Source organism: Lacisediminihabitans sp. H27-G8, from assembly GCF_046156175.1.
Taxonomy (GTDB): domain Bacteria; phylum Actinomycetota; class Actinomycetes; order Actinomycetales; family Microbacteriaceae; genus Lacisediminihabitans.
Map to the genome: position 1 here is coordinate 337451 of NZ_JAYLVL010000002.1, position 57671 is coordinate 395121.

The window sequence follows — 57671 nt, forward strand, 5'->3', positions numbered from 1 at the left end:
ACACCATGACGATCCCCCTCTGGATCCTCCTCGCCCGACTGCGCCGCATCCCCGTGATCTGCCATGTGCACGAGGGCGAATCATCCGCTCCGCGCCTGCTGAAGTCGGCCCTGGCATTGCCCCTGGTCTTCGCCACCCGGGTGATCGCCAACAGCCGCTTCAGTGTCGGGGTGCTCGCTGCATCCTTCCCCCGGCTTGCCCGACGGGCGATCGTGGTGCACAACGGAGTGCTCGGGCCACCGGCCGTCACGCCCTCCCGGCAGCACTTCGAGTCCCCGCTGCGCATCACCTACGTCGGTCGGCTCTCCCCGCGCAAGGGAGTGGATGTCGCGATCCAGTCGATCGCCCACCTCGCCACCCGCGGAGTCGAGTCCCGGCTGGATATCGTCGGTGACGTCTTCACGGGGTACGAGTGGTACGAGGAGCAGCTCCGAGATCAGGTCGAGTCCACCGGTCTCGGCGATCGCGTGACGTTCCATGGCTTCCAGTCGGCGATCTGGCCGATCGTGGCGGCGGGCGACGTCGTCGTGGTTCCCTCGCGCGGGGACGAGCCGTTCGGCGACACTGCGGTCGAAGCGGTACTGAGCGGGCGGCGCCTGATCGCGAGTGCGACGAGTGGATTGTTGGAAGCAACGGAGGGATACCAGACGGCCATAACTGTCGTACCGGGGAGCGCGGACGCGCTGGCAGATGCCTTACAGCAGACGATCGAGACGTGGGAAGGGACGTCTCCACAGATCGAAGCGGACACCGAGCGGGCAGTAGCCCGACACGGCTCCGTCGTCTATCGTCGACGCATCGTCGACCTGATCGACTCGATTGTGACTCCCGCTCGCTAGCATGGCTGTCATGGCCCTCTCCGGTCCCCTCACCGATCGAGGGTTCATCGTCGCCCTCGGGGTGGCACTGGTCTTCGTGCTGTACCTCGTGCTCCATCGCTCCCCCCGCCTCGCGGTGGGATTCTGGATCACCGTGCTGTGTTTCGTGCCGGTCTGGATCGGTGTCGGCCTCGGGTTCGGGGGCAACTTCTACGTTCCCGCGGCCTCCGGTGCCGCCCTCGTCGTGACGGCCGCGCTCCTTCCGACGGCGCGGTTCCGGCTCACGCTGACCGACGGTCTCGTGGTGCTCCTCATTCTCGTCGGCACGGCCGCGCTGCTCACCGGCAATCAAGCGATCGCGCTGTCGTTCCTCCTCTCCCTCTGCACCTACTTCGTGGTGGGATTCGCCCTCGGCAGGCTCGCCCCGTCGCGCGTCGACATCCGTTGGATCTACGGCGCGATCGGTGTTGCGTTCACCATCGTGTCTGTGCTGGCCATCATCGAGTTCCTGACGGGCGTCAACTTCTTCACCCTGTGGCGGGCCAACAACATCTCATTCGCCACCTGGGGCTCACTCCAGAGCCGCGGCGGGGTCCTTCGCGCGGAGGGGGCTTTCGGTCATTCCATCGCGCTCGGATCCAGTCTCGCCCTGGCGATCCCGCTCACCCTGGCCACGCGGTTCCGGTTCTGGATCCGCGGCGTCATGGTGCTGCTTATGCTCATCGCGACCACTCTCACCTTTAGTCGCATCGGCATCATCGACGCCCTGCTCGGGCTGGCGCTGTCGATCCTGTTCCTTGCCGAGGCTCTGAGCATCCGCCGCCGCATCGTCCTCGCCACGGCCGGCGTCATTCTCAGCCTCGCCCTTCTCCCTGTGGTCAACACAGTGTTCACGGATGCCGGCACGGAGGCCACCGGGAGTGCGGCGTACCGCGGCAACCTGCTGTCGCTGATCTCCGACATGAACCTCATCGGCGTGGCGAGTTCTGCCCACACCTCCGCGAGCGGGCAGGTGTATTTCGGCAACTTCCGGTCGATCGACAGCCAGCTGATCCTCAGCGGACTCTCCGGAGGCCTGATCGTTCTCGCCGTGGTCGTGGTGGCTCTCCTCGTCGCCATCGGTTTCGTGCTCTCCGGCCGTGCAACCGCCCCCACCATCGCCGTCGTGGCCCAGATCCCCGCCTTCGCCACTGTCGCCCTCATCACGCAGTATTCGATCTTCGTCTGGTTCGTGGTTGGCCTCGCGGTGGCGACCCAGCTCGCCCGGGAGACTCCGCACAACGAGATCGCACCGTCCCACCTGCTGTTCGTTCCGGGTGAGATGGATCGATCGGTTCGCCACCTCGTCCCGTCCCACGCAGTCCGTTCCGCCCGCCCGTCCCGCAACACCACCACGCAAACACAACCGAATGAGTGATCACCATGACGTCAAATAGATACCTGCTCGCCCTCCGTCGCTCATGGGTCGTCATCGTTGCGGCGCTCATCCTGGGCGGGGTGGCGGGAATCGTCGCATCGGCCGTCGCGACTCCGGTCTATTCGGCGAGCTCGAAGCTCTACTTCTCCATCGGCACCGGCAGTTCAGCGACCGACCTCAACCAGGGCTCCACCTACACGCAGGCACAGATGCTGTCCTTCGCCGAGCTCGCGACCTCGCCGATTGTGCTCACGCCGGTCGTCGAGTCCCTGGGTCTGGACGTGACTCCGGCGACCCTCGCCGGTAACATCACCGCGACCACTCCCCAGGGAACCGCGCTGCTCGAGGTCACCGCGACGGCCTCGACCGGATCCCGGGCGGCGGGCATCGCCAATGCCGTCGCCGAGAGCCTCTCATCGGAGATCGAGCGCCTCGCTCCGACCGCCACGGGCAGCAAGAAGGTACTGGCCGTGACGATCGTCACGCCCGCCACCCCGCCGACCTCGAAGTCGTCGCCGGACACCTCCCGCAACCTCCTCGCCGGCCTGGTGCTCGGCCTCATCATCGGTGTCCTCGTGGTCGTGCTCCGCCAGCGGATCGAGACCCGGATCGACGGTCCGCAGGCCCTCGCCGAGGTGACCAACGCCCCCCTCATCGGCTCGATCGGACGCCGTCACCACTACCGCCCCTCCGGCGCCGGCACGACCTCGCCGGTGCATGTCACCGAGGAGGACCGCCAACTGGCGGCGACCCTCCTCTCTTCCATCGCGGGAACGCCGTTCACCGTGCTCGTCACCTCCGCGATTCCCCGCGAGGGAACGACCGTTACCGCGCTCGGACTGTCCCTTGCGCTCGGCGAGCGCCGCCAGCGCGTGCTGCTGGTGGAGGCCAACCTCCGCCGTCCCTCCCTCTCGCACATCACCGGTCTTCCCGCCGCGCCCGGGCTGGCCGAGGCCATCGCGGAGACCACGGGCAGCACCTCGGCGGTGAAGGTGGCGACCATCGAGGGGACCTCCGTGCTCGTGGCTGGGGAGGTGCCGTCGGACCCGAGTTCCCTCCTCGCCTCCGGCCGCATGTCAGAGCTGCTCGAGTCCTTCGCGAAAGACTACGACCTGGTCATCGTGGATGTCGCGCCCATCACCGTCTCGGCGGATGCGGCGATCCTCGGCCCGTCCGCCGATGCCGTCCTGGTGGTCGTCGACTCCACTCGGGTGCGTGCCGCGAAGCTCGCATCGGCCCTCGATTCACTGACCAGCGCGCGGATCCCCGTCATCGGGATCGTGCTCAATCACATGCGCATCCACGTGCCCCGGTACACGGCGAGCGCCCGACGCGCCCCCGCCGGTACCGTGGCCGAGGCGCCTCATGAAGATGCGGCGGAGACTCGCACCGGCACTCCTGTCGACCCGGAACGGGCCAAGGCGGACAGAGGGAACGCACCCGCCAGCGTTTCCAAAAAGTAGCGTTTCTGAAAAGCAGCGTTTCGGAAAAGCAGCGTTTCTGAAGAGCAGTGTTTCCAAAAAGCAGTGTTGCTGAATGGGCGGTTCAAAGAAGTGGCCGGCCAGGCCGGCGACTCCCTGAAGATGATGACTACTGGGAGATGACGACTACTTGAAGACGATGAGCGCCCCGCCCGCCGACGCGCTCATCGTGAGCACGAACGACGGCTGGTCGCTCTTCGGAACGCTGAAGACGTAGGTGCCGGTGGCCTTCGCGTTGGCCGCGAGCGACCCGGCGAAGGCCGTGCTGGTCTCCTTCGGAACGATCGGAGAGGCGGGAGTGAGATCCGATCCGTAGTATCCGTTGACCGACACCGCGTCCAGCGAGACGGACGCCGCCGAGCCGTTGACCAGTTCGAGCACGACCTGGATCGCGGGACCGCTGACCTCTCCCACCTGGGTACCGGTGGCAGTGATCGGCGTCGACGAGACGATGCGGGCGGTGAGCGACCCCGTCAGCTGCGCCGGGGCGGCCTTGTCGACGGTCGCCGCGACCGGCGCGCCGAATGCGGGGTCGATGGTCGGGCTCGGGGTCGGAGTGGGCGCGCCCGGGCTCGCTGACGGTGAAGGGCTCGCTGTGGAGGACTGCGAGGGCCGCGGAGTCGCGGTGCTGCCGGCATTCGCCCCGGCGGAGACCGGGCCCTGGCTCGCGGCCAGGGCTGTGGCGACCACGGCGCCGACGACGATCAGCACGACCAGGAGCGCGGCCAGGACGATCGCCAACACGCGATTGCGCCGGATCCAGGCCGCGAAGCCCGCCGATCCGGTCGCGGATGGGTCGGAAACGGTCGACTCCGGAGGATCCGAACTCATGACGGGTTCCCCTCGGACTTCGTTGCCTGAGCAGTGGACGGCCAAGCGGATAGTTCTCGGAACCACTTGACGGCGGCGAGCAGGAGAAACGCCGTGGTGGCCGCGAAAAGCAGGGTGTAGACCGCGAAGAAAACCAGCGGGGCCCCGAGCAGCACGAAGGAGAGGCACAACACCCCATAGTCCATCGGGAGCACGAGGATCGCGCGCAGCCAGGAGGGGCGGCCGGGCGCATCCGCCGCGACGGACGGCGACCCGTGGGCGCGGCGCAACTGCTCGGTGAGGATCATGCAAAAGAACAGCACGGCGGACACCACGGAGAACGCGATCGGTACGAGGAGCCACCCGCGCGGCACCACCTCGAACCGGTAGAAACCGATCGCAACAGCCAGCGGCATGGATGACACCTTCACCGAGTCGACCATGTGGTCGAGCCATTCCCCGGCGGGACTGCTGGTGCCTTCTAGTCGCGAGACCTGGCCATCCGCCGAGTCGAACGCGTACCCGATGAGCAGGAAGACGGCGACCGCGACGCCCAGACCCCAGGACGGCGGGAAGGCGATCAGGAAGGCTATCGCCACAAAGGTCCAGACGGCGCTGATCGCCGTCACCGCATTCGCTCCGAGACCCGCTCGATGAGCAGCGGCGGCGAGATACCGGCCGAGTCGCCGATTGACGAACCGTGAGTAGGCTGGAGCGCTGCGAGCCGCTGGCTTCTGTGCTCGACTCATCTCGCGCACGAGGTCGAGATACGATCCATGGGAATTTTCGAGGCTCGCGTCGATAGGAATTCCAGGCTCAGTCAATGGCTGTCCAGCTCTCATGCACAGCGCGTTCGGGTACGCGCTGGTCATATTATAGGCGGCTGGATGTCACGAAGACATCTCAGTTCCAGTCGCGCGAGCGCCCGATGGGCCGAGCCGGATTGCCGCCGACCACGACCCCCGGCTCGACCGACCGGGTGACGACGGAACCGGCCGCGACGATCGAGCCGTCACCGAGCGACACTCCCTTGAGGATCATCACGCCGGTACCGACGAGCACGTGGGCCCCGATCACGATCGGGCTCGTGTGCGGGTGGACCACTCCGTCGTCGTCGGTGATCGCGTGGAAATCCGTGTCGAGCAGCTGGACCCCCCACGACACCTGGGACCCGGGCCCGAGGTGGATCCCCGTCTCGACGTTGACAACGCAATTCGCGCCGATCGCGCTCCCGCGCTCCAGGGTGAGGGTGGCTCCCGGACCGACCCAGATCCTCGTCCCCGCACGGATGGCGCTCCCCGGACGGAGGTCGTAGGTGCCCGGTCCCCCGAGCTTCACCCGAGGTCCGATCCGCACGCGATGATAGCCCCTTAGCTGGCCGCGCGCGTAGGGGGAGAGCCGGGTGAATCGGCTGGTGAAGCTCATGCCGGATCCTTTCGCGTCGAGTTGCCCCGGCGAGACAGTCGCAGCCCGTCGCGGAGGCCGCGTGCGGCGGCGAGCGCAGGCCGCGGCGAGCGGAGCAGCTGTCGCCGACCCCCCTCGAGAAGCACTTCCCAGGCGACCCGCGGAGCGGTCCTCCGCCAGCGTCGCACGTCCGCAACCGAGAGGTGGCGGGCGGCGAACACCAACCGGTTGCGGATGTTGTAGTAGTAGTAGGTGGTCGACTTCGGGGTGCCGGACGCCTGCGAACCCACGCCCTGGGTGCCACCTTCGGCATGGACCGCACGGGCCGAGTCGACCACCTCGATCCGCCCTCCGAGCCGGCGGATGCGGTAGGACAGGTCCACGTCCTCCCAATAGAGGAAGTAATCGCCCTGGAACCCTCCGACCTCCCGCCAGAGCTCGTCGGAGACCATGAGGCAGGCTCCGCTCAACCACGGCTCCACCCGGTCCGAACCGGCCTCCAGCCGACGCGCCCGGGAGCGGATGCGTCCGTCCTCCAGCGACACGTGCGCTCCCCCGAACCACACGGTTCCGTCAGGGCGGAGAACCGTCGGTGCCACCAGCAGCCGCGGATCGGCACGCACGAGGGCGAGGAGCATCGCCACGCTCGAGGGATCGATCGTGGCATCGGGGTTGAGCAGAAGGAAGGCCGTTGCTCCCGCGGATCGAGCCGCGGATACGCCGGCGTTCATGCCTTCTCCGAACCCGGCGTTCGTTTGCGCGAAGACACCGGTCCAGCCGTGCCGTTCCGTCAATTCGGACACGGCCCGTCGTTCCGCCACCGAACTCAGATTGTCGACCACGACGGTGATCGCGCCGGGAAGGGACTCCGTCACAGGGACGAGGTTCTGGCTCAACAGTTCTGACGAGGCGTAGTTCACGACGACGACGCCGAGGCCGGTGAAGGTCGCACCTGCCACGATTCACCTCCTGCGGGAGACAGCGCGTCCGCTCCGGCCCGGTGGTGAGAGGTGCACGGCTCGATCATCGAGTTGCCACCATCCTGCCATGTGAGGCAAGCTAGCGTAACGGTACACAGACCGGCACCGACAGCGGCCTGTGCATCACCCCCTCGATCCCCGTAGAGAGGAGTGCTCCGTGACCTCGGCGCGGTCTGCACGCCCTCCGCACGCCCACACGCTCGTGGTGCTCCAGTCCTTCCCGTCGCCCCGGCCCACGACCAACCCGTACCTGGTCATGCTCGCGGATGCGCTGCGCCAGTCCCCCGGTGTCTCGGTGCTGAACTTCGACTGGAAGACCGCGCTCACCGGACGCTACGACCTCTACCACTCGCATTGGCCCGAGATCCTGGCCCGGGGCAGCTCCCCGGCGAAGTCGCTCGCCCGGCAGGCACTCACGGTGCTGTTCTATCTCCGCCTGCGGGCGACCCGCACGCCCGTCGTGCGCACGATGCACAACGTCGAACGGCCCGACGGCCTCACTCGTCGCGAGGTAATCCTCCTCGACTGGTTCGACCGGTTGACGACTCTCCGCATCCGCCTCAACGAATCAACCACGGTCGAGGCGGGGCAGCCTGTGGAGACCATCCCACACGGGCACTACCGGGAGTGGTACCGCGACCGCGACCGGAGCTCCGTCGTGCCCGGCCAGTTCGGGTACGTGGGACTCATCCGCCGCTACAAGGGCGTCGAGAGCCTGATCGGCGCGTTCCGCCAGCTGGATGACCGCGCGCTGTCGCTGAGGGTGGGGGGCAAGCCGTCCACCGTGGATCTCGCGGAGTCCGTGGAGGGCCTGGCCCGCGGCGACGAGCGGATCGCGCTCCACCTCCAGTTCCTCTCCGACCAGGAGCTGGTGGATGTCGTCACCTCGTCTGAAATGGTGGTGCTGCCCTATCTCTTCATGCACAATTCGGGCGGCACCCTCGCGGCACTATCCCTCGATCGTCCCGTCATCGTTCCGGACAACGCCGTCAATGTCGACCTGGCAGCGGAGGTCGGCGAAGGATGGGTGCATCGGTACTCGGGTGAGCTCACGGGCGAGGTGCTCGGTTCCGCCCTCGCGGCGGCGAGAACCCGACCCTCGAGCGCGCATCCCGACCTGTCCGCCCGCGACTGGACTGACGCCGGCCGAGCGCATGTCGCGGCGTATCGGCGTGCCGCCGTCCTGGCAAGCGAGGGCAGATGACGACGCCGACCACCCTCACCGTGGTCATCCTCACCTACCGCCGTCCGCAGGAGCTCGCGCGGGCGCTGCCCGACATCCTCGAGCAGGTGGTCCGCACGAACGACTCGCCGGATGGCCCCGACTGCCGCGTTCTCGTGGTGGACAACGACGCGAACGGCGGGGCCCGATTCGTGGTCGATGAGCTGGGGTCGGAGCTGGTGGACTATGTGGTCGAACCGGAGCCGGGTATCGCGGCCGCCCGAAACCGCGGCCTTGACGAGTGCCACGGGCGAGACCTGCTGGTCTATATCGATGACGACGAGAGCCCCCGCGACGCGTGGCTGTCGTCTCTCATCGAGACCTGGCGCGCGTTCCCCGCAACGGCAGTGATGGGGCGCGTCGTCTCCGTCTTCGACGAGGCCCCGGACCCCTGGGTCGAAGCCGGACAGTTCTTTCGTCGGCCGAACATGCCGAGCGGAACCGAGGTGGAGGTGGCGGCGACCGGAAACCTCCTGCTCGACCTCAACCGGCTCCGCGTCCATCGCGTGCGTTTCGACAATCGCTTCGGCCTCACCGGAGGGGAGGACACCCTCTTCAGCCGCCAACTCGTCGAGGCCGGCGGACGAATCGTCTGGTGCAACGAGTCCGAAGCGACCGACTTCGTGCCCGCCTCCCGGGCCTCCCGTTCCTGGGTACTGCGGAGGGCGCGGCGCAGCTCGAACACGCGCACGACCATCGACCTGTACGTGGCCAAGACCGGCGCGGAGCGACTGGCTGTGCGCGCGCGGGCCCTGGTCGGCGGACCCGTGCGGATCGCCACCGGCACGCTGCGATTCGCGGCCGGCCTCGCCATCCGCTCCTTGCATCATCAGGCGCGCGGGCTTCGGCTCGCAAACCGGGGCATCGGCATGATCGCCGCGGCCACCGGCACCGTGTACGAGGAGTATCGGCGCCATGACTGACCTCAGGCGCTCGGCGAAATCGTTCGTGCGCGCCCACTCCGCCGTTATCGGGTCCGTGCTCGCGGTGCGCACGACCGAACCGCACATCGTGCTGACCTACGACGACGGCCCGCAGCCCGGTGGTACCGACCGGGTGCTCGCCGCCCTCGACGAACTCGGTGCGACGGCCACCTTCTTCGTGCTCGTCGGGCGGGCCCGCCGCCATCAAGCGCTGCTGTCGCAGGTGGTCGCCGCCGGCCATGAGATCGCACTTCACGGTGTCGACCACCGGGCCCTCACCGACTTCACCCCCGCGGAGGTGACCGCGCGGACGGCGCGCGGCAGAGCGGAACTCGAGGACCTCGCCGGGGTCGAGGTGCGCTGGATGCGGCCGCCCTACGGTCGCCAGACCTTCGCGACCTGGCGCGCGATCCGCCGAACGGGGCTCGAGCCCGTGCTTTGGGGGCCGACGCTGCTGGATTCACGGGAAGCGTCCACCGAAGAACGTCTCGGTCGGGCACTGCGCGACGCGAAGGCGGGCTCGATCCTGCTCGCGCACGACGGCTTCGCCGACGCCTCGGACGGCGTCGACGACGGGCCGGAGCCGATCCTCGATCGCGGGGACCTCAGCCGGCTCGCCCTAGGTGCCTACCGGCGTCAGGGGCTGGTCGGGCGCTCGCTCGCCGACGCCCTGGTCGCTGGCACCCCCCTCCGCGGCGCCTGGTTCGGGCGCTGACATGACAGCGAAGGCAGACGTGAAACGAATCCTCATCCTCTGGGCCGATGACGCCTCCCCCAACCTCGGCGTGCGGGTGCTCGGACGCGGTACCGCCGCGCTCGCCCTCCGGGTCTGGCCCGACGCCGAGATCGTCTTCCAGAACTACGGACACCGGGCACCGGAGCTGCCCTTCGGCAGGCTCCGCTCCCTGGTGAAGGAGCGCGTCACGGGACGACTCGGCATGCAGCGCTGGCTGGCCGGATTCGACCTCGCCATCGACACCCGGTCCGGCGACAGCTTCGCCGACATCTACGGACTGCAGCGCCTCGCGGTGATGGGTGCCGTCGCGGAGCTCGTGGCGCAGGCGGGCGTTCCGCTCGCGCTCGGCCCACAGACGATCGGCCCGTTCACCACCCGGAGAGGACGGATGCTCGCGCGCGCGTCACTCCGCCGCAGTCGGGTGATCATGGCGCGGGACCGGCAGAGCGCGGACTATTCCGCCGGGCTCGGCCATCCCGTCGACGTCGTCACGACCGACGTGGTCTTCGCGCTCCCCCGGCCCGCTCCCGGACCGACCCGGGACGTGATCCTCAACATCTCCGGACTCCTCTGGAACCCCAACCCGCATGTCGACTTCCGGGAGTATCGCAACACCCTCGCGCGGCTCCACGACGCGCTGGTCGCGGACGGGAGGACGGTGACCCTCCTCGCGCACGTATTGGAGGCGGACAACGCGGACAACGACGTGCCCGCCATTCGCGAGTTCGCCCTCGCCCACGCGCCGGGCGCCGAGGTGCTCATCCCCGCCGGGCTCGACGACGTGCGCACGGCCGTGGGTGGGGCATCCGTGGTGATCGCGTCCCGCATGCACGCGTGCCTCAACGCTCTCTCGGTCGGAACCCCGGCCGTGCCGCTCGCCTATTCGCGCAAGTTCGAGCCTCTGCTCGCGGGCCTCGGCTGGAACCACACCGTCGACCTCCGGTCGGACCCGGATCCGGTGGCATCTGTGCTCACGGCGCTGGCTGATCCCGCCCTCGCCTCCGACGTCGACGGGGTCGTCCGGCGGGCGCATGCGACGTTGCTGCTCGCCGAAGAGTCCCTCCGGAAGATGGCGTGACCGCCGGGTCGCGGCTCGACGCCGCCATAAAGCGGGTGGTGGATGCCGGCAACTGCTCGGGATGCGGGGGCTGTGCGCAACTGGACTCCGGCATCCGCCTGCAACTCGACGGCGACGGGTTCTCGCGACCCGAGAGAGTCGGAGAGTCCGACGCCGCGGCGGACTCGGTCTCCCGGTTCCGCTCGAGCTGCCCCGGGCTCACCGTGCGGGCAGAGAAGCCCCGCGGCTCCCGCCGCCACCCCACGATGGGTTCCTATGTCGCCGCCTACGAGGCCTGGGCAACAGACGAGGCCGTGCGGTTCGCGGGTAGCAGCGGTGGGACCCTCACCGCCCTCGCCGGTTGGCTACTCGAGACCGGCGAATCCTCCCGGATGATCGGTGCGGCCGCCGACACCGACGCGCCCCGCCGCACGGTCGCCGTCCAGATCACCACGAGGGAGGACGCCCTCCGCCTCGCCGGATCGCGCTATGCCCCCGTCTCGACCGCCGCGGGTGCGGGGGCGCTCGACGCCTCGACCGTCTTCGTCGGAAAGCCATGTGAGGCCAGCGCGGTGCGGGCGCTCCTCCGGTCGTCGCCCGCCACCCCGGACTCCCCGGCGCCCATCCTGCTGTCCTTCTTCTGCGCCGGGACACCGAGCCAGCACGCCACCGATCGCCTGGTCGAATCACTCGGAGTGCCCTCGGCCGAGCCCGTAGAGAGTCTCTGGTACCGCGGACGCGGCTGGCCCGGACGGTTCACGGTCACACGCGGCGACGGATCGACGGCATCCGCGAGCTACGAAGACTCCTGGGGATCGACCCTCGGCCCCGCCACACAGTGGCGTTGCAAGATCTGCGCGGATGGGGTGGGCGAGAGCGCCGACGTGACGGCGGCAGACTTTTGGCGGCCGGACTCGCGGGGGTATCCCGATTTCGCCGAGGGAGCCGGGGTGAGCGCGCTGATCGCGCGGTCGCTCAGGGGACAGGATCTGATCGCGCGCGCCGTCTCCGCTGGCGTGATCGTCGCCCGTCCCATCGACATCGACGATCTCGCCGGCATGCAACCCCTCCAGCGCGACCGGCGGACGACGCTCCTCGGCCGACTACTGGGAGCGATCGCCTCCGGTGCCCGGGTGCCCCACTACCGCGGGTTCGGCCTCCTGTCGCTCGGCCTCGGCCGTCCGCGGGAGTCCATCCGGGCCGGGCGTGGGACCCTGAGACGGCTGCGCGCTCGACGGAGGAAAGATGTCTGAGGTCGACTCGATCGAAGAGCCCGGGCTCGGACGGAGGGCGGCGCGCGGAGCCGCGGTGACGCTCGGCGCCCAGGGCGCCAAGGTGGTGATCCAGGTGGCGAGCGTCGTGGTGCTCGCCCGCCTGCTCGATCCCCACGACTACGGTCTGATCGCGATGGTCGTCGCGGTGATCGGCATCGGCGAGCTCCTCCGCGACTTCGGCCTCTCCTCCGCGGCCATCCAGGCCCCGACGCTCTCGATCCACCAGCGGGACAACCTGTTCTGGATCAACACCGGCATCGGCGTGGTGCTCGGAGTCCTGGTCTACTTCATCGGCGCCCCGCTGCTCGCAGGCCTGTATTCGCAGCCCGACCTCATCCCGATCGCCCATGCCCTCTCGCTCATCTTCGTGATCAACGGACTCACCACCCAGTACCGTGCAGACCTGGTGCGACGCCTCAAGTTCTCCCGCCTCGCCCTGGCGGATGTGCTCGGCCCGGCCATCGCACTCGCGCTCGCGATCGTCGCCGCGGTCCTCGGCTGGGGCTATTGGGCGCTGGTGGTCCAGCAGCTCGGCCAGGCGGTGGTGCTGCTGGTGATCATCTCGATCTCGGCCCACTGGTTGCCCGGACGGCCGCGCCGGCATGTTCCGCTCGGGGAGATGATCCGTTTCGGGGGCAACCTCGTCGCGACCCAACTTGTGGGCTACATCAGCAACAACGTGGACTCGTTCACCGTCGGCATCCGCTTCGGCGCCACCTCGCTCGGCTTCTACTCCCGAGCATTCCAGCTATTGATGACCCCGCTCAACCAGGTGCGCATCCCGCTGACCACCGTCGCGCTGCCCGTGCTCTCCCGTCTCTCCTCGGATGTGAAGAGGTTCGGGGACTACATCGCGCAGGGCCAGATCGGGCTCGGATACACACTCGTCGCGGGACTCGGCCTCGTGGTGTGTGCCGCTCACCCCATCACCGCGATCTTCCTCGGCGCGAAGTGGATCTCTGTCGCACCGATCTTGTCGCTCCTCGCGCTCGCGGGCATCTTCCAGATCCTCGCTTTCGTCGGGTACTGGGTCTACGTCTCTCGGGGGCTCACCCGCGATCTGCTCCGCTACACCCTGGTCTCCTCGGCGATTAAGGTGGCTTGCATCCTGGTGGGCTCGCAGTGGGGAGTCATCGGGGTCGCGGCGGGCTACGCGGTGGCTCCCGCTCTCTCCTGGCCCATTTCGCTCTGGTGGCTGTCGCGTCGCACCGAGCTCCCGGTGCGGCGGCTCTACGGCGGAGCGGGCCGGATCCTCGCTGCCGTCTCGTCGTCGGCTGCCGCAGCGGGCGCGACGGTCTACCTTCTGCACGCTCTGAGCCCGATCGTGCAGCTTTGTGCTGCCGCCGCCGTCATGATCGCCGTCTATGCTCTGCTGTCGCTACTCGTCCCGCCCATCAGGCGCGACCTCGCCACCGTTATCAGCCTGGTGAGGCTCATCCCGGCGCGCGGCAGGCGCGCCTGAGGAGCCCCCCATCGACGTCTCCGCGAAGGACGATCAGTAGGTCGACCACGCCCCGACAGACACGCTTCCGAAGTCACGCCCGACCAGCTTCGCGATGTTCGTGGGCAGGGGTTGGCCGATCGACGCCACGGCCGCCGTGACCGGCGCGAGCGGGGAGCGGGCATCGGACAGCGCGGGACGACCGTCGAGCACGAGGCTCTGTCGGTCCTGTCCGGTTGCCGCGGTCCAGGAGGCGATTGTCGTGTAGACCGCGGGGTTTCCGGCACCGCGCGACCAGACCACCGCCCAGGACGGCTGCGAGGCGGCGACGCGCTGGTACACGTTGCCGTTGGTCACGATGCCCATCTGGTCGGCGGACTGCTGATGACTGTAATCCTCGACGCAGAGGATGCAGTTGCCTGTGGAGTTGGCCAAGATATTGTTCTTGATCGTGACCCGGCCGGTGACCCACGTGACGGTCGGATCCGGCAGCGACTGCCGCGGGTCGTGGCCGGCTGTCGACAGGTTGCTCGCCCGGCGATCCCCCTGCACGACGTTGATGTTCCGGCTGTTGCCGGTGAGCGTGTTGTTCCAGATCTGCACCTGGTTGCTGTCTCCCACGAGTACGCCCGCGATGCCGTTGCCATCCACGACATTGCTCGCCACCGTGAAGAGGGACGACAGCTCGATGACGAGCGCATTGCCGGTGTTTCCGACGATGTCGTTGGAAACAACAGTTCCGTTATAGACCGACTCGTCGAACCAGACCGCGTTGCCGTCATTGCGCAGGAAAGCGCTCTTCACCACTGAGACGTCGCGAGACCGGGTGATCTTGAGGCCACCGGCCACCGGGGCCCGATTGAAGTGCTCGGTGTTGTTGTCGGTCGACAGCATGCCGCTGATCGAGAGCCCATCTGCGTAGTTGGCGTGAGCGCCGAGCATTCCGTTGCGTGCCACGGTGACGTTCTTCACCGTGATGTTCGACGCATCCAGCGATAGTCCGGTTGTCGCATTGTCGGTGACCGAGACGTTCTCCACCTTCACGCCCGACGCGTAGACCGCAAACGCGGCGATGTCCGGTACCGAGGGCGCGAACCGGCGGATGCCGATCCCGCGGATCACGCTGTTGTCACCGAGCACGGTGAGCGCTTTGACGGTATCGCTGGCGCGCACCTCGTGTCCCGAGGGGTCCGAGCCGAGCACCAGTTGCCCGGCGGCGGCATCCACATAGAAGCTGCCGGCCGTCACGGCCGCGCGAGATCCCACTTGGGTGAGGGCTACGCCGTCCACCCAGACCTGGTCGGGGTGCGCGGCGAGTGGGTGAGCGGCATTGACGAATGCCCACCCGTCGGCCGAACCATCCGGCGCTCCGCGGGTGTAGGTCGGGCTTGAGTCGAACGCGATATTCCATGCGGTGGACCAGGTGGAGCCGCTCGCGCTCCACTGGGACAGCGCGCGGCTTCCATCGATCCAGACGGCCTCCTGGGGGAAGGACTGGACGGTGACCGCTTTGCCGCGGGGAATGGACAGGGAGCCGCGGTAGGTTCCGGCACGCACGACGACGGTGCCCTTGTTCGGAGCCTTGTCGATGGCCGCCTGAATGTCGGCGAGCGGCGAGTCCTGGCTGCCGGATCCCGAGGCCGAGCCGGTGGCGGCGACGAAGATGGCCCCGGACGGCACCGCATAGGAGGTCGTGCCGATGGCGGCGGCGCCCACTGCTCCTCGGGCACCGGCGGCGCTCGTAGCCGGATCCGGAGTCGGCGCTGACGGCGCGGCGGGTGCGGGATCGGTGGGTGAAGTCGGAGTCGGAGCGGGGCTGGCGGACGACGTCGGCGTCGGGGTCGGCGTGGGGGTCGGTGTGACGCCGGTCCCGGTTGCCGCGACCTGCTTGAGCGCGTAAGCGGAGAGGTCGTCGAACACCACCGGCTGCGAAGCACCGCCACTGGAGATATAGGTCCACATTCCAATGGATCCGGGGGTGGCAATCCGGAATGTGGCCGAGTCTGTCGCAGTCGACTGCCAATCCGGGCGAGACGACCCGGCGACCCAGGCCCGAGACGAGAGGGCCACGGGGGACTGGCCGGTGACCTGCGCGTCCACCCACAGCTTCTGGCCGGCGACGAGGCCGCGCGCCACGATGATCTCCGGGCGCAATACGGTCTGCGTGGCCGTGGATCCGTTCACGCGGAGCAGTGCCATGGTCACTGTGCCGCTGGAACCCAAGCGGAACTGCGACTGATAGTAAGAGCCGCCCTTGGAGCGCAGTTGCACGCCGGTGTAGACGTAGCCCGATGTCGGGATCCGGGGAAAGGAGATGGAGGTGGTGACCGACGTGTCTTCGGAGCTGACGGCCCCGAGGGTCGCTGTCACCGAGGAACCGGCCCGCGGAGGAGTGACGATTCCGGAGTGACCGTCGGCCGAGAATGACGTGGCACGGGTGTAGCTGTAGGCGCCGCCGATGTCGGCATCGCCCCATCCGGCCACACTCGCTTTCGTGTGAGTGTCCGAGGCGATCGCGTGGTCATTGACGTAGGTCGTGGCCGACGCTGGTACCGCGAAGGCGGTCACACCCACCGCGGCGATGGCGACGACGAGCGCAACAGGGATGCTGAGGGAACGCGTTTTAGGACGGACCAGCAGGTGGCGCGGGGAGTGAGAAGTCACAAAATTCCAATTCGAATCCACAGGGACGAAGCCCGATCATGGGGGTATTGGGGTGTCGGCGGACTTCAACCGTAACAAATTGCTAACATTCTGTCTCCCCTCTGGCCAGATCAGATGCGAAGTTGGTTATGGCGTTCCGTGATCGAGGTCGCATAAACTGGAGTTGCGGGCTTTTACCCGACTGCCCGCGTTACGTCCCTTTCAACCCGAAAGAAGGGAGCGTGTTCTTGTGACCCTCCGCGTTGGCTATGCCGCTGGAGCATTCGACCTGTTCCATGTCGGCCACCTGAATATCCTCAAGCACGCCAAGAGCGAGTGCGACTACCTGATCGCAGGAGTCGTGTCCGACGAGATGCTGATGCTGACTAAGGGCATCCGCCCGGTGATTCCCCTCGCCGAACGCCTCGAGATCGTGCGGCACATCAGCTACGTCGACGAGGCCCGCCCCGAGGTCGTGCCCGACAAACTCGACACCTGGCGCGATGTCCACTTCGATGTCTTCTTCAAGGGCGATGATTGGCGCGGCACCCCGAAGGGCCTTCGCCTGGAGCGAGAGTTCGCCGCCGTAGGCGTGGATGTCGTGTACTTCCCGTACACCATGCACACGTCGAGCACTCAGCTGCGGCGCGCACTCGATGCGTTAACTGCGAGCGCAGACCGGGTGGGCGAGAACAAAGGCTGACTCATCGGGCGGGGTGGCATCCGCGTACCCTGAAGGCATCCGTCACGCTGGGCGGGAACCGAGGAGTTGTGCGTGAAGATCACCCATCTGCGACATTTCGTCGCGGTCGCCGAGGAGTTGCACTTCGTGCGCGCCGCCGATTCGCTGGGCATCTCGCGGGCGAAACTCGACTCGTCGATCCGCGCCCTCGAGGCACAGGTGGGTTCCGACCTCTTCGATCGTCGCCAGGAGTCGACGACCCTCACGGGCGCCGGACTGGCGTTGCTCGACCACGCCCGGATCGAACTCGCGGAATTCGACGAACGCCCGCCCGCTCCCCCGGCCCCGCCCGGAGGAAAGGCGAAGGCCTCGAAGGGCACCGGCCGCGCGCCCATCGTGAAGGGCGAACCCCGCCCGTATAAGAACCGGCAGTCGCGGTAGCGGAGTCGGCGGCGGGCTCGGGCGAGCGAAGGGGCCGGCCTGGATTTCGGCGGAGTCGACGAAGTCCGCGGAGTCGGCGGCCCGGCGGGCTCGCCTCGCGGCCGACCGCGAGCTCGCAAGCCCGCGAATTGCATCCTTTTGCGGGATGCCGCGTTCGGGAAGCCGCAAAATAGTGCAACTCGTGGCTGACGGCGCTGCGCGGCCGACAGAGGTAGCGAGCGGGCGAGCGAGCGGGCGAGCGTCCGGCCGAGCGAGAAACCGGCCGAGCGAGAAAAGGGACGTCCGGACGAGCAGGCCAGCGGGCGACCGGACAAGCAGGCGAGCGGGAGACCGGGCGACCGGGCGAGCGAGCGGGCGAGCGTCCGGCCGAGCAGGCGAGCGGGCGAGCGGGCGACCGGGAGACCGGGCGACCGGGAGACCGGGCGACCGGGCGTCCGGGTTCGGCCGGGTGCCATCCGGGCCCGCACTGCTCAGACTGGGCCGGTCAGCCCGGCGGCCGGTGCAGCCCCTCAGCAGAATCAGCCCGATGGGAGGTGCGTCCTGGGGGCTGTTCAGCCCGGCAGGCGATGTGACCCGGCTGTGGTGCCGGGCACGACGCTCAGTCCGCGAGCACCTCGAGGATCGCCTCGCCGTACTTCGCGAGTTTGTTCTCTCCGACCCCACTCATCGTGCCGAGCTCGGCGAGGGTGGTCGGGGTGCCCGTGGCGATCTCGCGCAGAGTCGCATCGTGGAAGATGACGTAGGCCGGAACCCTCTGCTCCTTCGATTCCGCGGCCCTCCACGCTCGGAGGCGCTCGAACAGCGGGGCAGCTCCGGCCGGCAGCTCGACAACCGGTCCGCGACGGGATTTTGCCGGACGAGCCGCACGCTCCGGTTCCCGGCGCAACATCACCGGACGTGCACCACCGAGCACCGAGGCACTGGCTTCCGTCACGACGAGGGTGCCGTACTCCCCCTGCACGGCGAGGAGGCCCTGGGCGAGCAGCTGGCGCACAACGCCCCTCCACTCCTGGTCGGAGAGTTCGGTTCCGATCCCGAAGGTCGACAGCGAGGCGTGATCGTTCTGGGTGATTCGGGCGGTGGTGCGGCCGAGAAGGATGTCGACGATCTGCCCGGCCCCGAACTTCTGGTTGCGCTCGCGCTGCAGTCTCACGATCGTGGAGAGCAACTTCTGCGCCGGCACGGTGCCATCCCACGACTCGGGGGGAGCAAGGCAGGTATCGCAGTTGCCGCAGGCAGTGGAGGTCTCGCCGAAGTACCCGAGCAGCTGCACGCGCCGACACTGCACGGTCTCGCACAGCGCGAGCATCGCGTCGAGGTGCAGACCGAGGCGGCGGCGGTGCTCGGCGTCGCCCTCTGAGCCGTCGATCATGCGGCGCTGCTGCATCACATCCTGCAGTCCGTACGCGAGCCAGGCGGTGGAGGGAAGTCCATCGCGACCGGCGCGACCGGTCTCCTGGTAGTAGCCCTCGACCGACTTCGGCAGGTCGAGGTGCGCAACGAAACGCACGTCGGGCTTGTCGATGCCCATGCCGAAAGCGATGGTGGCGACCATGACGATGCCGTCTTCACGCAGGAAGCGGGACTGGTTGGCGGCCCTCAGGCGCGAGTCGAGACCCGCGTGGTACGGCAGGGCCGCAATGCCGTTCTGCACCAGGAAGTCCGCGGTCTTCTCGACGGAGGCGCGGGAGAGGCAATAGACGATGCCGGCATCCCCGGGGTGTTCGCTGCGCAGCAGTTCGAGCAACTGCTGCTGCGGGGCATTCTTCGCCGCGATACGGTACTGGATGTTCGGACGGTCGAAGCTCGCGACGAAGTGGCGCGCATCGCTCAGCTGCAGCCGCTTCTGGATCTCGAGGTGGGTCTGCTCTGTCGCGGTCGCGGTGAGCGCGATGCGCGGCACACTCGGCCAGCGCTCGTGCAGCATCGAGAGCTGCAGGTAGTCGGGGCGGAAGTCGTGGCCCCACTGCGAGACACAGTGCGCTTCGTCGATGGCGAAGAGGGAGATGGATGCCCGGTCGAGCAGGTCGGCAGTCGCCGCTACGCGCAGGCGCTCCGGCGCGAGGTAGAGCAGGTCGAGCTCGCCGTTGAGGAGCGCGTGCTCCACTCCCATCCGTTGGGCCTGATCCTGGGTCGAGTTGAGGAACGCCGCGCGCACGCCGACCGCGGACAGGGCATCCACCTGGTCCTGCATGAGGGCGATGAGCGGCGAGATGACCACGCCAGTGCCCTCCCGCACGAGCGCGGGGATCTGGTAGCAGAGCGACTTGCCTCCGCCGGTGGGCATGAGCACCAGGGCGTCTCCGCCATCAACCACCTGCTGGATGATCTCGGCCTGGTCGCCACGGAAGCTGTCGTAACCGAACACCGTGTGGAGCGCGTCGCTCGCACTGGAGTACTTGGAGGACGACGGTCGAGCCGGCTCCCGGGCGATGAAGTCGCGCTCGCGATCTTCGACAGAGGGGGGCTCGTATTCGAACTCGTCGGGCGGCTCGAGGTCGTCGGGATCCCACGGGACATCCGCACTCCAGCTCACCGCACAGCCCTCATCCCAGGGCTCTCCGGCCCACCGGGCGATTCTAGCCGCGGGGGGTGACAGCGCCCTGCGGGTCGCCGTCGCTGTGCACGAGGGTCGCCGGGTCGGGCGGTGGAGGGAGAGTGACGGCGCGCACTCGGGCGAGCCCGAACCGCTTGGCCGCGCGCAGCACGAGCCACGCGTAGAGGGCGAGGGTGAGCGCCGAGATCACGACTTCGAGGCCGCTGCCGGTCTTGGAGTTCACGTCAACGAGGCCGAAGGCCCCGATCACGAAGATCACCGTGTTGTTGACGACATGGGCCACGATGGATGCCTCGAGCCCGCCGGTCCTCCACGCCAGCCATCCCGCCACGACAGCGAACACCGAGACGTCGATCAGCCCCCACACGTCGTACTGGTGACCGATGGTGAACAGCGGCACGGGCAGCAGGATCGCGAACAGGGGATGCTTCAGCCATCCGCCGATCGTCTGCGCGAGGTACCCGCGAAAGAAGACCTCTTCCGCGGTCGCCTGCAGCGGCACCAGCACCACCGCGACGAGCACCACGACCCAGGTGCTCGACGACACGGCGGCCGGCGGGACGCGCTCACCGGTCACCAGGGGCAGCAGAACGACGGAGAAGAGGGTCGAGACTCCATAGGCGATGACGACGGGAAGGATGAGCCGCGCCATCCATCGCCAGCGCAGCCGCCCGGCGATCGACCAGAGCAGGCCGACCGGGCGCGGCCCCATGATGAGCCGAGCGAGCCAGACGGACGGCAGGATCACGGCGATGGATGACAGGGAGAACGCGAGCACCACCGGGAGGCTGTTGTCGATTTCACCCGTGGTGATGAGCTTCGTGATCACCGGTCGCACCTCGGGGAACACCAGCGTCGATGCGAGCAGCAGCACGACGAGCACGATGGTGAAGCCGATGAAGATGGCGAGGGCGATCAGGCCCGTGACGAGCGGCTTCCACCAGCGATAGCCGGGGGCACTTCTGGCGAGGCGATGATAGGCGAATTCCACGCGGCGAGCCTAACGACTGAAACGGGGAGTCCGGCCAGAGCCGGACTCCCCCTTTCGTGGGACATCCCGAACGGATGAGCCGGGTCAGAACACGAACAGCAGCGACGGGAAGGACGCGGAATCCACGAGTTGCGCGTCACCGCCGTAGGTGGCGGTCAGCAGATGGATGCCGCGACCGAGCTTCGGCAACGTCACGGTCGCCCGGCCGTTGTCCGCGGCCGTCAGCGTTGCGGCGGCGATGACCCTGCGACCGTCCCGCACCACGACCTCTCCGGTCGGCGCGAGGCCACCGCCGGACACCACCACCCGGTACACGACCGGCGAGTTGTGGCGCACGAGCACCCGGTCCACAGCCCCGCGCGTGGTGGAGGCGAGACGATCGACCGTCACTGCTGCGGACGTCGCTGCCCCCGGAGTCGTGCCGGGTGCGCTGGCCGTGACCGTCACGGTGATCGCTGCGCCGGCATCCGCGGGCACCAGGGTGTAGGTCGCGGCTGTCGCTCCGTCGATGGGCGCTCCCGCCCGATTCCACTGGTAGGCGAGAGTGGGGGATGCCACGCTCCAACTGCCCGGGGTCGCCGTGAGGGTGCGCCCCACCTTCGCGGTGCCACTGATGCTCGGGGGTGTCACCGAGGTGATAGCCGGCACCGTGATCGTCAGCGGAACGTCGATCGACGTGCCCGTCTGCGGCACGGCGACCGTGAGCACCAGGGTGCCGGCGGGCGTGGCCGTGGGAATGGTGACCGCGACGGATGCCCGACCCGTCTCATCTGTGAGGTCGACGACCGTGGGGTCGATGGCGGACTGCCCGAGCACGACACCGCCAGCACTGACCGTGGCGGTGCCGGAGTTGGGCTCGCCGTTGGAGAACAACAGCGAGGAGAGACCGAGGGTGACGACATCCCCGGGCTGTGCGGTGGCCGACGAGAGAGTGACGCCCACCGCCCGCTGCGCGTAGTCGGGGGCGGCGACCGGGTTCGCCACGAAGTAGTCGACCATGCTCTGCAGGTCGATCTTTCCGGTGTCACCGGCGTTCGTGCCCTTGGCGAGCGTCACGAAGTTGTCACCTCCGGAGGCGAGGAACGAGTTCACGACCACGGTGATCGAATCGGTCGCGGCGAGCGGCACGCCATTCACCGTGATCCCCGTGATGTGGCTCCCGGCAGCCGCCGTCGGGTCATAGCGATACTCGAGGGACTTCGATACGCCGAGCTTGAGGAACGGACGGGTCGACGTCGCCGGCTGCCACTGCTCCTCGAGCACCTGCTTGAGCTGCGCTCCCGTGAGCGTCTCGGTCACGAGAGTGTTGGCGAAAGGCTGCACGCTCGCGGCCTCCTGATAGGTGACGCGACCGTCGACATCGTTCGGGGTGTTGGCACTGGCCTTGTACTTGAGATCGGTGCGAAGACCGCCCGGATTCATCAGCGCGACCTGCGCCTTGCCGTTCGTCGCCCAGAGCTGAACATCGGCCACGAAGTTGCCGAGTGGGGACTCCCCACCACGGTTCTCGGTGACACCGTCCTTCTGGCTCGCCCGTTTGAAGTCGGCGGTGATCGTGCCGACCGGCACCGAGCCCTTGTCCTTCGCGGCGGCCACCGCGGCGGCGACGATGCCGGCGATGGCGGGGTCGGGAGCGAAGGCTCCGAACAGCGGCTTCACCTCGGAGGTGATGCTGAGCAGGGCTTTCGTTGTGGGGTCCACCGAGAGCGCGAGGTGGCCATAGTTTTCGCCGTATTTGCCCGCCTGCAGCACCGGACGGGTGCGGTCGGTGCCCGGCACCGGCAGCTGCCAGTTGTAGGCCTGGTGGGTGTGGCCGGAGACGATGGCGTCGACGTTCGCGTCCACCGTGCTCACGATCTTGCCGAAGGCGGAGTCACCGGTGGCGCTCGCGAGCGTGGCATCCGCCGCCCCCTCATGCACTGTCAATACGATGACATCTGCCTCGCCGTTGGCGGGATTGCCGTCGCTCAGCTGGTCAGCGACACGGTTGACCTCTGTCGGGATGTCCCGGAATTCGAGGTTCGCGACCCCGGCCGGGCTTACCAGCGACGGCGTCTCATCTGTCGTTGCTCCGATGAAACCGACCGTGACGCCGCCCACCTGCTTGAGGGCGTACTGCGCGAACTCCGGCTGGCCGGTGGTGCGGTTGTAGATGTTCGCGCTGAGCAGCGGATAGTTCGTGGCCGGGATCACCCGGCCCTCGAGGTCGGCCTGCCCCTGGTCGAGTTCGTGGTTGCCGATCGCGCTCGCGTCGACGCCGACCGCGTTCAGCGCGTCGATGGTGGGCTGGTCTTTCTGGATGAAGCTGGTGAAGGTGGAGGCCCCGATGGAGTCACCACCGGAGACGACGAGCGTGTTGGGATTGGCCGCGCGGAACGACTTCACCAGGCCACCAAGCACCGCAGCGCCCGCCGACGGGGATGACGCTTCGAGACGGCCGTGGAAGTCGTTGAAGCTGAGGATGTCGATGGCGACCGGTGCATCCGCAGCGGTGGCAGCGGATGCAGCGAGCGTCGGGATACCGAGCGCGACAGCGAGCGCGATAGCCGGGATGGTGAATCGGCGGGAACGGAAGGGTGCCATTGCTTCGTGTGTCTCCTTGGGTGCACGGCGCGTGCAGACGATGAGGTCCACCCCCGATCGGGGGGTGATGTGCACCCTATCCGTTCGAACGCCGTCGATGGAAGGACCTTTACCAAATGGTCATCGGCGGTTACCACTACCGTTGAGTTCTCCCTCCAGAAAAGGTCTCCCGTGCTCGCTGTGTTCGTCGGCGTCACGGCAGCGCTCATTTTCGGATCCGCGGACTTCGCCGGGGGCATGGCGGCGAAGCGCATCAGCGCGGTGCGCGTGACCGCGATCGGCGGACTCTCGGGACTCGTGCTTCTGCTGCTCGCGCTGCCGCTGTTCCCGAGCGTGTGGTCGACGAAGGCGGTGCTGCTCGGTGGCATCACCGGCATCACGGGCGCTCTCGCCGTCGTACTGCTCTATGCCTGCCTCGCAATCGGACCCATGAGCATCCTCTCGCCGCTCACCGCCGTGATCTCGGCGGTGGTGCCGGTGCTGGCGGGGGTGATTCGGGGCGAACGGCTGACCACCCTCGGTTACCTCGCCATCCCCGTCGCGCTGGTCGCCGTCGTACTCGTGGGCTTCGTTCCCGAACGCGGGGCGGTAAGACCGTCGCTGAAGGCGCTCGCGATGGCGGTCGGATCCGGCGCGCTGATCGGCGTCTTCCTGATCCTGATCGACCTGACCCCGGATGATTCGGGGCTCGTGCCCCTCGTGGTGAGCCGAGCCGTCAATGCCACCGTGATGTTCAGCGCGATCGGGGTCGGCGCACTGTGGGTGCGCCGCCGGGGAACTGTGCCTGCCGGGGTCGCCCGCTGGAAGCCGGGCCTGGTGCTGGCCATCATCGCCGGTGTGATCGACGCGACCGCTAACGCATTGCTGCTCTTCGGCCTTCGGCTCGGCGATCTCACCGTCCAGTCCGTGCTCACCGCTCTCTATCCAGCGGGCACGATCCTTCTCGCCGCGATCGTGTTGCGCGAAAGGATCGCGCCCGTGCAGGTGGTGGGTCTCGTTCTGGCCCTCACGGCCGCGGCGCTGCTTGCGGTGGCCTAGGAGCATGCAGTGTTGAGCGTCGTCCTCGCCCTCGCCGGTTCCGTGATCTACGGGGCGAGTGACTTCTTCGGAGGCCTCGCCGCGCGCGGCACGAGCGCCGTGAGGGTGACGCTGATCAACTCGATCTCCGGTCTCGCGATAGTGATGGTCGCGGCGCTCGTGCTCCCCAGCCGGTGGGGTCCATCGGTGTTGTTGTGGGGCGGGCTGGCCGGCGCGTGCGGGGCGGTCGCCCTCGTGCTGCTCTATGCCTGTCTCGCCATCGGACCGATGAGCATCCTCTCCCCGATCCTGGCCCTGGTGGCCGCGGTGATCCCGATCGCTGTCGGTTTCGCGCGCGGCGAGCGGCTGAGCGGGCTGGGTTACCTCGGCCTGGGCGTCGGGCTGGTCGCGATCATCCTGATCTGCCTCGTTCCGGGCGAACGCGCCGTTCGCCCGAGCCCGCGCGGCATCGTCATGGCGGTGGGGGCCGGAGTCGCGATCGGCGGGTACCTCGTCTTCATCGACCTGACGCCGACCGACAGCGGGCCGGCGCCGCTCCTCGTCACCTTCGTGGTCACCGGCCTCGTCATGTCGGTGGCCCTGCTGGGCCAGCGACTGGCCCGGCGCGGCGTGGCACGCCCGTCGATCACCCGGGCGACCGTGATCTTCTCCGTGCTCTGTGGCGTGACGGATGCGGCGGCCGCGTTCCTCTTTCTCCTCGCCCTGCGCACGGGAGAACTCTCGATCGTGTCGGTGCTGAACGCGCTCGCCCCGGCCGGCACCATCGTGCTCGCCGCACTCGTTCTGCGAGAACGGATCGCGCCGGTGCAGTGGTTTGGCCTCGCGGTCGCCCTCGTCGCGGCTGCGCTACTCGCGCTGGCCTGACGGGTCGGCGGCTGTCCCGCTCTCCGCAACGGGTTCCCCACCGGGCAACGGCCGCCGGGTAGCCGCTCGGGGCGACTAGCCGATGCGCTGGAGTGCGGTGAAGCGCATGTCGGTGAAGCCGGACGCGCAGGTCTGGAAGAGCAGATCGTAGCCGCGGGGGATGTCCTCGGCGTGGTTGACCTCACCGTTGAGGTGGGCCACCACACCGATCACGCGGTAGCGGCCGGCATCCAGACCGGTGATCGTGACGATCGCACCGGCAGCAGTGGGGAATCGGCTGCCGCCACAGCTGCTGTGTTCTGCGATGACCCGCACCTGGTAGACCGCGGTGACGTCCACGGCGCCACGGCATTGGTTGATCTCGTTCTGGAAGCCGCTGGTCCACACGCGCTGCACGAAGCCCTGGGTGGCGCGAGCGGCAGCCTCGGCCGCAGCCTGGGCCGCGGCTTGCGCGGCAGCCTGGGCTGCTGCTGCCGCGGCGGCCTGTGCTGCCGCAGCAGCGGCGGCGGCGGCGGCGGCGGCAGCGGCAGCCTCGTGCTCGGCTTTCAGCTGTGCCGCCGCGCGGGCGATCGCCTCGAGGCGTACATCCCGCTGGGAGAGGAAGTCCCCGAGCACGACGGCGCGGGCGACACGTGCGACGGGGGGTGCCGCCGCGGCGACCGGCACGACTTCTGCGGGCCGGGCGGTCTGAGCCGCTGCTGTTTGCGCGGCCGGAACGACGAGGATGGACGGACGAGCAGTCCAGAGGGATGCCGCGCGCACACTGCGGGGCGTGCCCGTCTCGGTGCCGACGGCGACGATCTCGCTGTGGGCCGGCTGAGCGGTGTGAGCATCTGCGCTCTCCGCCGGGGAGAGGGGGGCGAGGATGGCGACGCTGGCAGCGGTGACCCCGACGACGAGAGTCGTCAGCGCCCGACGAAAGGTCGTTGCAGATGGTGCGGAGTCGCTAAAAGACATGGAATCCCCCGATTCAGTCACAGGTGTACTTGTGCTGTGTCGGGTGGTTAGTCGCAGCGTTTCTGTGAGTTGCCTAGGGAGCGCCTCACACCTGAAACGCTAACAGGTTCACGCCTCGGGTCAACCCACATTTGTACCCCGACCGGTGGCAGCAGGCCCGCGGGGAGCATATTTTCGTACAGCGGGTAAAATACACCATGATCAAGCTATTCGCTGCGGAATATAGTGATATCGATCTCAATCCGAGAAATGCCCGGTGAAGGTGACCTTAGGAAAATCGGGGTACAGGGCTCGATGTGTACCCCTTTGGGACCCGCGTACCCTTCATGACGGACACCGCCTCTCCCCTGTATTGGGGGGCTGGTATCCCTCACAAACTTCAGCCTCTGGTCGGTGAGCCGAACCAGTCGGTGAAGTCGACCCAGAAGTTGCGGTTGCCGTAGGACGAGCACGCATCACCCTGACCGTGCGGATTGGCCAGGGCTGCGGCATTCGGCTGATACGGCGTGTAGTTGTAGAGAGCGGCCGTCGCCTGGTTGCGGATGTTCACCACTGCGACCCCGCACGTCGCATCCGGATTGAACTTCACCGCCACCGGCCCCACCCGATAGCGCCAGTGCGCGGGATCCAACAGGTAGCTGCGCAATTGCTTCGCGGCCCGGTACACCTGGGACGCGAACCCGTAGAACTCCGTGTCGCAGGCGGCGGAGTCGGGGCATCCGTATCCCATGGCCACCCGGTACGCGCGGTCCGTCGGGGACACCGCCGTGATGAGTCCCTGTTCCTTCTGCAGCATCACGAGAAGCACCTTCGGGTTGATGCGGCACGCGTGTGCCACCTGCACCACGATTCGGCTGGCGAGCACCCCCGACTCCCCGTCGAGAGCGGCGCACTGCCCACCCGCCGAGGCCGAACGGGCGGGAAGCTCGGACCGGTAGGCACGCAGGCAGGTGGTCTCACTGGTGAAGGCGCATCCGGGTGCCTGCTGGGCGATGAAGAACTGCACCTGCGCCTCGGTCAGCGAGCGCGAGTCGGAAAGCACCCTGTCGGAGAGGATGTACCCGGGATCGAAGTCCGCGACGCCAGCGACAGCGAGATCGTGATGCGGGGGCGACGCGGCCTCGGCGAGCGCAGTGCCGGACGAGAGCCCGCCGAGGATCACCGCGAGCACCGAGGCGACCGCGACGGCGCGGAACACGACGGCGGATCGCGGCTCGGCAGGGCGATGGGACGGCATCCCTCCATCTTCGTCGCCTCGCGCCGCCCCGCCTAGATTTCCCCGTTCGTTCCGGCGGGTGAACACCGGGTAACGCCCACCTTGTCGCGCCCCCGCAGTACGACGAAGGGCGTCAATCCGATCGGATGGACGCCCTTCGGCACAACTGGTTGCTATCGCGCGGCTCTAGAGTGCGGCGAGTTCTTCGATCACGCGGTCGCCGGGAGCGGCGTTGACCATGGACGCCGTGATCTCGGCGCGGCCGAGCAGCTCGTCCATGCGGCGACGACGCGCCTTCGAGATGAGCGTCACGACGGTACCGACCTTGCCCGCGCGGCCGGTGCGGCCGGAGCGGTGCAGGTAGGTCTTGTACTCGTCGGGGGCGTCGGCCTGGATCACGAGCGAGATGTCATCCACGTGGATGCCGCGGGCTGCGACATCCGTCGCCACGAGCACGTTGACCCGGCCGCTGGTGAGCAGCTGGAGGTTGCGCGTGCGTCGCGACTGGTTGAGGTCTCCGTGCAGCGACGTGGCCGGGATGCCGGCATCCTCGAGCTGGTCGGCCAACTGCTCGGCGAACGCGCGGGTGCGGGCGAAGATGAGCGTCTTGCCCTCGCCACCGGCGAGCTCCTCGATGATGCGGGTCTTGTCGCGCTGCTCGATGAGCAGCACACGGTGGTCGATCGTGGAAGACGCCTGGTCTTCACCGGCGACCTCGTGCACGGCGGGGTCCTTGAGGAACTGCTTGACCAGGGTGGCGACACCCTTGTCGAGAGTTGCCGAGAACAGCAGCTTCTGGCCGCCGGCCTTGGTGGACTCGAGGATGCGCTGCACCGGCTCGAGGAAACCGAGGTCGCACATGTGGTCGGCCTCGTCGAGCACGGTCACGAAGACCTCGCTCAGGTCGAGACGGCCCTGCTCGATGAGGTCTTCGACGCGACCGGGAGTCGCGATGACGATGTCGACACCGCGCTGGAGGGTCGAGACCTGCTTGTACTGCGGCACACCACCGACGATCGTCGTGGTGAACAGGCCGACGCTGCGGGCGATGGGCTGCACCGTGCGGTCGATCTGCATGGCGAGCTCACGGGTGGGCGCGAGGATCAGCGCACGGGGCTTGCGGCCCGGCTTGCGTCCGGCGCCGCCCATGTTCTCCATAAGGCGCTCCACGAGCGGGGCTCCGAAAGCGATGGTCTTGCCGGATCCGGTCTTTCCGCGACCGAGCACGTCCTTGCCGGCGAGCACATCCGGGATGGTGGCGGCCTGGATCGGGAACGGCGTCTCTGCACCCATCACGATGAGCTGGCGGGTCATGTTGTCGCCGATGCCGAGGTCTTTCCAGCTGACGCCGGCCGCGTCACCCGCGGTGATGACCTTGGCCTCGAGGCGCTCGAGCACGACGTCTTCGTGGGCGGCGAAAGCCGTCGACTTGGCGTCGTTCTTGGCCGGGTAGTAGTCGCTGTCGCGGCGGGGAGCACGATCCTCGAAGGAGCGGGCCGGACGGTCGTTGTACGCGGGACGGTCCGTACGCGGTACGCGATCGTTGTACGACGGGCGCTCGGTCCGAGCCGGACGATCGTTGTACGCGGGACGATCCGTGCGCGGTGCGCGATCGTTGTACGCGGGACGATCCGTGCGAGCCGGACGGTCGTTGTACGCGGGACGATCCGTGCGAGCCGGACGGTCGTTGTACGCGGGACGGTCCGTACGCGGTACGCGATCGTTGTACAACGGGCGCTCGGTACGAGCAGGACGATCGTTGTACGCGGGACGATCCGTGCGAGCCGGACGATCGTTGTACGCGGGGCGGTCCGTGCGAGCCGGGCGGTCGTTGTATGCGGGACGCTCGGTGCGCGGTGCGCGGTCGTTGGTCGCCGGGCGGTCGCCGTACGACGGACGCTCGGCACGAGCCGGACGGTCGCCGTAGGCCGGACGCTCGGGGCGGTCGGTGTTGTTGTACGAAGGGCGGGCGGGGCGGTCGCCGTACGACGGACGCGCGGGGCGATCGTTGTAGGAGGGACGCTCGGTGCGCTCGCCATAGGAAGGACGCTCGGTGCGCTGGGGGCGGTCGCCGTAAGAGGGGCGAGCCGGACGCTCATTGGTCGGAGTCCAGTTGGGTCGGCGATCCGTGGATGCGGGGCGCTCGGTGCCAGCGGGGCGGTCCCCGGTGCGCGCGGCACGTTCATCCGCGTTCCAGCGCTTCTTCACCGGGGCGTCATTGTGGAAGCCGCGGTGACCCTCGCTGCGGCTGCCATTCTTGGCGGGTCCAGCGGAGTTGTACTTTTTGACAGGTCGGCCTGAGGCCGCTTTTTTATCGAAGGGCATAGTCGTATTTCCGGGTTGTGTTTAAGTGCATGGCAGCACACTGCCAACAAGCAGTGTTTCTGCTGGAACCCGGGCAGTCTTTGGCCAGGACCGTTTCACATACGTGATTGTTCCCACGTATTCCAGGGAGTAGCTGGAGGTGTTCTCTTAAGGTGAGAACTGAGGGAAACCGGCCCGAAAGACTTACAAACCCATTCGCGTTTATGCCGCGATGTCTAGAGCCGACTCGACTACGTTACAGGACACCTGCCGAAACCGCATTAGATTGGCTCGAATGCGTGTTCTGGGAGCGACGGCCACACGGCAGAAGGCGACGTGGGCGATAGCGGCGCTCGCGGCCGCCGTCGTTCTGCTGTCGCTGGTCGCGTGCACGCCGACGGGTTCCCAGTCGGAGCGCGTCACCCCCACCGCGCAGCCGCTCTATCCGCAGGTGAAGACCTACCCCCGCATCGTCGTGGCCGAGAACCTCGACTACGGCAGCGCCACGGGCGGTCGAGTGGATGTCTGCCTCCCGCCTGATCCAACGGACTCATCGACTCCCCGCGCCGCGATCGTCTCCATCCACGGCGGCAGCTGGCGGGCGGGCGACAAGGCCAACATCAACTGGCGCAGCGTCTGCCAGTGGCTCGCGTCAGAGGGTTTCGTCACCTTCTCTGTGGGCTACGGGCTGGCCCCCCAGCATCCGTTCCCGGCCGGAATCGACGATGTGCGGGCCGCCGTGCGTTACATGCGCTCGAGTGCGGTCGTGCAGAAATACGACATCGACCCGAAGCGCATCGGGGCGTTCGGCGGATCAGCCGGTGGCAACCTCGCGGCGCTGCTCGGTGTCGAGGGCACCGGCAGCCTCACCTCTGGCTCCCGGGTCGCGGCGGTGGCCGAGCTCAGCGGCCCGACCAACCTCACCGGAGATGGCATCGAGCTCGCGGATTTCCGCCCGCTCGAACTCTCCTACCTCGCGTGCGCGAGCTTCGAGGACTGCCCGCAGGCGGTGCGCGCCTCGCCTCTGTTCCAGGTCGACGATTCGGATCCCCCGTTCTTCATCGGGCACTCCCTGGACGAACGGATCCCCCTCGAGCAGTCGAGCGAGTTCGTGCGCGCGCTGCGGGAGCACGACATCGACACGACTTTCGTGACCGTGAAGGGTCATCTCCATTCGATCGCGATGCTCGGTGACGACATGCGCTCGCGCATCTCGAGCTTCTTCCACAGCGCGCTCGATCAGCCCGCCCGCTGAGCTCAGCGCTCGAAGCGCGCCGCCTCGGTACCCTCGACCGCAACGCGGATGCGGGAGCTCATGTCCTCGGACAGCCGTGGCAGGGCATCCAACCGAAACCACGCCGCCTCCGTGTTCTCGCCGTCGGCGGGGAACGGATCGCCCGAGACCCAGCTGCAGCGGAATACGAGGTCGAGATACCTCGATCGGTCGCCGTTCGCGTAAGTGACGGTGTCGATCACCTTGACCCAGGCCAGCGATTCGACGTGCGCAACGACATCCGCTTCCTCGAGCACTTCGCGCTCGGCCGCGACGGCGGGTTCCTCCCCCGGGTCGACGATGCCGGTGACGGGAGTCCACGCGCCGCTGTCCGCTCGCCGCACGAGCAACACCTCAGGTCCACGCAGCACCACCGCCGTCACCCCGGGCAACCAGAGCTCGTCGTGCCCGATCTTTTCCCGGAGGGCGAGAACGAAGTCGGGAGTGGCCATCAGCCGAGCCTAGCTTTGCGCCTCGGTCACTGCCGCCATGTCAGCCGCCTCCTTGGCCGCGCGACGATCGCTGCGACGTTCCTTCGCACCCTCCACCAGGTAGTAGAGCACCGGCAACACGATGAGCGTGAGCAGGGTGGATGACACGAGTCCCCCGATCACCACGATCGCGAGCGGCTGCGAGATGAAGCCGCCGTGACCGGTGAGGCCGATTCCCAGCGGCAACAGCGCGAAGATCGTGGCGAGAGCGGTCATGAGGATCGGCCGCAGACGACGCGAGGCGCCGTTGACGATCGCGTCGTCGACCTTCATCCCCCGGGTGCGGTATTGGTTGATCAGGTCGACGAGCACGATCGCGTTCGTCACCACGATTCCGATGAGCATCAGCACACCGATCAGCGAGGCGACTCCGAGGGGCACCCCGGAGATCACCTGCAGCACGATCGCCCCGGTCGCGGCGAAGGGGATCGACACGAGCAGCAGCAACGGCTGCCGCAGGCTCTTGAAGGTGGCCACCATCACGACGTAGACGATGAGGATGGCGGCGAGCAGTGCGAGTCCGAGCTGGCTGAACGAGTCGCCCTGCTGGGTGGTGACCCCGCCGAGAGTCGCGGTGGCGCTGGCCGGCAGCTTCGCCTTAGCGACGGCGGCCGACACGATCGCCGAGGCGCTTCCCGTGTTGTCCGTGCTCGGCGTCACCGAGAGAGTGGCGCTGCGCAAACCCTTGATCGTGGTGATGCTCGACGGCCCGTTTACCGTGGAGACGGTGGCGAGGTCGGAGAGCGGCACGACGCCGGTCACGGTCGGAATCGAGAACGCCTTGAGGGCATCCGTCGTCTTGGGCGCGCTGGAATTGTTCACGTAGATCGAGAGGGTCTTGCCATCGATGACCACGCTTCCGGTGGCGCTCGGGTTCATCGCCTGCGTGACGATGCCGCCGACCTGCACCTCGGTCAGTCCGGCGGCGGCCGCCTTCGCGCGGTCGATCTGCACCGCGATGTAGGGCAGCGAGGCGGAGAGGTTGCTCGATGCGCGCGAGACGACGGAGAGGTTCTTCACCTTGGCGAGAATGGTGTCGGATGCCTCGCGCAGGTCCGCGTCGCTGCCGGCGGTGATGTCCACCTCGATGTCCGACGACGCGAAACCGCCCTGGGCTGCCGCGACTGCCAGCTCACCCTTGCCGGTGATCTTCTTCAATTCGGAGGTGACCTTCGCCTGGAGCTTGGCCTGGTCGGCGTTCGGGTCGGTCGTGAGCGAGTAGGTGCTCGATCCCCCACCCGAGAAGGCCGCTCGCAGCGAGCTGCCACCGGACCCGATAGTGAGGAGCACGGTATCGACGCCCTTCACCTCCCGGAGGGTGGTCTCCACCTCCTTCGACGCGGCGTTCTGGGCCTCGAGGCTGGTGCCGAGGGGAAGCTTCTGCGTCACGGTGAGCGTGTTCTGCCCGCTGTTGCCGATGAAGTTGGTCTTGATGCTCGTGGCGAGCAGACCGCTGCCGGCCAGGAGCAGCAGCGCGGCCACCAGCACGATCGCGGGGAACTTGAGAGTCCAGCGGATCACCGGAAGGTAGATCTTCTGCAGGCGAGTGACCTTCTCGACCGGCTCGGTGCCGGCGTGCTTGTGCACCGCCTTTTTGCTGCCGAGGAACCAGTAGGCGAGCACCGGGACGATCGTGAGGGAGACGAACAGCGACGCGAGCAAGGCCATGGTCACGGTGAGCGCGAAGGGCCGGAACAGCTCCCCGGTGAGCCCACCGACAAGCGCGATCGGAAGGAAAACGGCAACCGTCGTCACCGTGGAGGCGGTGACCGCCGTGGCGACCTCGCGCACGGCGGCGAGGATGGCGGGCAACTTCTCCTCGCCGAGCCCGATGTGCCGCTTGATGTTCTCGATCACGACGATCGAGTCATCGACGACGCGACCGATCGCGATGGTGAGCGCGGCGAGGGTGATCACGTTGAGCGTGTAGCCCGAAGCCTGCATGCCGATGAAGGTGATGAGCACCGAGACCGGTATCGAGATCGCTGTGACGAGAGTCGAGCGCACCGAGAACAGGAAGACGAGGATGATGACCACAGCGAACACGAGGCCGAGCAGTCCCTCTTGCGCGAGGCTGTCGATCGACTGGGTGATCGACGGGGCCTGGTCCGAGACGACGGTGAACCTGGTGTTCGAGCCCAGCTGCTTCTCGAGAGTGGGGATGTCATCCCGCACGGTGTGGGACACCGACACCGTGTTGCCCGCGGCCGATTTGGTGATGTTGAGGGTCACGGCAGGCTTGCCGTTGACGCTGGAGTAGCCGCTCGTCGGATCGTTCACGACGGCGACGGTGGCGACATCCGCAATGGTGGGTGGCGTCGCCGCCCGAGTGCCGAGCAGCGGAAGGGCGGCGATCTCGTCGGTGGTGGTGATGCGCGACCCGGACTGCACGGTGAGGGTCTTGCCGTCCTCGGTGATCGATCCGCTCGCCAGCAGCGTGCCATTGGCCGCGAGAGCGGACTTGATCGACTGGATGCTCAGGCCGTCGGCGGCGAGTTTGTCCGCATCCGGGGTGATGGTGACCCGCTGGGATGCGGCGCCGAGCAGGCTCACATCGCTCACGCCCTCGAGTTGCTTCAGGTTCGTGACCGTGAGGGCGGAGAGTTTGGCGGCGAGGGTGTTGGCGTCCATGTCGCTGGTGACCGCGAGCTGGATCACTGGGAAGTCACTGAGGCTGAAGGTGATGACCTGCGGAGTGACGTTCGAGGGCAGGCGTGTCTTGATGCGGTCGAGAGCCAGCTGCACCTTCTGCTCGGAGGTGGCGATATCGGTGCCATAGGCGAATGAGGCCGTCACCGTCGATGCCGAGGTGTTGGACGTCGCGGTGGTGGAGTCGAGGTTCTCTATGCCCTGGAGCGCGCTCTCGATCGGAGTGCTGACGTCGGTGTTCACGACATCGGGCGACGCACCGGGGTACGACGTGACGATGAAGACCGAGGGGAGGGAGAGGGAGGGGATCAACTCCTGCTTGAAGGAGGTGAGGGCGATGCCGCCGAAGATGCCGATGACGATCGTGATCAGCGCGATGAGAGCGCGATTGCGCAGGCTGAAAACTGAAAACAAGTGCACGGGGAAGTCTCCTGGGGCTGTGGCAGGGCGATACGCACGACCTTGTGCTCGTGGAAAGTATCTCAGTGCTGGCTGGAGGTCTGCATACTCTCGTGGGAGTAACCGATCCGCGGGCGCTAGACCACTTCTGCCAGGAAGGACTGGTCGAGTAGTGGACCGCGCGCGAGTGAGGTCCAGGCCCGGCCGAGAGCCTCGATGGCACGATCGGTCTCGTCAGCCGAATGCCCGAAGGGGATGCGCAGGAAACGCTCGAAGGCACCATCGATTCCGAAGCGGGGGCCCGCCGCCAGCAGCAGTCCTTCCGCGCGTGCGGCGAGCGTCAGTTGCGAGCTCACCGGCGCTCCGAGGTTGACCCAGGTGGTGAGGCCGCCATTCGGGGTCGGCACCCGCCACTCCGGGAAGGCAGCCGCGAGAGCCCCGGCGAGGTGGTCCCGGCCCGCCCGCAACTGCGCCTGGCGAATATCGAGAATGGCGTCGTACTGATCGAGGAGGTTCTTCACCACGAGCTGTTCGAGGGCCGGAGTGCCGAGGTCGCCAGCGCTCCGCGCTCGCGTGAGCTTCTGGATGAGCTGCCGCTCGGCCCGGATCCAGCCGATCCGCACCCCGCCCCACACCGTCTTCCCGACCGATCCGATGGTGACGGCGGCACCGTAGGCCGCGAGGGGCAGCGGGGGATCCGGCCGGTCGATGGTCAGCTCGGCCATGGTCTCGTCTGCGACGATCACCGTGCCCTGCCGTTCGGCGAGCGCCAGCATCCGCTCCCGCATCGCGGCCGGCATGGTCTGCCCGGTGGGATTGTGGAAGTCGGGCATGAGGTAGCCCATCGCCGGGCTGGAGCGTTGGATGGCCTGCTCGAGCGCCGCTTCATCCCAGCCGTCATCGCTCGTCACGCTCACGGGAACGAGCCGCGCTCCGGTGAGCCGGAGGGCTTCATAGGCATGCGGATAGCTCGGAGATTCGACGAGGGCGCTGTCGCCGCGACCGAGGATGGTGCGCGCGAGCAGGGCGATCGCGTGCTGGGCACCGAGGGTGATCATGATCTGCTCCGGTTCGGTCGGCAGCCCCCTCGCGCTGTACCGGTCGGCGACGGCGGCGCGCAGCACCGGGAGTCCGATCGGGTCGAAGCCCGGGTCGCCCAGATAGGCGGGAAGCTCGGTGGCCGCCTGGAGCGCCGCTGCAGCGAGCGCCGGGATCGCGGGCAGCGCCGCCTTGCTGAAGTCGAGGTATCCGGCCTGATGGTTGTCGATGATGATCGGCGAACGCGAGGGCAGCCGCGCGACGCTGCCCGATCCGCGGAGGCTGTCGAGGTATCCCCCTTCCCTCAGCTCGCCATAGCTCGCCGTCACCGTGGTGCGACTGACCCCGAGCTGCGCCGCCAGGTCACGCTCAGCGGGCACCCGGGTGCCGAGGGGGATGCGCCCGTCGAGGATGAGCAGGCGGATGCGATCGGCGAGTGCCGCGTAGGCCGGAGCGGCGGTGGCCTCTCGCCACCCCCGCAAGAGGGAGGCCAATGATCGGGCCGACAGGGAGTTCATAGAGCCACTCTAAAAGTATTGGCATCTTGCCAGAAGGCCAATCTGCTAATTGGATGGGTAAATGATGATTCGACGCCTGGCCCAGCTGCTCGTCGGCCTGATCCTCTACGGGTTCGCGATCGCGATGATGGTGCAGGCGGGCATCGGCGTCTCGCCCTGGGATGTGCTCACGCAGGGCATCGCGAGGCAGACCGGTCTCGCGTTCGGCCTGATCACGAATGTCGTCGGGCTGCTGGTGCTGCTGTTGTGGATCCCCATCCGCCAGAGGCCGGGCCTCGGCACGCTGCTCAACGTGCTGCTGATCGGGCCGAGCGCCCAGTTCGGCCTGTGGCTGCTGCCGGTCGCGCGAGAGCTCTGGGAACAGGTGCTCCTGTTCGCCGGCGGGCTCGCACTGCTCGCCCTCGCCACCGGCCTCTATATCGGCGCGCGTTTCGGGCCCGGGCCGCGTGACGGCCTCATGACGGGCATCCATCGACGCTGGCGCTGGCGACTCTGGATCGTGCGCACCTCGATCGAGGTGACGGTGCTGGCCATCGGATGGCTGCTCGGCGGCAATGTCGGCGTCGGCACCGTGCTGTTCGCGGTGCTGATCGGGCCGATGGTCAATGTGACGATCCCGCTGCTGACCGTGCCGGCGAGCATCCGCCCCGCCGTTCCTCAGCCGTCCGTCGCTCGGGCCTCCGTTATTCGGGCCTCCGTTATTCAGGCCACCGTCGCTCAGGCCTCCGTCACTCAGGCCTCCGTCACTCAGGCCTCCGTTATTCAGGAAGATACGGGATCAGAGGTGCCAAAGGGACGGATGTTAGCCCCATCCACCACTCCCGCCCCTCCCGTCTCACACCTTCCTGAATGATGAAACGCACCGACTGGCGGAACGAACCGAATGATGGAATGCACCGACTGGCGGAACGAACCGACTGACGGAACGAACCGGCTGACGGAACGAACCGACTGACGGAACGAACCGACTGACGGAACGATCCGGCTGACGGAACGCCCTAGCCGAGGTGGCGGGAGGCGAATGCGGCCATCGCATCGCGCACAAAGGTGGCACCCTCCGTGCCGCCGTAGTTCGCGGCGAAGCGGTCGTCGGCAACGTACATCTCCCCCAGGCCCGTGAACTGTTCGGAAGTCGGGGCCGTTCCCTGCCAGGAGGCCGTGATCCACAGGTAGTGGCGCCGGGTGATCGCCTGCACCGCGTCGCCGTCGACGTCCGCGCCCGCCGCGAAGGCCGATGCATAGTCCCCCTTCACCGCCTTCTGTTCGGACTGGAACCTCTCCTTGTCTTCTGCGGAGAGGGATCTCCACCACCGGTCACCACCGGCGTAGGACTGAATACCCCACCGTTCCACCACCTCTTCCCTGTAGGCGGTGTGGTCGAATCCGTCGAACATCTCGTCGGCCATGAGTGGTGTTCCTTCCTTCTTGTTGGTGATGGTGATCTCCACCGAACGGATCTGCCGGTCGAGACGGTTCTTCTCCTGGCGCAACCAGCGCAGGTGCGCCGCCAGCGCATCCGCATCGTCGGTCGCACCGGCGAGCACGTCCGCGATCGCCGGCAACCCGAGTCCGAGTTCGCGCAGCATCAGGATGCGCTGGAGTCGCGTGAGGGCGACCGCGTCGTAATAGCGGTAGCCATTGGCGCCGACGCGGGTGGGCGCGAGGAGCCCGATATCGTCGTAGTGGCGCAGGGTGCGGGAGGTGGTGCCCGATAGCCGGGCGATTTCCTGGATCGACCAGTCCTTGGCGGTGTTCGTCATGAACCTCACGCTAGAGGTTGACGCAGCGTCAAGGTCAAGCGCCGTCATTGACCTGGACCTCGGGCAACCAGCACCCGATCGACCGGGGAGACCAGCCGGGGAGACCAGCCGGGGAGGCCAGCCGCGGAACGCCGGTTAAGCGAAGGAATGCCGGGAGTATTCCCCCGATCGGCGGCTGATTTCAAACAGACCAGAGTTCAGGTGTAGTGTCGCACCTCGTGACTAGCGAAGTTCGTTCGCCGAAGCGTTGGCTGATCGGCGAACCGCTGGCCTCCGAGAAACTGGAGGGCCAGCTCCTCCCGAAGCACCTCGCGCTGCCCATTTTCGCCAGCGATGCGTTGTCTTCAGTGGCCTATGCGCCCCAGGAACTGCTCCTCATCCTCACCCTCGGCGGGCTGGCGTTCCTGAGCTTCGCGCCCTGGGTGGCCGCGGCCGTCGTGCTTCTGCTCATCGTGGTGGTCACCTCCTACCGCCAACTCATCAAGGCCTACCCCTCGGGCGGCGGCGACTACGAGGTCGCCCACAAGAACCTCGGCGAGAAGGCCGGCCTCGTCGTCGCCTCCGCGCTGCTCGTCGACTACATCCTCACCGTCACCGTGTCGGTGGCCTCCGGGGTGGACAACATCATCTCCGCGTTCCCGATGCTCAACACGTACCGGGTCGAGATCGCGGTCGGCTTCGTGATCGTGCTCGCCGCCATCAACCTGCGCGGTGTCGCTGAGTCGAGCAAGGCCTTCGCCCTTCCCACCTACCTGTTCATCGCCTCCACCGGCATCATGATCGTCACCGGGCTGGTTCGCGCCGCGCTGGGTGACACCCCGATCGCGGCATCCTCGGCCTACACGGTCAAAGATCCGGCGAGCCTCACGCAGATCGCGTTCATCCTGTTGCTGCTTCGCGCCTTCGCGAGCGGATGTTCCGCCCTCACCGGCGTCGAAGCGGTGGCGAACGGCGTGCAGGCGTTCCGTCGCCCGAAGATCAAGAACGCCCAGCGCACGCTGGTGCTCATGGGATCCATCGCCATCGTGCTCTTCATCGGCATCATGGCCCTCGCGCTGATCAGCAAGGTGCACTACGCGGAGTCCGCCTGTGACCTCCAGGGCTTCAAAGACTGCACCACCGCTCCGCAGACCAGCGTGATCTCGCAGATCGCGGCGGCCACGTTCCCGGGTGCCGGCTACTTCATGTTCTACGTGATCCAGGGCGCCACCGCACTCGTGCTGCTGCTGGCGGCGAACACCGCATTCAATGGCTTCCCATTGCTCGGCTCCGTGCTTGCCCGCGATTCCTACGCGCCCAAGTCGCTCCAGACCCGAGGCGACCGCCTGGTCTACTCGAACGGCGTGCTCGTGCTGAGTGGCGCGGCCATCCTGCTCCTGGTGATCTACCGCGCCAATCTCACCCAGCTCATCCAGCTCTACATCATCGGCGTCTTCGTCTCCTTCACCCTCGGCCAGACCGGCATGGTGGTGCACTGGACCCGGATGCTGCGCGACGGCCGCGAGACCCTCAGCAAGGCCCAGCGCGGCCAGGTCTGGCGCAGCCGGGCGATCAACGCCACCGGCGCGACATTCACGGGCATCGTGCTCATCGTGGTGACGATCACGAAGTTCACCCACGGCGCGTGGCTGGTCTTCGCGATCATGCCCGTGCTCTTCTACCTGATGCTGCGCATCAACCGCTACTACGGGCAGGTGGCCAAGGACATCGAGGTCGACCCCACCACCACCTTCGGTGCCACCGGCGACCATGCCGTCGTGCTCGTCGGCAAGATGCAGAAGCCGACCCTCAAGGCGCTCGACTACGCGATCGCCGCGCGCCACGAGAGCATCGAAGCCGTGCACATCAACATCGACGACCATGCCTCTGAGCTGCTGTCGAAGCAATGGGACGAGATGAACATCCAGGTGCCGCTGCGCATCGTTCCCTCGCCCTACCGTGACATCAGCATGCCGCTGATCAAGTACATCAAGGCGCGTCGAGCCGAGTTCGGCTCCGAGGTCGTCACGGTCTACACGCCGCAGTACATCGTGGGCCACTGGTGGGAGAACCTGCTGCACAACCACAAGGCCCGACGCATCCGCCAGAAGCTGATGCTCGTGCACGGGGTCACGATCGCGCTGGTGCCCTGGCTGCTCGACTCCACGCGCAACCTCTACAGCCGGTCGTATCGCCCCCTCCCCGGCGAGTCCCGTCGTGGCGAACCCCGCCGACCCATCATGCGCAAACCGCTTCCCCCGGCCGCACCAGCGGCTCGCAAGTCGAGCGTGCTCGCCGGCGATGGTCGCGCCGAGAGTCAGGTCGACCGCGCCGCGCGTCTCGCGCGCGAGTCGGCCGCCAAGAAGTCTGCCGCCAGAAATCCCCCGGGCCAGAAGTAGGGTTCGTGGCGGGCTGGCGTGAAATGGTGGCCGTCGCCGCCGGTGGTGTGATCGGCACGGGACTGAGATTCACCCTCGACACGGTGATCCCGCACAGCGACACCGAGTTCCCGCTCAGCACCCTGCTCATCAACGTCGCGGGATCCTTCGTGCTCGGCGCCCTCGTCGCCACCCTGTGGAGGCGGACGGGCACTCCCAACTGGCTCAAGGTGGGGCTCGGCACCGGCACGGTCGGGTCGTTCACCACGTTCTCCGCGCTCATCGTCTCGCTCGTCACCGAAGCCCATCACGGACTGTGGATGCTCGCCGTGCTGTACCTCGTGCTCTCCTTGCTGCTCGGATTCGGTGCTGCGATGCTCGGGCTGAGCGTGGGGCGACGCCCGAGGCCGGCACCGCTGGAGATCGACCTGGTGGACGAGTGAGCCCGTTGGTCGTCGCCGCGGTGCTCGGGGCGGGAGCCCTCGGGGCGCTCACCCGGTACGCGATCGCGCTCGCGTTCATCCGCGCCACCCGCTTTCCCCGAGCGGTGCTGGTCGTGAACGTGACCGGATCCCTGCTCGGCGGCGGGGTGCTCGCCCTCGCGGACTGGGGCATCGTCGACAGTGCCCTCCACCTCATCCTCGTCACCGGGATCGCCGGTGGTCTCACGACCTTCAGCACCTGGTCGGTCGAGACCCTGCAGTTCGCGCTCTCTGGGCGCTGGCGCACCGCGATCGCGAACGTGCTCCTCAACCTCGTGCTCGGTCTGGGCGCCGCGACGGCGGCCTACTTCGTCGTGTACTGGTTCTTCCTGCTGCACCAGTACCGGCCCTAGACCCGCCCGCCTCGCGCAGAACGGGCGTGTGCGGACCCACCGGGTCGGCACGCTGGCCCGGCATGTCCGCGAAGGCCCGCTCGGCGTAAACGGCGCCGCCGGGACCCGTCGTCGCAACACGCGGGTGAGAGCTCAGGCCAACCGCCCGATCGGGGAGCGTTCGCGCACCACAAGGCGCGGGGTCACCAACCGGTGACGCTTCTCGGGCGACGAGCTCTCCCAGCCGACGATGCCGTGCGCGCCGTCTCCGAGCAGCAGGTCGAGAGCACCGACGGCCACCTCATCGAGAGGCTGCTCGACGCTCGACAGCCCGATGGCGCCCGCGACAGGAGTGTTGTCATAGCCGACGACTGGCACCTCGGCCCCGACGACGAGCAGCGCGCCGAGGGCGAGGGAGTCGCTGGCGCAGGCGACCGCATCCACCCGCACTCCCGACTCGATGAGGGCACGGATGGCCTGGCTCGCCGCGGCGACGTCGTCTTCCGAATCCGCCTGGAGCGCGTCGAGCTGAGTGGGATCCAGACCGGAACGTGCCTCCATGGCATCCCGCCAGCCCCGACGACGATCGTCTCCGGTGCTGAACTTCGTCGGCCAACCGAGGAATGCGACGTGCGATGCCCCTTCGTCGAGCAGGTGATCGGTGGCGTCACGCACACCGCTGCGCCCGTCGACATCCACCCAGAGATGCCGCGGGTCGTTCATGTCATCGATACCCCACGGCCGCCCGAAAGTGACGAACGGCACGTTGTTCTCGATCAGCCATTCCGTGCGCGGGTCGTTGACGAAGGTGGCGGTGAGCACGAAACCGTCGACATCCGCACCGTCGCGCAGCCGGGCGAACTGGCGGATCTCGTCCTCCGGGCCGGTCGCGGTGAACAGCATGACCCGCAAGCCCCGACGGTCCGCCTGTTCGGTGAGGGCGTGCAGGAATCGGTCGAGGAGAGACCCCGAGATGCCATTGGTCATGGGATCGAGGCGGATGCCGAGGGTCGAACTCTTCCGCGTGCGCAGCCGCCGAGCCGAGGCGTGCGGCCGATAGCCGAGCTGGGCGATCGCCGCCTCGACCTTCTCCCTCGTCTCCGGCTTGACGATCTGGGGCGAATTGAGCACATTCGAGACGGTCTGGCGCGAGACACCCGCGACCCGACCGACGTCGAGCACGGTCGGCAACTGTGACATCGCGGCCTCCAAGGGTCAGTCCGTTCGTGCGGTACCGTCACGTTACCGCAGCCCTCGAGCGGGTGGATGACGAGTGCACGGTTGACACTCCCCCCGAACGGGCGTTACAGTCAGTCTACAATTTGATCGATCAAATCGACCGGGACCTCGTCTGATTTGAACGATCTAAGGACAGAGCCGGCCGACCTGCGGATTCCCGCACACCGCCGAGACGTCCCGACCGCACCAGCGAACCGACCTGCGACCCAAAGGAGGGCACCGTGGCTACCATCGAGTCCGCACGCGCTTCCCTCGGCCGGCGCTCCCGGTTCGCCCGCGAAACCCCGGACTCCGCTGACGAAACACAGCGCCCATCACCGGGCACACCCATCCAAGGAGAAATAATGCAAAGACGCACCAACCGCTGGCTGGCTGCCGGCATCATCGCCACCGTCGGAGTCCTCGCACTCAGCGCCTGCAGCTCGGGCTTCGGCGCGGGCAGCTCCGACAGCTCCGGCGGAAAACTCACCTCCTCGAAGAAGGCGCTCACCGTGCTGATCGGCTCTAGCGGAGACGCGGAGACGAAGGCGGTCAACAGTGCCGTCGCGGACTGGTCCAAGTCATCCGGAACCGCCGCAAAGGTCTCGGTGGCCAGCGACCTCAACCAGCAGCTCGCCCAGGGATTCTCCGCCGGAAAGCCGGCTGATGTCTTCTACCTCAGCACCGACGCTCTCGCCGGTTATGCCTCCAACGGCTCGCTGCTCGCCTACGGCGACAACCTGAAGAACAAGGGCGACTTCTACCCGAGCCTGGTCAAGTCGTTCACCTACGACAACAAGTTCTACTGTGCGCCGAAAGACTTCTCGACCCTGGCGCTCGAGATCAACACCGATATGTGGAAGGCCGCTGGACTCACCGATGCGGACATCCCGACCACCTGGGACCAGCTCGAGAGCGTGGCGAAGAAGCTCACCACTGACGGTCACGTCGGACTCGGGATCGGGGGCGAATACGCCCGCCTCGGCGCCTTCATGGCCCAGGCCGGTGGCAACCTCATGAACGCGGACAGCACGAAGGCGACCGCGAACAGCGCCGAGAGCATCGCGGGGCTCGACTTCGCCAAGAAGCTCATGGCCGACGGCAGCCTCAAGTATGCCAAGGACCTCGGAGCCGGATGGGGCGGTGAGGCCTTCGGTAAGGGCCTCGCGGCGATGACCATCGAGGGCAACTGGATCACCGGTGCGATGACGAGCGACTACCCGACAGTGAAGTACACGATCGCGCCGCTGCCCGCCGGTCCTGCCGGAAAGGGAACGCTGCAGTTCACCAACTGCTGGGGAATCGCGGCCGACAGCCCGAACCAGGCCGCGGCCGTCAAGCTGGTCGAGAAGCTAACCAGCTCGAGCGACCAACTCGCGTTCTCGACCGCCTTCGGTCCGATGCCGTCGATCAAGTCCGCCGCGGACGTCTGGAAGAAGGACAACCCCAAGCTGGTGCCGTTCCTCGACGGGGCGTCCTACGCGAAGGGTGTTCCGGCAGCGAAGGGGGCCGCGGATGTCGTGACCGACCTGAACTCGAAGCTCGAGAGCCTCGCAACGGGAGATCCCAAGACGATCCTCGACGCCACCCAGAAGAACCTCGAAGCACTGGTCAAGTAGTCACCATGGCGACTACCACGAGACGGTCTTCCCGCTCCGGACTCCGGGGCGGGGAGGCCCTCTCGGGCTACCTCTTCACGGCGCCGATGGTCATCCTGCTCGGGCTGTTCCTCGTCGTGCCGGTGCTCATGGCGCTTTGGGTGAGCTTCAGCGACTGGACCGGTCGCGGAAGCCCGCTCTCGGGCAACGTGCACTTCGTGGGGTTGGAGAACTATTCCGCTCTCCTTGGTGGTGGCGGCCTCGCCGAGCAGGACTTCGGCACCGCGCTCAAGAACAACGCCTGGTATGTCGTGCTCGTCGTTCCCCTGCAGACCGCGCTCGCCCTCTTCCTTGCGGTGCTGGTCAACCGGCAGATCCTCAAGGGGCGCGGCTTCTTCCGCACCGCCTTCTACTTCCCCTCCGTCACGAGCTCGGTGGCCATCACCGTGCTCTGGCTGTTCCTCTTCAACTCCACCGGCGCGGTCAACAAGCTCCTGTCGTACCTCGGGGTGAAGGGACCCAACTGGTTCAACGATCCCGACGGAATCATCCACAACTTCCTCGGAATGTTCGGTGTGAAGGCCGGCCCGAGTGCACTCACGAACTCCACGGCGCTCGGCGTCTCGTGGTGGGACTGGCTCGGCGGGCCATCCGTCGCCATGTTCGCGTTCGTGCTGCTCGCGGTCTTCACGACCAGCGGCACCTTCATGCTCCTCTTCATCGCGGGGCTGCAGAACCTCGGCGCAGACGTGACCGAAGCCGCGATGATGGATGGCGCGAACGGCTGGCAGCGCTTCTGGCGGGTCACGCTTCCGCAGCTCCGACCCACGCTGTTCACGGTGCTCACGCTCGGGCTGATCGGCTGCTGGCAGGTCTTCGACCAGATCTACACGGGCACAAAGGGCGCTCCGGGCAAAACGACGCTAACCCCGGCGTTCCTCTCCTACCAGTCGGCATTCAATAACCAGCAGTGGGGCCAGGGCGCGGCGATCGCGTTCCTGCTCTTCATCATCATCGTGCTGTTCACGCTCCTCCAGCGCTGGATCCTCGCCGAGCGCAAGGTCTCGAAGCGGCGGATGCGCGGCTACGAGATCCCGCCGAAGGACGGCGATCCCGGCGGCCCGAAGGACGACGGTCCCGACGGACCGGACGACTGGCACGACGGCAACGGCCCACTGAAGATCGCGACCGGTATCGCGGCGAGCCAGATCATCTCGAAGAACCAGGGAGGCTCGCTATGAGCACCATGACCCCCCGCTCGTTCACGCGCACGGCGAGGCCGAGCGGCGGACTGATTGCCGGCCGGTCGATCCTCTACGCGTTGCTCGTCGTGCTCGCGATCGTCTATATCTTCCCGTTCCTCATCCAGGTGGCGACCTCGTTCAAGACGGAAGCGGATGCCGCGAGCGATCCGCTCTCTCTGGTCCCCGCAACCTTCTCGACGGCGGCCTACGAGCGGCTGTTCCTGCACTCGGACTTTCCGATCTGGTTCAAGAACTCGGCGATCGTCACGATCTTCGTCACCGCGGGACGGGTGTTCTTCAACTCCCTCGCCGGCTACGCGCTCGCGCGGCTGAACTTCCGGGGGCGAAACGTGATGTTCGCGGGCCTGATCGCGGTGATGTCCGTGCCCGGAGTGGTGCTGCTGATCCCGAAGTTCCTCGTGATCAACCAGATCGGCATCTACGATACCTACGCCGGAATGATCATCCCGCTGCTCACCGATGCCGCGGGGATCTTCATCATGAAGAACTTCTTCGAGTCCATCCCGGCGAGTGTCGAGGAGCAGGCCCGCATCGACGGCGCCGGCACCTTCCGGGTGTTCTGGTCCGTAGTGCTGCCGATGGCGCGCCCCGCGCTCATCACCATCGTCATCCTCTCCTTCCAGGGATCGTGGAACGAGCTGAGTCACTTCATCGTGTCGACCCAGTCCCCCGATCTCGTGACCCTCACCAAAGGAGTCGCCTCCCTCGCCTCCGGCCAACTCAGCCAGGGCACGCAGTATCCGATCAAGCTGGCCGCCGCAGCCATCATGACGGTTCCGGTGGCGGTGATGTTCTTCATCTTCCAGAGGCAGATCATGAACGCGAGCGATGGGGCGGTGAAGGAGTAGACGAGTCGATCCGGCACCTCCCCGCACGCCTTCCGCACGACCACTGAAAGTTCTTGAATCTCATGCTCCCCACGCTGCAGCCGCTGCTCCACGACACGACCGTCCTGCTCCGAGCGCCGTCCCAGGCCTGGTCGGCTGGTGACGGGACGATCGACGGACGCGGCATCACTGGCATCTATCACTCGGACATCCGGGTCGTGTCACGCAGTGTGGTGACGGTGGGAGGGCAGTCGGCTGAACCGATCGCGACAGTCCCCTCGGGTGCGGCGAGCACCGTGTTCGTCGGACTGCTTCGCGGCCTCGACGATCGCACCGCCGACCCGAGGGTGCGACTGCTGCACCGCCGCACGGTCTCGACCACCGGGGTGGCCGAGTCGATCACCATCCAGTCGGCGCTCGACACCCGCGTCTCAACGACGGCAACGGTGCAGATCGACAGCGACCTCGCCGAGATGGAGTCCGTGAAGGCGGGCATCGGGGGCGCCGGCGTGCCCTTCGATGTGTCCCCCCACACGGCGACCTGGGGCCGTGGCGCCGTGCGGGCGACGCTGAACGCCCCGGATGCGGAGGTCACCGGCCACGCGGACGGCGGCATCCGGCTGGCCTGGCCTCTCGACATCCCCGCGCACGGGTCGGTGACGGTGAGCTGGACGATCGATGCGGGGGATGCCGACGCGGTCGTGCGCGGGACCACCGACGCCGCCCGCTGGTCCGTCCCGGTGGTGACCGCCGGCGACGATCGCCTCGAACGGTGGGTGACCCAAGCCCTCTCCGACCTGGATGCCCTGAGGCTCACGACGGTATCGGATCCGGCATCCGAATTCCTGGCCGCCGGCGCACCCTGGTTCTTCACACTGTTCGGCCGGGACTCGCTCTGGGCGGCCCGCTTCATGCTGCCGCTCGGAACGACCCTTGCCGCCGACACCCTGCGGGTGCTCGCGTCGCTGCAGGGCACCGAATCCGTCGCCGGAAGCGCCGAGCAGCCCGGCAAGATCATGCACGAGCTGCGCCGGGCGACGCTGTCGATCCCCGGTGAAGCCGTTGTGCTTCCCCCTCTCTATTTCGGCACCGTCGACGCGACTCCGCTCTGGGTGTGCCTGCTGCACGACGCCTGGAAGTGGGGACTGCCCGAACCCGAAGTCGTGGTGCTCCTCCCGCACCTCGTCGCCGCTCTCGAATGGATGCGCGACTACGGGGATGCCGACGGCGACGGCCTGCTCGAATACGTCGATGCCACCGGAACGGGCCTCGCGAACCAGGGCTGGAAGGATTCCGGCGATTCGGTGCAGTGGCGTGACGGCACCCTCGCCGAGGGCCCGATCGCGCTCTGCGAGGTGCAGGCCTACGCCTACGAGGCGGCGATGCACGGAGCGGAGCTGCTCGACCACTTCGGCGTCTCCGGCGCCGGGGAATGGCGCGAGTGGGCGGCCCGACTGCGCACCCGCTTCCATGAGTCGTTCTGGATCGAAGACCCGGCGGGCGCCTACCCGGCGATCGCGCTGGACTCCTCCAAGCGACCCGTCGATACCGTCACCAGCAACATCGGCCACCTGCTCGGCACCGGTCTGCTCGACTCGCGCCAGGCCGCCCTCGTCGCCCGTCGACTGGTCTCCCCGCAACTGAATTCGGGTTACGGCCTTCGCACCATGTCCACCGATTCGGAGGGCTACTGGCCGCTCAGCTACCACGGCGGCAGCGTCTGGACCCATGACACCGCCATCGCGATCGCCGGACTCGCCCGCGACGGCTTCACCGCGGAGGCCTCCTCCCTCGCGGCCGGGCTCCTCGCCGCGGCATCAGGTTTCGACTATCGGATGCCCGAGCTGCACTCCGGCGACGCCGCGAGCCAGTTCGGCGCCCCGGTTCCCTACCCCGCCGCGTGTCGCCCGCAGGCCTGGTCGGCGGCCGCCTCGGTCTCGGTGCTGGCCTCGACGCTCGGACTGCGTCCGGACGCGCCATCCGCGACCCTCGGTGTCTCCCCGCTGACTATGGTCGGTGCGCTTACGGTGACCGGTCTGAGATTCGGCGGGGAGGCTGTCTCGATCACGGTGAACACCGACGGCGAGGTCACCGCGTCCTCCGGTGCATCCGTGCAGGTGGAATAGGCCAGCTACCGCTGCCCTCGTGGCGGGGGATCTGCCTGCTCACCTCGTGGCGGGGGATCTGCCCGTCCACGGAGGCCTGGGGTCCCGATCCGCCGGGGGCGCGGTTGTCGAGCGTCCACTCCCGCTGCGAGCGCTCCGCTAGAGGTTGGAGAGCAGCGCGACCACCTGGCGGGCGATCTGCCGTCCGGCTCGATTCGCTCCGATCGTGCTGGCCTGCGGTCCATACCCGGCGAAGAATATACGTCCGTCCTTCCAGGACGACCCCCCGCCGACACTGATGCCGCCCTCCTTCTCCCGCAGCTTGAGAGGGGCGAGATGGCGGAGTTCCGGCCGGAATCCGGTGGACCAGACGATCGCATCCGCCGGCTGGAATGTGCCATCTGACCAGCGCACTCCGTGCGGTTCGATCGAGGTGAACATCGGTTTGGCGACGAGGGTCCCTCGCTCGATCCCAGCCTGGATGCGGCGGGTCCGGGGCACTCCCGTACCGCTGACGATGCTCGGCAGGGCGCGTCCGCTGCGCGCGGCCTCGTCTTGGGCTGCGACCGCTGCGGCCCCCGCCTCCATGTTGAGTTCGCCCTCGTCGAGGAATTCGATGGGTCGCCGGGATACCCAGGTGAGGCTCTCCGCGCTGCCCTCGAGTTCGAGGAGGAAGCCGATCGCCGAGGTTCCTCCGCCCACCACGACCACGTTCTGGCCCGCGAAGGCGGCAGCCGACTCATAATTCGTGGTGTGGACATGTCGTCCGGCGAAGTCATTGAATCCCGGGTACCACGGGATGAACGGCGACCCCCAAGTGCCGGTGGCGTTGACGACGACATCCGTCTCCAGCGCGCCGATGCCACCGCCCGCCTCGAAACCGACCACCAGGTCGGTGCCGCGGTTGAAGACGCGCTTCACATCGACCGGGCGCCGCACGCGGAGCTCGTAGTGCTCTTCGTAGCGCGCGTAGTAATCGGCGACGACATCCTTCGCCGGCTGGGTGCGGTCAGCGGTGTCGAAACTGATGCCGAGTTCGTCCATGCCCGGCAGGTCATTGATGTGGTGGGCCGAGCCGATGCGCAGGGCCTCCCAGCGGTGCTGCCAGGCGCCACCAGTGCCTGGGCCACGGTCGAGAACGACGAAGTCGGAGCCCGGCTCGAGGCCGAGTCGTCTCAAGTAGAAGGAGACGGACAGTCCGGCTTGTCCCGCGCCGATCACCACGACAGAGGGGGAGCCAGGCGAGGACGTCACGCGTCTACGTTAGCCGCCACCGGGAGGGCGGATGGCGGACGCGGCCGGGGTGCGCGTGCATGCTAAAGTTGGGCTTTAGTTTTTAGTTCCCTATTTGGTCAATCCCGGGCAGCTGTTCGCCAGTCGAGGCTCCGTTCGTCCGGGCAGGAATCGTGAGGGGGTCAAGCCATGGGGCGCGGCCGTCAAAAAGCAAAGCACACCAAGGTGGCTCGTGAGCTGAAGTACTTCAGCCCGGACACCAACTACAACGCGCTCGAACGCGAACTCACGCATCCCGTCACCGGTGCCCCGATCGACCCCAAGCTCGAAGAAGATCTCGAGAAGTGGCCGGAATTCAGCGCGACGGCCTACTCGCCGGATGTCTCCGGATTCTCGGAAGACGAGTACGAGTCCGACCAGAACAAGACGGCCTAGGCAGCTCTGCAGCGCGCACCCCGTCGGGTGTGCTGAGTCGGCGCGACGCATCCGCTCCCCTCCGGTGACCGGGCGAAGGAACGCTACGCCGCGTGCAGAGCGGATGTCGGCCCAGTCCGGCGATCCGCGTCTCTACCGCCTTCGGTCATGACCGACGTGTCCAACGCATCCGGCACGCTTGCTGTGTTCATAATTCAGGAACCTGTGGGGCGGATGCGGCGGACGAGCGCTTGCGGGACCTCATCCGTCACTTCGTCCACTTCCGTCCCAGACCTTCCTGAATGATGGAAACAGGATCTGGATGCTCTAGCGGGATTCTCGGTGCCGGAGAGGATGCCGAAAGGAGTCTCGACCAGCGGCAGGCTCGACCAGCGGCAACTGACGGGCTAGTCGCGGTAGCGACCGACCAGCCGCACGGCACCGCCGTCGACACCCTTGGCGCCCTGGTCGAAGCCGGTGATGTCGCGCGGCACGGTCGAGACCGCGCCGAGGGTCCAGGCCGGGATGCCATCGGCGGCGAGGTGCGCGATCACCGCGTCGACCAGGGACGCTTCCACCACGGCGATCATGCCGATGCCGAGATTCCAGGTGCCCTCGGCCTCTTCGAGGTTCATCGATCCCCATTCGGCGAGCACACGGAAGACCGGTGCCGGCGACCAGGAACTGCGTTCCAGCTCCACCCAGCTGCCCACGGGCAGCACCCGGGCCAGATTGGCCGCAATACCGCCGCCGGTCACATGGCTGAGTGCATGCACCGCGCCCGGGGCATCCGCCAGCAGGCTCAGCAGGGGGGACGTGTAGAGCCTGGTGGGCTCGAGCAGCACCTCGCCGACCAGGCCGCCGAGCTCATCAGACCGATCGAGGAACGAGATGTCCTTCTGGCGGATGATGCTGCGCACGAGCGAGTAGCCGTTTGAGTGCAGGCCGGATGATTCGAGGGCGATGACCACGTCGCCATCCGTCACTAGGTGGGCACCGAGCTGGGCATCCGCCTCGACCGCGCCCGTCGCAGCGCCGGCGACGTCGTAGTCATCCGGGGCGAGAAGTCCGGGATGCTCGGCGGTCTCGCCCCCCACGAGGGCGGTGCCGGTCTCGCTGCAGCCAAGTGCGATTCCCGCAACGATGTCGGCGATGCGGCTCGGCACGACCTTGCCGCAGGCGATGTAGTCGGTCATGAACAGCGGAGTCGCTCCGACGACCACGATGTCGTCGACGACCATTCCGACCAGGTCGATGCCGATCGTGTCGTGCTTGTCGATGGCCTGGGCGATCGCGACCTTCGTGCCGACCCCGTCGGTGGATGTCGCGAGCAGTGGCCGCTGGAAGGAGGTGAGGAACGACACGTCGAAGAGCCCGGCGAAGCCGCCGACGCCACCGACGACCCGTGGCCCGTGGGTGGCCGAGACCGCCGACTTCATGAGTTCGACAGCGAGGTCTCCGGCCGCCGTATCGACGCCCGCCTCGGCGTACTTGTCGGCCATTCGTTTTCCGTTCTCAAAGCGTGAAAGACTGGAGTAAATCACCCCCAACTCTACGGTCTGGAGACTCACCGCGAATGTGCGGCATTGTCGGCATCGTTTCTTCGGAACCCGCCAATCAACAGGTCTACGACAGCCTCCTCCTCCTGCAGCACCGCGGCCAGGACTCCACCGGCATCGCCACCGCGGAGGGTCGCACCTTCCACATGGTGAAGGCTCGGGGTCAGGTTCGCGAGGCCTTCCGCACCCGTGACATGCGCGCCCTCCCCGGCAACATGGGGCTCGGTCACGTGCGCTACGCCACCAAGGGCAATGCCGGAAACGAGCAGGAGGCGCAGCCCTTCTACGTGAACGCCCCCTACGGCATCGTGCTCGTGCACAACGGCAACCTCACCAACACCAGGGAGCTCACCGACGAGCTCTTCCACATCGACCGACGGCACCTCAACACGAGCTCCGACACCGAGCTCCTGGTGAACGTGCTCGCCCACGAGCTGCAGGAGCAGGTCACCGGGCTCGACCTGGATCCCGACCAGATCTTCGCCGCCGTGGAACGCGTGCACGAGCGCGTCGAAGGCTCCTACGCCACGATCGCGATGATCCCGGGATACGGCCTGCTCGCGTTCCGAGATCCCTTCGGCATCCGTCCGCTCGTGCTCGGAAAGCGGGCACGCGGATTCGTCGGGGACGACTGGATCGTGGCATCCGAGTCCCTCGTGCTCGAAAGCGGTGGCTACGAGATCGTGCGCGATGTCGCGCCCGGTGAGGCCGTGTTCATCGCACTGGACGGCGAGATGACCTCACGCCAGTGCGCGAAGAACCCCTCGCTCGTGCCGTGCTCGTTCGAGTATGTCTACCTCGCCAGGCCCGACTCCATCATGAACGGCATCTCCGTCTACGACGCGCGACTGCGCCTCGGCAACCGGCTCGCGGACACGATCGCGCAGTACACGCCGCGCGGCGACATCGATGTGGTCATGCCGATTCCCGACTCCTCGCGACCGGCCGCAATGCAGGTGGCCCAGAAGCTCGGGATCGAGTACCGCGAGGGTTTCTACAAGAACCGTTACGTCGGCCGCACCTTCATCATGCCCGGCCAGGCCGAGCGCAAGAAGTCGGTGAGGCAGAAGCTCAACGCGATGGGATCCGAGTTCCGCGGCAAGAACATCCTGATCGTCGACGACTCGATAGTTCGCGGCACCACCTCGAAGGAGATCGTGCAGATGGCCCGCGAGGCCGGCGCGAACAAGGTCACCTTCACCTCGGCAGCACCTCCCGTGCGCTTTCCCCACGTGTACGGCATCAACATGCCGAGCCGCCAGGAGTTGATCGCCCATAACCGCAAGATTCCGGACATCAACAGGGAGATGGGGAGCGACTACCTCATCTACCAGGAGGTCGCGGACATGCAGGCGGCGATCCTCGAGGGTTCCGACGTCACCGCGCTCGAGATGAGCTGCTTCACCGGCGACTACGTCACCGGCACCGTCTCTCCCGAATACCTCGCCTGGGTGGAGCGCACGCAGCTCAGCTGAAGCGCCTGCCCCGCACCACGATCGCCGCGATGGCGACCGCGGCGGCGGCGAACAGCGCCGCGGAGACCGTGGCGATCGCGGCATCCGGACTCACGATCGACCGGCCCGAGAGCGCCTGGGCGGTGAGCACTGCGATCACGCCGAGGTAGAGGGCGGCGATCACGACGAGGATGCCGAGCCGGGTGCCCGAGTCGCGCAGTGCAGACAGGCGGCGAGAGCCCAGCTCGAGCAGCAGCGCGAGGATGGGGAACACCTGCATCGCGTGCATCCCCACGAAGTGCGGGATGCGCAGGTCGCCGGCCACCGTGCTCCAGCCGAGAAGCGGGAGCCCGGGTCCCCCATCTGCGAGCCCCACGGTGTGGGCTCCGGCGATCCCCTGGAAGCTGGACAGCTGTGCGGCGGTCGGGCTCGTCATCAGGAAGGCGAGGCCCATGCCGATCAGCGCGATGATGAGACCGGAACGGATGGCGAAGCTGCGCGCGGGGTCGCCGAGATCGGCGCGAAACAGCAGCACAGCCACGAGGATGGTGGCTGACCAGACGATCACGATCGACACCGCCATCGTGCCCCAGAGGGCGGTCGAGAACGGGGTGGAGACGTTGAAGTGACTTGTCGTGTCGGCGAAGGCCGCCCCGTAGATCACGATCATCTCCACGGCGAGGAAGACCGCGGCGATGGTGCCTGACCACCAGGCGATGCGGCGGGCGCGGGGCAGCTGGCCGAGCAGCCAGGAGAGCGTGACGCTGTAGATGAGCACGGAGAGCGAGAACTTCAGCGGCTTGGCCCACAGGGGCATCCCGGTGATCGAGCGCTGGTCGACGACCAACCCGACGAGGGCGACCGCGGCGAGCGCGATCATGCCGACGGAGAGCCACAGCAGTGGCCGGTGCCAGCCGAAGCGGGCGATGACGGAGGCGGGGGGTGCATCGATCGTGCGGGTCATGGTGGTCGGTTCTCCTTCAGGAATAGCGCTCGGATGTGACGTGCTCCTGGGCCGCACGGCGCAGCCCGGAGATCAGGGCGTCGCCGAGCACAGTGCCCACGACGACGGTTTCGGCCTTGGCGGCGCGGCCCTCGCGCGACTCGATCTCGTCGAGGTCGGCGGCGGCGATGAGCAGGGCGGCCCGGGCGTACCGGGCGAACCAGCCGCGGTCATCCGTCTGCCCGAGACCGCGGAAGACGGAGAGCACTCGCGCAGCGGAGAGGCGCCCGGGGTTGGTGGCGGACACGTGCCAGCCGATGAGCAGCTCATCGATATCGGTGAGGGACGCCGGGTCGACGTCGTCCGGTGCGACGGCCGCCGAGACGGTGCATTGCGCCACCTCGAAGACCTCGGGAAGCGAAGCCTCCGAGTCGATGGCTTCGAGCACGCTGCGGGCGGATGCGACGCTGAGCCCGCCGACCTCGATGAGGGCTCGGATCAGGCGAAGCCGATCCAGGTGGACGTCTCCATAGCGCGCCTGGTTGGCCGTCTCGCTCTCACCCGCCGGAAGCAGCTTCTCGCGCAGGTAGTACTTGATCGTCGCCACCGGGATGCCGCTGGTGGTGCTGAGCTCGGCCATTCGCATACGGATAGTGTAGCTATCCGATAGTGAAACTATCTAGTGGCAGTTTCCTCTGGAGCGGGTGGAGCTTCCGGAGCCTCGGCGCTCTCCGGTTCGTCGTCGTAAGGCAGCGGGTCGACCATCGTGCGCTCGGCCAGCACGGTGCGGGCACGGCGGGTGAGCACGACATCGAGCAGGATCGCGACCACAGCTCCGAGCACCACCCCGATGGGCACCCCGAAGAGCAGGAAGTAGCCGAACAGGGCACCGAAACCCACCTGCGGATCCGAGGGGAACGACGCCGTCAGAATGAACGTGGCGACGGCCCCGAGCCCCGCTCCGATGATGAGGAAACGCGAGTACCGCGGAATCCGGCGAACCGTGACCTCGGTCTCCTCGGTGGACTGCGAGGGCTCGTTCTCCGCGGTTCGCGGCACCGCTTCCGGCTCGGGCTGCGGCTCGGATGGGGTCATGCCTCTATTGTCCCTGACGCTTCCGGGGTATCCGCCCCATCCCAGAGGAGTGGCAGGTAGGCGGAGAGGTCCGCGCGGGAACCGGAGGCAGCGATGCGCCCGTGTTCGAGGGCGTGATTCCACGCGGTTCCGCCGGTCGCGATAGCGAGCCAGGTCAGTGCGTCGGTCTCGACCACGTTCGGCGGGGTGCCCCGGGTATGGCCCGGACCCTCGATGCACTGCACCGCGCCGAAGGGTGGAACCCGCACCTCCACCGAGTTGCCCGGAGCGCCATCGGCCAGCACCTGCAGCAGGTAACGCACGGCAGTGGCCTCAGTCTCCCGGTCGGCTACCGTCGCAAGCGCGCGCTCGACGGCCTCGCGGCCGGCGTCATCCGTAATGCGTGCTTTCGCCATGGTTCTACGGTAGTGGCGACGTGGGGTTGGTCAGCCCCACATGCCGTCGTGCACCTCGACGGCCCCCTCGATCTCGACCGGACCCAGCACCTCGATGAAGCCGGCGCCGCGGGCGAAGACCTCCCGGCTGGGGAGGTCGAGGCTGCGCGGCTCGGCACCGGGGGATCCGGATGCCTCGGCGACCAGTCGAACGAGGGCGTGTCCGGACAGCGCGTAGACCATGCGGCCGATGCCTGCCCAGTAGATCGCCCCGGCGCACATCGCGCACGGCTCGGTGCTGGCGTACAGCGTGCTCGAGGAGAGCACTTCCGTGCCGAGCGAGGCCGAATGACGCACGAGATTGGTCTCGGCGTGGCCGGTGGGATCATTCGTCGTCGTCACCGAGTTCATCGCCTCGACGGTGGCGCCGTCGCGCGTGACGAGCACGGCGCCGAACGGATGATCGCCACGGGCCCGGGCGTCGCGAGCGAGCTGCACGGCACGAGCCAGATAGTGGAGGTCGGTCGGCGAAGCATCCATCTGCCGAATGTAGCGCCCTCTCAGTCCACCGGGAAAGCGGGCGCGCGCGGGCGCCAGGTGATCACCGCGGCCGCGAGTCCGCCGAGCATGATCGCCCCGCCGATGAGTTCGGTGCCGGCCGGTCTCTCACCGAAGACCGCCCAGGCGGCCAGGATGCCGATCACCGGCACCAGCAGCGTGAACGGCACCACGGCACTGGTCGGATAGCGCGCGAGCAAGGAGTTCCAGATCGTGTAGGCCACGAGTGACGCGGCCACCGCGGTGTACAGCGTGCTGAGGATGGCGATCAGGGAGAGGTGGGCGAGCGCGAATCCGACCGCCTGCGGGCCGTCGACCACCAGGGAGAGCGCGAGGGAGGGGATCGGCACCACCAGCCCAGACCAGACCACCAGTGAGAGACCTGATGCCGCCCGCGCCCGCCGGGACAGCACATTGCCGATGGCCCAGGAGAGCGCCGCGAGAAGGGTGATCACGAGCGGCAGCCACGGTGCCGCATAGGTATGGCCGATGACCACGACCGCGAGGCCAACCATGCCGATCAGGATGCCGACGAGCTCGCGTCGGGTGGGATGCTCCCGCAGCAGCAGGGAGGAGACGACCACCGAGAACACGATCTGCGTCTGCAGCAGCAGGGAGGCGAGGCCCGGCGGCATCCCGAGCGAGAGGGCGAGGTAGAGGAGGGTGAACTGGCCGAGGCTCAGGAACGCGCCGATCAACAGGATGTTGCGCCATCCGATCGCCGGCGGCCGGATGAAGAAGACGGCAGGGATCGCCACGAGCACGAACCGCATCGCCAGGAAGAGCAGCGGGGGCACATCGGTGAGGCCGAGGTCGATGGCGACGAAGTTGACCCCCCAGATCACCACGACCAGTAGCGCGAGGAGAGTGTGGCGGGGAGTCATCCGACCAGCTTGGCAGCAACGGAGGACCTCTCTTCACCGGCGCCGCAGCTGCAGTGGTCCCTTCGCCGTCGATGCGTCGACCACCGATCCGGACTGCAGGATGTCGATCTCCCCCGCCGCACCCAGCCGGCGCGCCGCCCGGCGGGCCGGCTCCGCGAGCTGCTGCCAGCCCTCCCCGCCGACCGCGCGGGCAGCATCGGAGTCGAGGATGGTGGCGCCGGTCGGGCGCTCGGCCAGCAGTGCGAGGATCGCGGCCTCGAGCATCCGGTCGCCCTCTGTCACCCCTCGGCGTCGGCAGGCATCGGAGCAGTACTTCACCGCTTCCCAGTCGCGGGCCCACTTGGCGCGCCACTGGATGCGACGGCCGCAGGCCGCGCAGGTCTTGTCTGCCGGCACGGCGTCGACTGGTCTCTGACGGTGGGCCATCGCCCCAGTCTGCCGGGCGATGCTCCGAGCGGGATCAGTGGACACGGTGCCGGGTGGGTACGCTTGCCCAGTGAGAATCCTCGTCCTCGGTTCCGGTGCTCGCGAGCATGCCATCATCACCGCCCTTCTTCGTGAGGACGTCGATCATGAGATCATCGCGGCGCCCGGCAACGCCGGTATCGCCGCGGAGGTGCAGGTGATCGCGCTCGACCCCGCGAATCCCGCCGTCGTCACCGAGTTCGCCCTCGAGAACGACATCGAGCTCGTGATCATCGGACCGGAGGCGCCCTTGGTCGCCGGTGTCGCGGATCGACTGCGCCAGCGCGGCATCGCGGTGTTCGGGCCGGGCAAGGCCGCGGCCCAGCTCGAGGGAAGCAAGACCTTCGCGAAACGGATCATGGATGTCGCGGGAGTGCCGACCGGCCGCGCGACCCGGGCGGGCACCCTCGACGAGGCCATCGCCGCCATCGACTCGTTCGGATCCCCCTATGTGGTGAAGGCGGACGGCCTCGCGGCGGGCAAGGGTGTGCTGGTCACGACCGACAGGGATGCCGCGGTCGCCCACGCCGGGTACTGGATC

At 67.6% G+C, this 57671-nt stretch carries 50 protein-coding genes (2 of these 50 running past the window's edge); 25 read left to right on the forward strand and 25 right to left on the reverse strand.

Going from position 1 to position 57671, the window contains the following annotated elements:
• The 3 genes in view from VLI63_RS06435 to VLI63_RS06445 are tightly spaced (at most 10 nt apart) and all read left to right on the forward strand, a layout consistent with a single transcriptional unit that may run on beyond the window.
• Positions 1-839, forward strand: the 3' portion of a protein-coding gene (locus tag VLI63_RS06435) for a glycosyltransferase (RefSeq protein ID WP_409156039.1). The gene continues 319 nt to the left of window position 1, outside the view; only the last 839 of its 1158 coding nucleotides appear in the window; its start codon lies beyond the left edge, outside the window; its stop codon occupies positions 837-839.
• Between the two features lie 10 nt (positions 840-849).
• Entirely contained in the window at positions 850-2235 is a 1386-nt protein-coding gene (locus tag VLI63_RS06440) for a hypothetical protein (protein ID WP_409156040.1), read from the forward strand.
• 5 nt (positions 2236-2240) lie between these two features.
• Positions 2241-3698: a polysaccharide biosynthesis tyrosine autokinase gene (locus tag VLI63_RS06445; protein ID WP_409156041.1), complete on the forward strand. Its 1458-nt coding sequence runs from the start codon at positions 2241-2243 to the stop codon at positions 3696-3698.
• A gap of 144 nt (positions 3699-3842) precedes the next feature.
• Here VLI63_RS06445 and VLI63_RS06450 read toward each other — a convergent pair whose 3' ends face one another.
• The 4 genes from VLI63_RS06450 to VLI63_RS06465 form a co-directional block, all read right to left on the reverse strand.
• Positions 3843-4547, reverse strand: coding sequence for a hypothetical protein (locus tag VLI63_RS06450; protein ID WP_409156042.1), 705 nt, complete (start codon positions 4545-4547; stop codon positions 3843-3845).
• Complete coding sequence (locus VLI63_RS06455; protein ID WP_409156043.1) at positions 4544-5275, reverse strand: CDP-alcohol phosphatidyltransferase family protein; 732 nt, start codon at positions 5273-5275, stop codon at positions 4544-4546. The genes VLI63_RS06450 and VLI63_RS06455 overlap by 4 nt, the downstream gene beginning before the upstream one ends.
• A gap of 154 nt (positions 5276-5429) precedes the next feature.
• Positions 5430-5951: an acyltransferase gene (locus VLI63_RS06460; RefSeq protein WP_409156044.1), complete on the reverse strand. Its 522-nt coding sequence runs from the start codon at positions 5949-5951 to the stop codon at positions 5430-5432.
• The gene (locus VLI63_RS06465; protein ID WP_409156045.1) at positions 5948-6889 is read right to left on the reverse strand and encodes a glycosyltransferase; all 942 of its coding nucleotides are present in this window, start codon (positions 6887-6889) and stop codon (positions 5948-5950) included. The genes VLI63_RS06460 and VLI63_RS06465 overlap by 4 nt, the downstream gene beginning before the upstream one ends.
• Before the next feature lie 178 nt (positions 6890-7067).
• Between VLI63_RS06465 and VLI63_RS06470 the strand changes: the two genes are divergently transcribed.
• Genes VLI63_RS06470 through VLI63_RS06495 form a run of 6 tightly spaced genes read left to right on the forward strand, consistent with a single transcriptional unit; the run spans position 7068 to position 13584 of the window.
• Entirely contained in the window at positions 7068-8114 is a 1047-nt protein-coding gene (locus tag VLI63_RS06470) for a glycosyl transferase (RefSeq protein WP_409156046.1), read from the forward strand.
• Positions 8111-9055 carry a glycosyltransferase family 2 protein gene (locus VLI63_RS06475; RefSeq protein WP_409156047.1) on the forward strand — a complete coding sequence of 315 codons (945 nt, stop codon included), beginning with the start codon at positions 8111-8113 and terminating at the stop codon, positions 9053-9055. The genes VLI63_RS06470 and VLI63_RS06475 overlap by 4 nt, the downstream gene beginning before the upstream one ends.
• Positions 9048-9770 carry a polysaccharide deacetylase family protein gene (locus tag VLI63_RS06480; protein WP_409156048.1) on the forward strand — a complete coding sequence of 241 codons (723 nt, stop codon included), beginning with the start codon at positions 9048-9050 and terminating at the stop codon, positions 9768-9770. The genes VLI63_RS06475 and VLI63_RS06480 overlap by 8 nt, the downstream gene beginning before the upstream one ends.
• A gap of 19 nt (positions 9771-9789) precedes the next feature.
• A complete protein-coding gene (locus VLI63_RS06485; protein WP_409156049.1) occupies positions 9790-10869 on the forward strand; it encodes a polysaccharide pyruvyl transferase family protein in 1080 nt (359 codons plus the stop codon).
• Entirely contained in the window at positions 10866-12101 is a 1236-nt protein-coding gene (locus VLI63_RS06490) for a Coenzyme F420 hydrogenase/dehydrogenase, beta subunit C-terminal domain (protein ID WP_409156050.1), read from the forward strand. The genes VLI63_RS06485 and VLI63_RS06490 overlap by 4 nt, the downstream gene beginning before the upstream one ends.
• Positions 12094-13584 carry a lipopolysaccharide biosynthesis protein gene (locus VLI63_RS06495; RefSeq protein WP_409156051.1) on the forward strand — a complete coding sequence of 497 codons (1491 nt, stop codon included), beginning with the start codon at positions 12094-12096 and terminating at the stop codon, positions 13582-13584. Before VLI63_RS06490 ends, VLI63_RS06495 begins: the two co-directional genes overlap by 8 nt.
• Positions 13585-13617: 33 nt before the next feature.
• On the opposite strand, the gene VLI63_RS06500 is transcribed toward VLI63_RS06495, so the two are convergent.
• The gene (locus tag VLI63_RS06500) at positions 13618-16227 is read right to left on the reverse strand and encodes a nitrous oxide reductase family maturation protein NosD (RefSeq protein ID WP_409156052.1); all 2610 of its coding nucleotides are present in this window, start codon (positions 16225-16227) and stop codon (positions 13618-13620) included.
• A gap of 229 nt (positions 16228-16456) precedes the next feature.
• Here VLI63_RS06500 and VLI63_RS06505 point away from each other — a divergent pair, with 229 nt between their 5' ends.
• On the forward strand, positions 16457-16909 hold the full coding sequence (locus VLI63_RS06505; protein ID WP_409156053.1) for an adenylyltransferase/cytidyltransferase family protein: 453 nt from the start codon (positions 16457-16459) through the stop codon (positions 16907-16909).
• Positions 16910-16981: 72 nt separating this feature from the next.
• Positions 16982-17329 carry a LysR family transcriptional regulator gene (locus tag VLI63_RS06510; RefSeq protein ID WP_409156054.1) on the forward strand — a complete coding sequence of 116 codons (348 nt, stop codon included), beginning with the start codon at positions 16982-16984 and terminating at the stop codon, positions 17327-17329.
• A 598-nt stretch (positions 17330-17927) separates the two neighbouring features.
• Here the strand turns inward: VLI63_RS06510 and recQ are convergent.
• The 3 genes from recQ to VLI63_RS06525 all read right to left on the reverse strand — a co-directional run bounded on the left by recQ (position 17928) and on the right by VLI63_RS06525 (position 23460).
• Entirely contained in the window at positions 17928-19865 is a 1938-nt protein-coding gene (gene recQ, locus VLI63_RS06515) for a DNA helicase RecQ (RefSeq protein ID WP_409156055.1), read from the reverse strand.
• A gap of 43 nt (positions 19866-19908) precedes the next feature.
• Positions 19909-20877 carry a lysostaphin resistance A-like protein gene (locus tag VLI63_RS06520; RefSeq protein WP_409156056.1) on the reverse strand — a complete coding sequence of 323 codons (969 nt, stop codon included), beginning with the start codon at positions 20875-20877 and terminating at the stop codon, positions 19909-19911.
• 84 nt (positions 20878-20961) lie between these two features.
• Positions 20962-23460 carry a 5'-nucleotidase C-terminal domain-containing protein gene (locus tag VLI63_RS06525; protein ID WP_409156057.1) on the reverse strand — a complete coding sequence of 833 codons (2499 nt, stop codon included), beginning with the start codon at positions 23458-23460 and terminating at the stop codon, positions 20962-20964.
• A 171-nt stretch (positions 23461-23631) separates the two neighbouring features.
• Between VLI63_RS06525 and VLI63_RS06530 the strand changes: the two genes are divergently transcribed.
• The gene (locus VLI63_RS06530; RefSeq protein ID WP_409156058.1) at positions 23632-24498 is read left to right on the forward strand and encodes an EamA family transporter; all 867 of its coding nucleotides are present in this window, start codon (positions 23632-23634) and stop codon (positions 24496-24498) included.
• Positions 24499-24507: 9 nt separating this feature from the next.
• Positions 24508-25362 carry an EamA family transporter gene (locus tag VLI63_RS06535; protein WP_409156059.1) on the forward strand — a complete coding sequence of 285 codons (855 nt, stop codon included), beginning with the start codon at positions 24508-24510 and terminating at the stop codon, positions 25360-25362.
• A gap of 75 nt (positions 25363-25437) precedes the next feature.
• Here VLI63_RS06535 and VLI63_RS06540 read toward each other — a convergent pair whose 3' ends face one another.
• The 3 genes from VLI63_RS06540 to VLI63_RS06550 all read right to left on the reverse strand — a co-directional run bounded on the left by VLI63_RS06540 (position 25438) and on the right by VLI63_RS06550 (position 29860).
• Positions 25438-26319, reverse strand: a complete 882-nt coding sequence (locus tag VLI63_RS06540) for a hypothetical protein (protein WP_409156060.1) — start codon at positions 26317-26319, stop codon at positions 25438-25440.
• Between the two features lie 379 nt (positions 26320-26698).
• Positions 26699-27556, reverse strand: a complete 858-nt coding sequence (locus tag VLI63_RS06545) for a hypothetical protein (RefSeq protein WP_409156061.1) — start codon at positions 27554-27556, stop codon at positions 26699-26701.
• A gap of 165 nt (positions 27557-27721) precedes the next feature.
• Complete coding sequence (locus VLI63_RS06550; protein WP_409156062.1) at positions 27722-29860, reverse strand: DEAD/DEAH box helicase; 2139 nt, start codon at positions 29858-29860, stop codon at positions 27722-27724.
• Positions 29861-30134: 274 nt separating this feature from the next.
• Here VLI63_RS06550 and VLI63_RS06555 point away from each other — a divergent pair, with 274 nt between their 5' ends.
• The gene (locus tag VLI63_RS06555; RefSeq protein ID WP_409156063.1) at positions 30135-31094 is read left to right on the forward strand and encodes an alpha/beta hydrolase; all 960 of its coding nucleotides are present in this window, start codon (positions 30135-30137) and stop codon (positions 31092-31094) included.
• A gap of 2 nt (positions 31095-31096) precedes the next feature.
• On the opposite strand, the gene VLI63_RS06560 is transcribed toward VLI63_RS06555, so the two are convergent.
• The 3 genes from VLI63_RS06560 to VLI63_RS06570 form a co-directional block, all read right to left on the reverse strand.
• On the reverse strand, positions 31097-31564 hold the full coding sequence (locus tag VLI63_RS06560; protein ID WP_409156064.1) for an NUDIX hydrolase: 468 nt from the start codon (positions 31562-31564) through the stop codon (positions 31097-31099).
• Positions 31565-31573: 9 nt separating this feature from the next.
• On the reverse strand, positions 31574-34672 hold the full coding sequence (locus tag VLI63_RS06565) for an efflux RND transporter permease subunit (RefSeq protein WP_409156065.1): 3099 nt from the start codon (positions 34670-34672) through the stop codon (positions 31574-31576).
• A 116-nt stretch (positions 34673-34788) separates the two neighbouring features.
• Positions 34789-36207, reverse strand: coding sequence for a PLP-dependent aminotransferase family protein (locus VLI63_RS06570; protein WP_409156066.1), 1419 nt, complete (start codon positions 36205-36207; stop codon positions 34789-34791).
• A gap of 61 nt (positions 36208-36268) precedes the next feature.
• On the opposite strand from VLI63_RS06570, the gene VLI63_RS06575 reads away from it, so the two are divergent.
• A complete protein-coding gene (locus VLI63_RS06575; protein ID WP_409156067.1) occupies positions 36269-37060 on the forward strand; it encodes a YczE/YyaS/YitT family protein in 792 nt (263 codons plus the stop codon).
• Between the two features lie 145 nt (positions 37061-37205).
• Here the strand turns inward: VLI63_RS06575 and VLI63_RS06580 are convergent, their stop codons facing one another.
• On the reverse strand, positions 37206-37967 hold the full coding sequence (locus tag VLI63_RS06580; RefSeq protein ID WP_409156068.1) for a MerR family transcriptional regulator: 762 nt from the start codon (positions 37965-37967) through the stop codon (positions 37206-37208).
• A gap of 218 nt (positions 37968-38185) precedes the next feature.
• Between VLI63_RS06580 and VLI63_RS06585 the strand changes: the two genes are divergently transcribed.
• From VLI63_RS06585 to VLI63_RS06595, 3 genes are read left to right on the forward strand one after another with little or no spacing between them, the layout of a single operon-like run.
• On the forward strand, positions 38186-40345 hold the full coding sequence (locus tag VLI63_RS06585) for an APC family permease (protein WP_409156069.1): 2160 nt from the start codon (positions 38186-38188) through the stop codon (positions 40343-40345).
• Positions 40346-40350: 5 nt separating this feature from the next.
• On the forward strand, positions 40351-40767 hold the full coding sequence (locus VLI63_RS06590; RefSeq protein ID WP_409156070.1) for a fluoride efflux transporter FluC: 417 nt from the start codon (positions 40351-40353) through the stop codon (positions 40765-40767).
• The gene (locus VLI63_RS06595; protein ID WP_409156071.1) at positions 40764-41159 is read left to right on the forward strand and encodes a fluoride efflux transporter FluC; all 396 of its coding nucleotides are present in this window, start codon (positions 40764-40766) and stop codon (positions 41157-41159) included. The genes VLI63_RS06590 and VLI63_RS06595 overlap by 4 nt, the downstream gene beginning before the upstream one ends.
• Before the next feature lie 132 nt (positions 41160-41291).
• Here the strand turns inward: VLI63_RS06595 and VLI63_RS06600 are convergent, their stop codons facing one another.
• The gene (locus tag VLI63_RS06600; RefSeq protein WP_409156072.1) at positions 41292-42338 is read right to left on the reverse strand and encodes a LacI family DNA-binding transcriptional regulator; all 1047 of its coding nucleotides are present in this window, start codon (positions 42336-42338) and stop codon (positions 41292-41294) included.
• Positions 42339-42721: 383 nt separating this feature from the next.
• Here VLI63_RS06600 and VLI63_RS06605 point away from each other — a divergent pair, with 383 nt between their 5' ends.
• The 4 genes from VLI63_RS06605 (at position 42722) to VLI63_RS06620 (ending at position 48172) form a co-directional block, all read left to right on the forward strand.
• Positions 42722-43975, forward strand: coding sequence for an extracellular solute-binding protein (locus VLI63_RS06605; protein WP_409156073.1), 1254 nt, complete (start codon positions 42722-42724; stop codon positions 43973-43975).
• 5 nt (positions 43976-43980) lie between these two features.
• On the forward strand, positions 43981-45195 hold the full coding sequence (locus tag VLI63_RS06610) for a carbohydrate ABC transporter permease (protein ID WP_409156074.1): 1215 nt from the start codon (positions 43981-43983) through the stop codon (positions 45193-45195).
• A gap of 5 nt (positions 45196-45200) precedes the next feature.
• A complete protein-coding gene (locus VLI63_RS06615; protein WP_409156589.1) occupies positions 45201-46067 on the forward strand; it encodes a carbohydrate ABC transporter permease in 867 nt (288 codons plus the stop codon).
• A gap of 62 nt (positions 46068-46129) precedes the next feature.
• Complete coding sequence (locus VLI63_RS06620) at positions 46130-48172, forward strand: glycogen debranching N-terminal domain-containing protein (protein ID WP_409156590.1); 2043 nt, start codon at positions 46130-46132, stop codon at positions 48170-48172.
• 138 nt (positions 48173-48310) lie between these two features.
• On the opposite strand, the gene VLI63_RS06625 is transcribed toward VLI63_RS06620, so the two are convergent.
• The gene (locus tag VLI63_RS06625; RefSeq protein WP_409156075.1) at positions 48311-49405 is read right to left on the reverse strand and encodes an NAD(P)-binding domain-containing protein; all 1095 of its coding nucleotides are present in this window, start codon (positions 49403-49405) and stop codon (positions 48311-48313) included.
• A 168-nt stretch (positions 49406-49573) separates the two neighbouring features.
• On the opposite strand from VLI63_RS06625, the gene VLI63_RS06630 reads away from it, so the two are divergent.
• Positions 49574-49819: a DUF3073 domain-containing protein gene (locus tag VLI63_RS06630; RefSeq protein ID WP_185201869.1), complete on the forward strand. Its 246-nt coding sequence runs from the start codon at positions 49574-49576 to the stop codon at positions 49817-49819.
• A gap of 386 nt (positions 49820-50205) precedes the next feature.
• Here the strand turns inward: VLI63_RS06630 and purM are convergent, their stop codons facing one another.
• Entirely contained in the window at positions 50206-51300 is a 1095-nt protein-coding gene (gene purM, locus VLI63_RS06635; protein WP_409156076.1) for a phosphoribosylformylglycinamidine cyclo-ligase, read from the reverse strand.
• Between the two features lie 74 nt (positions 51301-51374).
• Here purM and purF point away from each other — a divergent pair, with 74 nt between their 5' ends.
• Positions 51375-52832, forward strand: a complete 1458-nt coding sequence (purF, locus tag VLI63_RS06640; RefSeq protein WP_409156077.1) for an amidophosphoribosyltransferase — start codon at positions 51375-51377, stop codon at positions 52830-52832.
• Here the strand turns inward: purF and VLI63_RS06645 are convergent.
• From VLI63_RS06645 to VLI63_RS06675, 7 genes are read right to left on the reverse strand one after another with little or no spacing between them, the layout of a single operon-like run.
• On the reverse strand, positions 52825-53775 hold the full coding sequence (locus VLI63_RS06645; protein ID WP_409156078.1) for a hypothetical protein: 951 nt from the start codon (positions 53773-53775) through the stop codon (positions 52825-52827). The genes purF and VLI63_RS06645 overlap by 8 nt on opposite strands.
• A gap of 16 nt (positions 53776-53791) precedes the next feature.
• The gene (locus VLI63_RS06650; RefSeq protein WP_409156079.1) at positions 53792-54400 is read right to left on the reverse strand and encodes a MerR family transcriptional regulator; all 609 of its coding nucleotides are present in this window, start codon (positions 54398-54400) and stop codon (positions 53792-53794) included.
• Between the two features lie 29 nt (positions 54401-54429).
• Entirely contained in the window at positions 54430-54849 is a 420-nt protein-coding gene (locus VLI63_RS06655) for a hypothetical protein (RefSeq protein WP_409156080.1), read from the reverse strand.
• Positions 54846-55244 carry a sterol carrier family protein gene (locus tag VLI63_RS06660; RefSeq protein WP_409156081.1) on the reverse strand — a complete coding sequence of 133 codons (399 nt, stop codon included), beginning with the start codon at positions 55242-55244 and terminating at the stop codon, positions 54846-54848. Before VLI63_RS06660 ends, VLI63_RS06655 begins: the two co-directional genes overlap by 4 nt.
• Before the next feature lie 30 nt (positions 55245-55274).
• Positions 55275-55763 (reverse strand): nucleoside deaminase, encoded by a 489-nt coding sequence (locus VLI63_RS06665; protein WP_409156082.1) that lies wholly within the window; start codon positions 55761-55763, stop codon positions 55275-55277.
• A 20-nt stretch (positions 55764-55783) separates the two neighbouring features.
• Positions 55784-56665 (reverse strand): EamA family transporter, encoded by an 882-nt coding sequence (locus VLI63_RS06670; protein WP_409156083.1) that lies wholly within the window; start codon positions 56663-56665, stop codon positions 55784-55786.
• A 33-nt stretch (positions 56666-56698) separates the two neighbouring features.
• Entirely contained in the window at positions 56699-57091 is a 393-nt protein-coding gene (locus tag VLI63_RS06675) for a DUF3253 domain-containing protein (RefSeq protein ID WP_409156084.1), read from the reverse strand.
• Positions 57092-57161: 70 nt separating this feature from the next.
• Here VLI63_RS06675 and purD point away from each other — a divergent pair, with 70 nt between their 5' ends.
• On the forward strand, positions 57162-57671 hold the 5' end (the start) of the coding sequence (gene purD, locus VLI63_RS06680; protein ID WP_409156085.1) for a phosphoribosylamine--glycine ligase. 741 nt of this gene lie beyond the right edge of the window; 510 of the gene's 1251 nt are visible here — the first part of the coding sequence; its start codon is at positions 57162-57164; its stop codon lies beyond the right edge, outside the window.

Bases quoted from the DNA above. Each gene is read 5' to 3' on its own strand.
- VLI63_RS06440 (WP_409156040.1), top strand. From the start codon at position 850: ATGGCCCTCTCCGGTCCCCTCACCGATCGAGGGTTCATCGTCGCCCTC.
- VLI63_RS06445 (WP_409156041.1), top strand. From the start codon at position 2,241: ATGACGTCAAATAGATACCTGCTCGCCCTCCGTCGCTCATGGGTCGTC.
- VLI63_RS06450 (WP_409156042.1), bottom strand. From the start codon at position 4,547: ATGAGTTCGGATCCTCCGGAGTCGACCGTTTCCGACCCATCCGCGACC.
- VLI63_RS06455 (WP_409156043.1), bottom strand. From the start codon at position 5,275: ATGAGTCGAGCACAGAAGCCAGCGGCTCGCAGCGCTCCAGCCTACTCA.
- VLI63_RS06460 (WP_409156044.1), bottom strand. From the start codon at position 5,951: ATGAGCTTCACCAGCCGATTCACCCGGCTCTCCCCCTACGCGCGCGGC.
- VLI63_RS06475 (WP_409156047.1), top strand. From the start codon at position 8,111: ATGACGACGCCGACCACCCTCACCGTGGTCATCCTCACCTACCGCCGT.
- VLI63_RS06480 (WP_409156048.1), top strand. From the start codon at position 9,048: ATGACTGACCTCAGGCGCTCGGCGAAATCGTTCGTGCGCGCCCACTCC.
- VLI63_RS06495 (WP_409156051.1), top strand. From the start codon at position 12,094: ATGTCTGAGGTCGACTCGATCGAAGAGCCCGGGCTCGGACGGAGGGCG.
- VLI63_RS06525 (WP_409156057.1), bottom strand. From the start codon at position 23,460: ATGGCACCCTTCCGTTCCCGCCGATTCACCATCCCGGCTATCGCGCTC.
- VLI63_RS06540 (WP_409156060.1), bottom strand. From the start codon at position 26,319: ATGTCTTTTAGCGACTCCGCACCATCTGCAACGACCTTTCGTCGGGCG.
- VLI63_RS06545 (WP_409156061.1), bottom strand. From the start codon at position 27,556: ATGCCGTCCCATCGCCCTGCCGAGCCGCGATCCGCCGTCGTGTTCCGC.
- VLI63_RS06550 (WP_409156062.1), bottom strand. From the start codon at position 29,860: ATGCCCTTCGATAAAAAAGCGGCCTCAGGCCGACCTGTCAAAAAGTAC.
- VLI63_RS06555 (WP_409156063.1), top strand. From the start codon at position 30,135: ATGCGTGTTCTGGGAGCGACGGCCACACGGCAGAAGGCGACGTGGGCG.
- VLI63_RS06560 (WP_409156064.1), bottom strand. From the start codon at position 31,564: ATGGCCACTCCCGACTTCGTTCTCGCCCTCCGGGAAAAGATCGGGCAC.
- VLI63_RS06570 (WP_409156066.1), bottom strand. From the start codon at position 36,207: ATGAACTCCCTGTCGGCCCGATCATTGGCCTCCCTCTTGCGGGGGTGG.
- VLI63_RS06575 (WP_409156067.1), top strand. From the start codon at position 36,269: ATGATGATTCGACGCCTGGCCCAGCTGCTCGTCGGCCTGATCCTCTAC.
- VLI63_RS06580 (WP_409156068.1), bottom strand. From the start codon at position 37,967: ATGACGAACACCGCCAAGGACTGGTCGATCCAGGAAATCGCCCGGCTA.
- VLI63_RS06600 (WP_409156072.1), bottom strand. From the start codon at position 42,338: ATGTCACAGTTGCCGACCGTGCTCGACGTCGGTCGGGTCGCGGGTGTC.
- VLI63_RS06605 (WP_409156073.1), top strand. From the start codon at position 42,722: ATGCAAAGACGCACCAACCGCTGGCTGGCTGCCGGCATCATCGCCACC.
- VLI63_RS06610 (WP_409156074.1), top strand. From the start codon at position 43,981: ATGGCGACTACCACGAGACGGTCTTCCCGCTCCGGACTCCGGGGCGGG.
- VLI63_RS06615 (WP_409156589.1), top strand. From the start codon at position 45,201: ATGACCCCCCGCTCGTTCACGCGCACGGCGAGGCCGAGCGGCGGACTG.
- VLI63_RS06620 (WP_409156590.1), top strand. From the start codon at position 46,130: ATGCTCCCCACGCTGCAGCCGCTGCTCCACGACACGACCGTCCTGCTC.
- VLI63_RS06630 (WP_185201869.1), top strand. From the start codon at position 49,574: ATGGGGCGCGGCCGTCAAAAAGCAAAGCACACCAAGGTGGCTCGTGAG.
- purM (WP_409156076.1), bottom strand. From the start codon at position 51,300: ATGGCCGACAAGTACGCCGAGGCGGGCGTCGATACGGCGGCCGGAGAC.
- purF (WP_409156077.1), top strand. From the start codon at position 51,375: ATGTGCGGCATTGTCGGCATCGTTTCTTCGGAACCCGCCAATCAACAG.
- VLI63_RS06645 (WP_409156078.1), bottom strand. From the start codon at position 53,775: ATGACCCGCACGATCGATGCACCCCCCGCCTCCGTCATCGCCCGCTTC.
- VLI63_RS06650 (WP_409156079.1), bottom strand. From the start codon at position 54,400: ATGCGAATGGCCGAGCTCAGCACCACCAGCGGCATCCCGGTGGCGACG.
- VLI63_RS06655 (WP_409156080.1), bottom strand. From the start codon at position 54,849: ATGACCCCATCCGAGCCGCAGCCCGAGCCGGAAGCGGTGCCGCGAACC.
- VLI63_RS06660 (WP_409156081.1), bottom strand. From the start codon at position 55,244: ATGGCGAAAGCACGCATTACGGATGACGCCGGCCGCGAGGCCGTCGAG.
- VLI63_RS06665 (WP_409156082.1), bottom strand. From the start codon at position 55,763: ATGGATGCTTCGCCGACCGACCTCCACTATCTGGCTCGTGCCGTGCAG.
- VLI63_RS06670 (WP_409156083.1), bottom strand. From the start codon at position 56,665: ATGACTCCCCGCCACACTCTCCTCGCGCTACTGGTCGTGGTGATCTGG.
- VLI63_RS06675 (WP_409156084.1), bottom strand. From the start codon at position 57,091: ATGGCCCACCGTCAGAGACCAGTCGACGCCGTGCCGGCAGACAAGACC.